This window comes from Agrilactobacillus composti DSM 18527 = JCM 14202 (assembly GCF_001436375.1).
Taxonomy (GTDB): domain Bacteria; phylum Bacillota; class Bacilli; order Lactobacillales; family Lactobacillaceae; genus Agrilactobacillus; species Agrilactobacillus composti.
This window is the reverse complement of the sequence record NZ_AZGA01000084.1, coordinates 57,672-115,342: the sequence shown is the minus strand read 5'-3', so window position 1 is coordinate 115,342 and position 57,671 is coordinate 57,672. Positions and strand designations below refer to the sequence as shown.

Annotated in this window: 55 protein-coding genes (2 of these 55 cut by a window edge); 18 read left to right on the top strand and 37 right to left on the bottom strand. The window is 41.9% G+C overall.

What is annotated here, in order from left to right:
• From FC83_RS14080 to FC83_RS14070, 3 genes are all read right to left on the bottom strand, one after another.
• Window positions 1–533, bottom strand: partial view of a pentapeptide repeat-containing protein gene (locus FC83_RS14080; RefSeq protein WP_057002910.1) — the 5' portion only. It extends 55 nt beyond the left edge of the window; only the first 533 of its 588 coding nucleotides appear in the window; it begins with the start codon at window positions 531–533; its stop codon lies beyond the left edge, outside the window.
• A 111-nt stretch (window positions 534–644) separates the two neighbouring features.
• A complete protein-coding gene (gene trmL, locus FC83_RS14075; protein ID WP_035452116.1) occupies window positions 645–1,154 on the bottom strand; it encodes a tRNA (uridine(34)/cytosine(34)/5-carboxymethylaminomethyluridine(34)-2'-O)-methyltransferase TrmL in 510 nt (169 codons plus the stop codon).
• Window positions 1,155–1,404: 250 nt separating this feature from the next.
• Window positions 1,405–2,238 carry a methyltransferase domain-containing protein gene (locus tag FC83_RS14070; RefSeq protein ID WP_035452118.1) on the bottom strand — a complete coding sequence of 278 codons (834 nt, stop codon included), beginning with the start codon at window positions 2,236–2,238 and terminating at the stop codon, window positions 1,405–1,407.
• 73 nt (window positions 2,239–2,311) lie between these two features.
• Between FC83_RS14070 and FC83_RS14065 the strand changes: the two genes are divergently transcribed.
• The 5 genes from FC83_RS14065 (at window position 2,312) to rpsN (ending at window position 6,729) form a co-directional block, all read left to right on the top strand.
• Window positions 2,312–3,256: a magnesium transporter CorA family protein gene (locus FC83_RS14065; RefSeq protein ID WP_057002909.1), complete on the top strand. Its 945-nt coding sequence runs from the start codon at window positions 2,312–2,314 to the stop codon at window positions 3,254–3,256.
• Window positions 3,257–3,267: 11 nt separating this feature from the next.
• Window positions 3,268–3,663: an OsmC family protein gene (locus FC83_RS14060; RefSeq protein ID WP_035452120.1), complete on the top strand. Its 396-nt coding sequence runs from the start codon at window positions 3,268–3,270 to the stop codon at window positions 3,661–3,663.
• 19 nt (window positions 3,664–3,682) lie between these two features.
• The gene (locus FC83_RS14055) at window positions 3,683–5,176 is read left to right on the top strand and encodes a hypothetical protein (RefSeq protein WP_057002908.1); all 1,494 of its coding nucleotides are present in this window, start codon (window positions 3,683–3,685) and stop codon (window positions 5,174–5,176) included.
• A gap of 149 nt (window positions 5,177–5,325) precedes the next feature.
• Window positions 5,326–6,315, top strand: coding sequence for a GMP reductase (guaC, locus tag FC83_RS14050; protein WP_035452123.1), 990 nt, complete (start codon window positions 5,326–5,328; stop codon window positions 6,313–6,315).
• A 144-nt stretch (window positions 6,316–6,459) separates the two neighbouring features.
• The gene (rpsN, locus tag FC83_RS14045; RefSeq protein ID WP_035452125.1) at window positions 6,460–6,729 is read left to right on the top strand and encodes a 30S ribosomal protein S14; all 270 of its coding nucleotides are present in this window, start codon (window positions 6,460–6,462) and stop codon (window positions 6,727–6,729) included.
• A 60-nt stretch (window positions 6,730–6,789) separates the two neighbouring features.
• Here the strand turns inward: rpsN and FC83_RS14040 are convergent, their stop codons facing one another.
• Together FC83_RS14040 and FC83_RS14035 are read right to left on the bottom strand one after the other, a co-directional pair.
• Window positions 6,790–7,977 carry an AI-2E family transporter gene (locus FC83_RS14040; RefSeq protein ID WP_057002907.1) on the bottom strand — a complete coding sequence of 396 codons (1,188 nt, stop codon included), beginning with the start codon at window positions 7,975–7,977 and terminating at the stop codon, window positions 6,790–6,792.
• 19 nt (window positions 7,978–7,996) lie between these two features.
• A complete protein-coding gene (locus FC83_RS14035) occupies window positions 7,997–8,371 on the bottom strand; it encodes a PTS glucitol/sorbitol transporter subunit IIA (RefSeq protein ID WP_035452127.1) in 375 nt (124 codons plus the stop codon).
• Window positions 8,372–8,499: 128 nt separating this feature from the next.
• Between FC83_RS14035 and FC83_RS14030 the strand changes: the two genes are divergently transcribed.
• Entirely contained in the window at window positions 8,500–9,519 is a 1,020-nt protein-coding gene (locus tag FC83_RS14030; protein WP_035452129.1) for a lactonase family protein, read from the top strand.
• A gap of 51 nt (window positions 9,520–9,570) precedes the next feature.
• On the opposite strand, the gene FC83_RS14025 is transcribed toward FC83_RS14030, so the two are convergent.
• Complete coding sequence (locus tag FC83_RS14025; protein WP_057002906.1) at window positions 9,571–11,994, bottom strand: ABC transporter permease; 2,424 nt, start codon at window positions 11,992–11,994, stop codon at window positions 9,571–9,573.
• A 19-nt stretch (window positions 11,995–12,013) separates the two neighbouring features.
• Window positions 12,014–12,715: an ABC transporter ATP-binding protein gene (locus FC83_RS14020; RefSeq protein ID WP_057002905.1), complete on the bottom strand. Its 702-nt coding sequence runs from the start codon at window positions 12,713–12,715 to the stop codon at window positions 12,014–12,016.
• Between the two features lie 204 nt (window positions 12,716–12,919).
• On the opposite strand from FC83_RS14020, the gene FC83_RS14015 reads away from it, so the two are divergent.
• Both FC83_RS14015 and FC83_RS14010 read left to right on the top strand, forming a co-directional pair.
• A complete protein-coding gene (locus tag FC83_RS14015; protein WP_035452131.1) occupies window positions 12,920–13,753 on the top strand; it encodes an undecaprenyl-diphosphate phosphatase in 834 nt (277 codons plus the stop codon).
• 15 nt (window positions 13,754–13,768) lie between these two features.
• Window positions 13,769–14,413 (top strand): copper homeostasis protein CutC, encoded by a 645-nt coding sequence (locus FC83_RS14010; RefSeq protein WP_035452133.1) that lies wholly within the window; start codon window positions 13,769–13,771, stop codon window positions 14,411–14,413.
• A 41-nt stretch (window positions 14,414–14,454) separates the two neighbouring features.
• Here the strand turns inward: FC83_RS14010 and FC83_RS14005 are convergent, their stop codons facing one another.
• The 3 genes from FC83_RS14005 to yjbM are packed head-to-tail and all read right to left on the bottom strand — an operon-like array spanning window position 14,455 to window position 16,836.
• The gene (locus FC83_RS14005) at window positions 14,455–15,348 is read right to left on the bottom strand and encodes an RluA family pseudouridine synthase (RefSeq protein WP_035452135.1); all 894 of its coding nucleotides are present in this window, start codon (window positions 15,346–15,348) and stop codon (window positions 14,455–14,457) included.
• Window positions 15,348–16,160: an NAD kinase gene (locus tag FC83_RS14000; protein ID WP_035452138.1), complete on the bottom strand. Its 813-nt coding sequence runs from the start codon at window positions 16,158–16,160 to the stop codon at window positions 15,348–15,350. Before FC83_RS14000 ends, FC83_RS14005 begins: the two co-directional genes overlap by 1 nt.
• Window positions 16,141–16,836 carry a GTP diphosphokinase gene (yjbM, locus tag FC83_RS13995; protein WP_035452139.1) on the bottom strand — a complete coding sequence of 232 codons (696 nt, stop codon included), beginning with the start codon at window positions 16,834–16,836 and terminating at the stop codon, window positions 16,141–16,143. Before yjbM ends, FC83_RS14000 begins: the two co-directional genes overlap by 20 nt.
• A gap of 120 nt (window positions 16,837–16,956) precedes the next feature.
• Between yjbM and FC83_RS13990 the strand changes: the two genes are divergently transcribed.
• Together FC83_RS13990 and FC83_RS13985 are read left to right on the top strand one after the other, a co-directional pair.
• Entirely contained in the window at window positions 16,957–17,556 is a 600-nt protein-coding gene (locus FC83_RS13990; protein ID WP_035452140.1) for a CYTH domain-containing protein, read from the top strand.
• A 137-nt stretch (window positions 17,557–17,693) separates the two neighbouring features.
• Entirely contained in the window at window positions 17,694–18,344 is a 651-nt protein-coding gene (locus FC83_RS13985; RefSeq protein WP_035452141.1) for a DsbA family protein, read from the top strand.
• A gap of 4 nt (window positions 18,345–18,348) precedes the next feature.
• On the opposite strand, the gene FC83_RS13980 is transcribed toward FC83_RS13985, so the two are convergent.
• The 4 genes from FC83_RS13980 to FC83_RS13965 all read right to left on the bottom strand — a co-directional run bounded on the left by FC83_RS13980 (window position 18,349) and on the right by FC83_RS13965 (window position 22,019).
• Window positions 18,349–19,434, bottom strand: a complete 1,086-nt coding sequence (locus FC83_RS13980) for a competence protein CoiA (RefSeq protein WP_057002904.1) — start codon at window positions 19,432–19,434, stop codon at window positions 18,349–18,351.
• Between the two features lie 99 nt (window positions 19,435–19,533).
• On the bottom strand, window positions 19,534–20,250 hold the full coding sequence (locus tag FC83_RS13975) for an adaptor protein MecA (RefSeq protein WP_035452143.1): 717 nt from the start codon (window positions 20,248–20,250) through the stop codon (window positions 19,534–19,536).
• A 324-nt stretch (window positions 20,251–20,574) separates the two neighbouring features.
• On the bottom strand, window positions 20,575–20,976 hold the full coding sequence (spxA, locus tag FC83_RS13970) for a transcriptional regulator SpxA (RefSeq protein ID WP_035452144.1): 402 nt from the start codon (window positions 20,974–20,976) through the stop codon (window positions 20,575–20,577).
• Between the two features lie 299 nt (window positions 20,977–21,275).
• Window positions 21,276–22,019 carry an MBL fold metallo-hydrolase gene (locus FC83_RS13965; protein ID WP_035452146.1) on the bottom strand — a complete coding sequence of 248 codons (744 nt, stop codon included), beginning with the start codon at window positions 22,017–22,019 and terminating at the stop codon, window positions 21,276–21,278.
• A 56-nt stretch (window positions 22,020–22,075) separates the two neighbouring features.
• Here FC83_RS13965 and FC83_RS13960 point away from each other — a divergent pair, with 56 nt between their 5' ends.
• Window positions 22,076–22,567, top strand: coding sequence for a hypothetical protein (locus FC83_RS13960; RefSeq protein ID WP_035452147.1), 492 nt, complete (start codon window positions 22,076–22,078; stop codon window positions 22,565–22,567).
• Here the strand turns inward: FC83_RS13960 and FC83_RS13955 are convergent.
• The 4 genes from FC83_RS13955 to FC83_RS13940 all read right to left on the bottom strand — a co-directional run bounded on the left by FC83_RS13955 (window position 22,564) and on the right by FC83_RS13940 (window position 26,210).
• Window positions 22,564–23,403: a DUF975 family protein gene (locus FC83_RS13955; RefSeq protein ID WP_035452149.1), complete on the bottom strand. Its 840-nt coding sequence runs from the start codon at window positions 23,401–23,403 to the stop codon at window positions 22,564–22,566. The genes FC83_RS13960 and FC83_RS13955 overlap by 4 nt on opposite strands.
• Before the next feature lie 22 nt (window positions 23,404–23,425).
• On the bottom strand, window positions 23,426–23,983 hold the full coding sequence (locus FC83_RS13950) for a hypothetical protein (RefSeq protein WP_057002903.1): 558 nt from the start codon (window positions 23,981–23,983) through the stop codon (window positions 23,426–23,428).
• Window positions 23,984–24,076: 93 nt separating this feature from the next.
• A complete protein-coding gene (locus FC83_RS13945; protein WP_057002902.1) occupies window positions 24,077–25,453 on the bottom strand; it encodes an FtsX-like permease family protein in 1,377 nt (458 codons plus the stop codon).
• A complete protein-coding gene (locus tag FC83_RS13940; RefSeq protein WP_156405611.1) occupies window positions 25,431–26,210 on the bottom strand; it encodes an ABC transporter ATP-binding protein in 780 nt (259 codons plus the stop codon). Before FC83_RS13940 ends, FC83_RS13945 begins: the two co-directional genes overlap by 23 nt.
• Window positions 26,211–26,337: 127 nt before the next feature.
• On the opposite strand from FC83_RS13940, the gene FC83_RS13935 reads away from it, so the two are divergent.
• Window positions 26,338–27,012, top strand: coding sequence for a response regulator transcription factor (locus tag FC83_RS13935; RefSeq protein WP_035452155.1), 675 nt, complete (start codon window positions 26,338–26,340; stop codon window positions 27,010–27,012).
• 7 nt (window positions 27,013–27,019) lie between these two features.
• Window positions 27,020–28,096, top strand: coding sequence for a sensor histidine kinase (locus FC83_RS13930; protein WP_052004569.1), 1,077 nt, complete (start codon window positions 27,020–27,022; stop codon window positions 28,094–28,096).
• A gap of 59 nt (window positions 28,097–28,155) precedes the next feature.
• On the opposite strand, the gene FC83_RS13925 is transcribed toward FC83_RS13930, so the two are convergent.
• The 5 genes from FC83_RS13925 to FC83_RS13905 form a co-directional block, all read right to left on the bottom strand.
• Window positions 28,156–29,961 carry a glycerophosphoryl diester phosphodiesterase membrane domain-containing protein gene (locus FC83_RS13925; RefSeq protein WP_035452156.1) on the bottom strand — a complete coding sequence of 602 codons (1,806 nt, stop codon included), beginning with the start codon at window positions 29,959–29,961 and terminating at the stop codon, window positions 28,156–28,158.
• A gap of 13 nt (window positions 29,962–29,974) precedes the next feature.
• Entirely contained in the window at window positions 29,975–30,952 is a 978-nt protein-coding gene (locus FC83_RS13920; protein ID WP_057002900.1) for a LacI family DNA-binding transcriptional regulator, read from the bottom strand.
• 141 nt (window positions 30,953–31,093) lie between these two features.
• Window positions 31,094–31,966, bottom strand: coding sequence for a fructokinase ScrK (gene scrK, locus FC83_RS13915; protein ID WP_035452158.1), 873 nt, complete (start codon window positions 31,964–31,966; stop codon window positions 31,094–31,096).
• Between the two features lie 18 nt (window positions 31,967–31,984).
• Window positions 31,985–33,412 (bottom strand): glycoside hydrolase family 32 protein, encoded by a 1,428-nt coding sequence (locus FC83_RS13910; RefSeq protein ID WP_035452160.1) that lies wholly within the window; start codon window positions 33,410–33,412, stop codon window positions 31,985–31,987.
• 64 nt (window positions 33,413–33,476) lie between these two features.
• Window positions 33,477–34,778 (bottom strand): MFS transporter, encoded by a 1,302-nt coding sequence (locus tag FC83_RS13905; protein WP_035452161.1) that lies wholly within the window; start codon window positions 34,776–34,778, stop codon window positions 33,477–33,479.
• Between the two features lie 234 nt (window positions 34,779–35,012).
• On the opposite strand from FC83_RS13905, the gene FC83_RS13900 reads away from it, so the two are divergent.
• A complete protein-coding gene (locus FC83_RS13900) occupies window positions 35,013–35,885 on the top strand; it encodes a polysaccharide deacetylase family protein (protein WP_057002899.1) in 873 nt (290 codons plus the stop codon).
• 127 nt (window positions 35,886–36,012) lie between these two features.
• On the opposite strand, the gene nrdG is transcribed toward FC83_RS13900, so the two are convergent.
• The 4 genes from nrdG to FC83_RS13880 form a co-directional block, all read right to left on the bottom strand.
• Complete coding sequence (gene nrdG, locus FC83_RS13895; protein ID WP_420805636.1) at window positions 36,013–36,594, bottom strand: anaerobic ribonucleoside-triphosphate reductase activating protein; 582 nt, start codon at window positions 36,592–36,594, stop codon at window positions 36,013–36,015.
• A gap of 23 nt (window positions 36,595–36,617) precedes the next feature.
• Window positions 36,618–38,822, bottom strand: a complete 2,205-nt coding sequence (gene nrdD, locus FC83_RS13890; protein WP_035452164.1) for an anaerobic ribonucleoside-triphosphate reductase — start codon at window positions 38,820–38,822, stop codon at window positions 36,618–36,620.
• Window positions 38,823–39,010: 188 nt separating this feature from the next.
• On the bottom strand, window positions 39,011–40,147 hold the full coding sequence (locus FC83_RS13885; RefSeq protein WP_082622599.1) for an LCP family protein: 1,137 nt from the start codon (window positions 40,145–40,147) through the stop codon (window positions 39,011–39,013).
• Between the two features lie 118 nt (window positions 40,148–40,265).
• Entirely contained in the window at window positions 40,266–41,390 is a 1,125-nt protein-coding gene (locus tag FC83_RS13880; protein WP_081763048.1) for an LCP family protein, read from the bottom strand.
• A gap of 189 nt (window positions 41,391–41,579) precedes the next feature.
• Here FC83_RS13880 and pepF point away from each other — a divergent pair, with 189 nt between their 5' ends.
• Complete coding sequence (gene pepF, locus FC83_RS13875; RefSeq protein ID WP_201782572.1) at window positions 41,580–43,376, top strand: oligoendopeptidase F; 1,797 nt, start codon at window positions 41,580–41,582, stop codon at window positions 43,374–43,376.
• A 150-nt stretch (window positions 43,377–43,526) separates the two neighbouring features.
• A complete protein-coding gene (locus FC83_RS13870) occupies window positions 43,527–43,865 on the top strand; it encodes a DUF960 family protein (RefSeq protein WP_035452166.1) in 339 nt (112 codons plus the stop codon).
• 161 nt (window positions 43,866–44,026) lie between these two features.
• Here FC83_RS13870 and FC83_RS13865 read toward each other — a convergent pair whose 3' ends face one another.
• Both FC83_RS13865 and FC83_RS13860 read right to left on the bottom strand, forming a co-directional pair.
• A complete protein-coding gene (locus FC83_RS13865) occupies window positions 44,027–44,821 on the bottom strand; it encodes a metal ABC transporter permease (protein WP_035452167.1) in 795 nt (264 codons plus the stop codon).
• A 17-nt stretch (window positions 44,822–44,838) separates the two neighbouring features.
• A complete protein-coding gene (locus FC83_RS13860) occupies window positions 44,839–45,537 on the bottom strand; it encodes a metal ABC transporter ATP-binding protein (RefSeq protein WP_035452169.1) in 699 nt (232 codons plus the stop codon).
• Between the two features lie 94 nt (window positions 45,538–45,631).
• Between FC83_RS13860 and FC83_RS13855 the strand changes: the two genes are divergently transcribed.
• The gene (locus tag FC83_RS13855) at window positions 45,632–46,429 is read left to right on the top strand and encodes an alpha/beta fold hydrolase (protein ID WP_057002897.1); all 798 of its coding nucleotides are present in this window, start codon (window positions 45,632–45,634) and stop codon (window positions 46,427–46,429) included.
• A gap of 163 nt (window positions 46,430–46,592) precedes the next feature.
• On the opposite strand, the gene FC83_RS13850 is transcribed toward FC83_RS13855, so the two are convergent.
• Window positions 46,593–46,961 carry a DUF488 domain-containing protein gene (locus FC83_RS13850; RefSeq protein WP_035452174.1) on the bottom strand — a complete coding sequence of 123 codons (369 nt, stop codon included), beginning with the start codon at window positions 46,959–46,961 and terminating at the stop codon, window positions 46,593–46,595.
• 65 nt (window positions 46,962–47,026) lie between these two features.
• Here FC83_RS13850 and FC83_RS13845 point away from each other — a divergent pair, with 65 nt between their 5' ends.
• Window positions 47,027–47,665, top strand: coding sequence for a DNA-3-methyladenine glycosylase (locus FC83_RS13845; protein ID WP_052004571.1), 639 nt, complete (start codon window positions 47,027–47,029; stop codon window positions 47,663–47,665).
• Between the two features lie 56 nt (window positions 47,666–47,721).
• On the opposite strand, the gene FC83_RS13840 is transcribed toward FC83_RS13845, so the two are convergent.
• The 7 genes from FC83_RS13840 to FC83_RS13810 form a co-directional block, all read right to left on the bottom strand.
• Window positions 47,722–48,447: an amino acid racemase gene (locus FC83_RS13840; RefSeq protein ID WP_035452175.1), complete on the bottom strand. Its 726-nt coding sequence runs from the start codon at window positions 48,445–48,447 to the stop codon at window positions 47,722–47,724.
• A 20-nt stretch (window positions 48,448–48,467) separates the two neighbouring features.
• Window positions 48,468–50,015, bottom strand: a complete 1,548-nt coding sequence (locus FC83_RS13835) for a UDP-N-acetylmuramoyl-L-alanyl-D-glutamate--2,6-diaminopimelate ligase (protein ID WP_035452177.1) — start codon at window positions 50,013–50,015, stop codon at window positions 48,468–48,470.
• Window positions 50,016–50,110: 95 nt separating this feature from the next.
• The gene (locus FC83_RS13830; RefSeq protein ID WP_052004572.1) at window positions 50,111–51,919 is read right to left on the bottom strand and encodes a glycoside hydrolase family 13 protein; all 1,809 of its coding nucleotides are present in this window, start codon (window positions 51,917–51,919) and stop codon (window positions 50,111–50,113) included.
• Between the two features lie 92 nt (window positions 51,920–52,011).
• Entirely contained in the window at window positions 52,012–54,423 is a 2,412-nt protein-coding gene (locus tag FC83_RS13825) for a glycogen/starch/alpha-glucan phosphorylase (protein ID WP_052004581.1), read from the bottom strand.
• Between the two features lie 34 nt (window positions 54,424–54,457).
• Window positions 54,458–55,900 carry a glycogen synthase GlgA gene (gene glgA, locus FC83_RS13820; protein WP_035452180.1) on the bottom strand — a complete coding sequence of 481 codons (1,443 nt, stop codon included), beginning with the start codon at window positions 55,898–55,900 and terminating at the stop codon, window positions 54,458–54,460.
• Entirely contained in the window at window positions 55,901–57,070 is a 1,170-nt protein-coding gene (gene glgD, locus FC83_RS13815; RefSeq protein ID WP_057002896.1) for a glucose-1-phosphate adenylyltransferase subunit GlgD, read from the bottom strand. It abuts the gene before it with no gap.
• A protein-coding gene (locus tag FC83_RS13810) for a glucose-1-phosphate adenylyltransferase (protein ID WP_035452182.1) crosses the window boundary here: on the bottom strand, window positions 57,067–57,671 show its 3' portion. Its footprint extends 541 nt past the window's final position; only the last 605 of its 1,146 coding nucleotides appear in the window; its start codon lies beyond the right edge, outside the window — the gene reads right to left on this strand; the stop codon is at window positions 57,067–57,069. Before FC83_RS13810 ends, glgD begins: the two co-directional genes overlap by 4 nt.

The following is a 57,671-nucleotide window of genomic DNA, read 5'->3' as shown; positions in this document are numbered from 1 at the left end:
ATAATTAACCCCTGCAAATAGGCTGGTGTAAATTCAATGGTCGTAAACTCACTTTTTGACAGATCGACGCCCTTTAACTTCGAGCCGGAAAAACTACTCTCATCAAATGTACAATCAGTTGTTAACAACCCCGAATTGAAGGTCACATCGTAAAATAAAGCTTCTTTGAAGCTGGTATCTCGCAGTTGACAATGGGTCATTTTTGAACTGCTAAAGTTAATATAATCAGCCCGACAAGCGCTTAATTGCGTATCTTTCCACGTGTTCTCAAAGCATTCAACGCCCAATAAATTACAAGTATCAAACTTATCCCTGTAAAAAACGCTTTGTTCAAAATGCTTATTTGAAAAATTGATCCCCTTAAAAGAACAGTCTAACCATTCACTATGGCTAAAATCGGTTTGTTCAAAGGTACAGTTCACAAAATTCACATCGGCTATCCGGATTTTTTGGGTACCCACCAAAAAATGACAATTCTGATAATCCTGGCCAGCTTCAATTTTATCTAATCCCAATTCTTCGTTATGTATCATGTTAATTTACCTCCTGGCGATTATCACCGCCGCCAAAATAGCTTGCAACTAAAAAGAACTAAAGCAAAAATAATTTCTGCTTTAGTTCAAGATAGCTTGTGGTTTAAAAACTTATTTTAATTTATCATGTTCATAAATATGTTCTCTTTCTAAACCAGCAAACTGCTGTTGCCGCAAGGCTTCAAAAATGACGATAGCGGCACTATTGGATAAATTTAAGGCCCGCACTTTATCCGTCATGGGGATACGCAAACACTTTTCAGGGTTGTCGCGCATGAAGTCTTCTGGCAAGCCGGTGGTTTCCTTACCGAAAAGAAAATAATGATCCACCGCTGTATCGGAAAAGTCCCGATCAGTATACGTTTCATCTGAAAACTTCGTGATTAAATATAGATACTTATCATCTGGAATCGTTGCTAAGAAAGCTTTTAAATCGTCATGATAGACAATATTCACATCATGCCAATAATCTAAGCCGGCCCGTTTTAAAGATTTATCATCAGTCCGAAAGCCAAGGGGATAGATAAGGTGTAAAACAGTATCTGTGGCGGCACAAGTACGGGCAATATTACCTGTATTTGACGGCATCAAAGGTTCAAATAATGCAATATGATTGGTCAAATTTTTTCGCTCCATTCAAGTTTTTATCATGTTTTTATGAAAATACACGGGCTATAGTTCAATTCTAAGTCAAAAAAAGCTCAAAAAAAAACGCATCGTTTCGGTGGCAATCACAGCAAAACGTTACGTTAGTAAGACCTTTGATCATAACCTTTTATCAAAATATCTTCTGAGAAAAGCCTATGAAAAAAACCTTGTTAATAATATATCATTAACACAGCCAAGTTTCAATGCTTACACAGTTCTGTAATCAAATTGTTACAGAAGCGATACTTAAATCTACGGTGATTGTCGTCAATGCGCTTATATCAAAGCGCTCAGGCGCCACCTGCCAAGTTAACGGCGTCATGGCAAACAGGTCCGCAGCCAATGTTGGTGTTAGTGGAAAATCATATTTCAGAGTTTCAAAAATGGCCTGGGGAAAATTGGCCTTGAAATGATCTTGGACCGGTTTGGGGTCATAGGTGGCCTTAGTCCCACTAGGATACACCAAGTGCCGTAATTCTTGTAAATAATTGGCGTTAGGCATCACTTTGATAATTTGGCCTTGGGGTTTGAGGACGCGTTTGAACTCTTGATAATTGCTGGGAGATAAAATATTGATAACATCTGAAAAATGGTTGCTGGCAAAAGGCATATGGGCTAAGTCAGCTACAAAAAATGCCGTATCGTCTCGAAAATCCGCACCAGAAACCGCTAAGTTAATCGCTGGCTTGGAGATGTCAAAGGCAAAGTAGTGGCCGACGTGCTTGGCAGCGATGGTTTTGATTTGACTACCTTCCCCACAGCCGGCATCAATCACGGCTGTGCCTTGTAGTAAGGTGGCAATCCGATTTAAAACCGGGGCAAATAAGCCGGCTTGAATCACGTGTTGGCGTTTGGCCAACATGTCAGTGGTATATTCAGTGGGCACGGGGGCCTTTAAGAAAAAAACCGAGCCCTTCTTGGCAATATCAAAACTGTGCCCTTTTTGACAAATTAAAGCATTATCAGCTACCTGCACAAACGGTGTCTGACAGACTGGACAGCGCAGGGCTGTTAGTTGTGTTTTTAAAAAGTGGGCGCTGATGGCGTTTTTTTTCACGAAAATGACCTCTTCTATCCCGGATATGTTAGAATTATGACAATCAAAATATACATAAGAGGGAGTTCAATAAATGTTACTGGCATATGATTATGATAGCAAGAATAAATTGGTAAAACAAACCAACATCAAACCGGGAATGTGGATCAATGCCCTGGACCCCACGCCAGAAGAAATCAAACAACTCCAAAGTAAAACCAATGTGCCTTTGGATTACATCTATTACAGTCTTGATCGTGATGAAAGCGCGCGGACAGAATACGACGAAGATTACAAAACCACTTTAGTCATCTTTGACGTTCCCCAGATTAAACGTCAAAAAAACCACAACTTCACTTACCGAACTACCCCCATTGGGCTATTGATCAAAGATGATTTTTTAATCACCATCAGCATTACCCGCAAGCCTTTTTTAGATTCTTTTTCTGACAATCGCCGTGCTTTAGATATTAAAAACCCTTACAAAGGCTGTCTGCAAATCATCAGTCATATCATTTCTAATTACCAGCGTTACCTCAAGGATATGAACCGGGTCCGTGAACATGTGGAAAATCGCCTGCAAGTTTCTTTACAAAATGAACAACTCTATAGTTTAATGGGGGTGCAACGCGGGTTAGTTTATTTTTTACTCTCCCTTAGAACTGATCGTAATGTGTTAGAAACATTGCATCGGGTGAGCACTTTTAAACTCAGTGAAGCCACCGATGATTTTTTGGATGATATCCTCATTGAAAATCAACAAGCTGTGGAAATGGCCCAGATCTCCAATACAATCATCAATGAAACCACTGATACCTACTCTTCAATCATCAACAACAATATGAACCAAGTTATGAAATTTTTAACGACTTATTCAATTATTCTAACAATTCCAACTTTAGTGTTCTCTTTTTATGGTATGAACGTGGATCTGCCGGTATCCAAGTATCATATCAGTTGGATCATTACCATTATAATTTCTGTCGTGATATCTTTAATAGTTGCCTTTAGATTCTGGCAAAAAAAATATTTTAAGTGAGATGATAGGTTATGGAAAAACATTTAACAGTTAATTTAAACGATGCGGGCATGGTCATGACCAACAAGGGGCAAACCGTGCATATCGGCCACGGTAGCGGTGAAGTTTCACCGGTCAAACTCCTGCAAACCGCTGCAGCAGCTTGTACCCTAGGCACTTATCGAATCATTTTAGAAAACTCAAAAATTCCTTATTCTGATTTAAGTATTGAAAGCACCATGATTCAAGCTGATACAGCTCCTAATCAAGTTAAAGCACTCAAGATGGTCTTGACGGTCCGTGGCGCCAAAGCGACAGATGAAAAACTCGCCCTGATCTTAAAAATGACCCATCGCTCTTGTACCGTGGTTCAGTCCATTCAAGGGACTATTGATGTGGATACCCAGTTGGTAATTGCCCAAGCATAAAAAATATTGAGGTGACGCGATGCTAAAGAACTTAAAAGAAACCATTAAACAATTAAATCTTACCTCGGAATTACTCCTGAGTAAGATGGGGGTAGAAGTTGAAGAACATCGCCTCAAGACTGATGGTCATCTCAGTGATTATCCTTATCCCAGCGAATTTGGTTCCAGAAATTACCACCCAACTTTGCAATCGGACTTTGGCGAATCCCAGATGGAACTCGTCACAATTCCCAAGAATCGGGAAGCTGAAGTTTTAGAATATCTAGATGTTTTGCAAAGTATCGTGCAAAAACATCTACGGCCAGATGAAGTTATTTGGCCTTTAAGTATGCCACCACGGTTATCCACCACTGATAAACAATTCATTTCAACCCACTTTGGCCGACCAAAGTTTCAATCCTATCGCGATTACCTGAAAAAAGTATATGGGGTGGAACAAGAATTGATCACCGGTTTACACATTAATGTGAGTATCCCCGAAACTATTTTTGAAAAACTCTATAATGATCAAAAAAACACCCTTGATCAGAGTTTTGTTGCTTTTAAAAATGAGCTTTATTTTCGCATCTCCCAAAATATGGCCTTAGATCGCTGGTTGATCACTTACTTTTTCGGCGCATCCCCGATTACTGAAAATCATTATTGGCGCTTGCCTGCTGATTTACAAGCACCCGTCCGCAGCATTCGCTCCAGCTCTTATGGCTTTAGTAACACGCCTGATATCAAAATCGGTTATCAATCATTGCGCGCTCAAATTGATGCTATTGATCACTATATCGCCAATAACCAATTCTTTTCTACCCATGAATTCTATGGCCCAGTCCGGGTAAAGGCAGCCGATGACCTCACCACTCTGGAAAAAAATGGTATCAAGTACCTGGAGATGCGCATGTTTGATTTAGATCCTTATGAACGGGATCTAGTGGGCAACAATCGCCTGCTTTTTATTAAATTAATGGTGCTCAACAGTCTGATCCAACAACCCCCGGCTGATATGGATCAAGCCTATACCCAGGCCAACCAGTTAAATGAACAAGTTGCCTTAGGTGAACCCCACAGTCAACCAAAGTGGTTTAAGACCCGGGCAAAGGCTTATTTTGATCAGCTCTATGATTTAATTGCCACGTTAGATCTGCCGGCCGTATTTGCCAATATTTTGACCACCCTGCAACAGCAAATCGATGATCCGCAGCTGACGCTTGGTGCCAGAGTGGCCGATCAGATCCAGGCCCATAGCCTTGTACCTTTTGGTCTAAAACAAGGTCAGGCCCACTTTCAAGCTTATTTAAAAGACAACACCACCGCTCTGCCCGTTTTAGCTGATAAGCTTAGTCCCAGCCAGCAGTTATTGGTGGAACGGGCCATTATTCATGGCTTAGATGTGGATTGGTCTAAAGGTGTCGTTCATTTAAAATGCCAACGTCAAAAAGACACGGTGACCCAAATCCAGTTTGCGAACGCCCGGGACGTTGATGCTTGGTTAATTGCTAAATTTGGTACAATAAAGCAGTAAACAGGATTTATCTTTCGTGTTTTAAGAAAATTTATAATAAATAACAGTATTTATTTGACTTTTCATCGTAAATTAGGTAAATTATACAAGGCTCGTATGGGCCTTGTTTTTTTGTCCTGAAATTGTTACTGAATAGGAGCGATTCAAATATGATTAATGAGCTACAGGTTTTCGACTATGAAGATATCCAACTGGTTCCTAACAAATGTATCATCAAAAGCCGCTCAGAGGCTGATACGACCGTCAATTTTGGTGGACACCGCTTCAAAATTCCTGTTGTTCCTGCAAACATGCAAACCATTATCGACGCACCCTTGGCCGAATGGTTAGCAACTAACGATTACTTTTATATCATGCATCGGTTTGAACCAGAAAAACGTTTAGACTTCGTCAAAAATATGCATGCTAAAAACCTCTTCGCCTCGATTAGTGTGGGCGTTAAACCTGATGAATACGACTTTATTAATGCTTTAGCTGCTGAAAAATTAAACCCTGAATTTATTACCATCGACGTGGCCCATGGCCATTCCCAAACTGTCATCGACATGATTCAACATATCAAACAAGCCTTGCCTGATACTTTCGTGATTGCCGGTAACGTGGGGACGCCTGAAGGTGTTCGTGAACTTGAAAATGCTGGCGCTGATGCCACGAAAGTCGGCATTGGCCCTGGTAAAGTTTGTATCACTAAGATCAAAACTGGTTTTGGCACTGGGGGCTGGCAATTAGCTGCCGTGCGCTGGTGTGCCAAGGCCGCCCGCAAACCAATTATCGCCGATGGTGGTGTTCGCACCAATGGCGATATTGCTAAATCCATCCGCTTCGGTGCTTCCATGGTCATGATTGGTTCTTTATTTGCTGGCCATGAAGAAACACCTGGCAAAACTGTGAAAAAAGATGGCGAAATCTTCAAAGAATACTATGGCTCAGCTTCTTCTTATCAAAAAGGTGATCACCATAACGTTGAAGGTAAAAAAATGTTGTTACCTTATAAAGGCCATATTTCTGATACGTTGACTGAAATGCATGAAGATCTGCAGTCTTCCATTTCTTACGCCGGGGGCCGTGATTTAGACTCCTTACGGACAGTAGATTATGTCATCGTTAAAAACTCAATTTTCAATGGTGATACTATCTAAATTCTTAAATTTAACCAGCGGCTTACTTTTCATAAGTAAGCCGTTTGTGTTATACTAACCCATGACTCTATTGCTAACGATAAATATCGCGAATTCGTTCGCCTAAACTGAACAAAAAGCCACTATAAAAGAGGTGTTTACTGAATGGCTAAAAAATCAAAAATTGCTAAGGAAAAGAAGATTGAAGCAACCGTCGCCAAGTATGCTCAAGTTCGCGAAGAACTAAAGGCTAAAGGTGATTACGTGGCTTTATCTAAATTACCCCGCAATGCTTCTCCTGTCCGCATTCATCGCCGGGACCAATTAGATGGTCGGCCCCATGCCTTTATGCGTAAGTTCGGCATGTCTCGGATCAACTTTAGAGAACTCGCCCACAAGGGTCAAATCCCGGGTGTTCGTAAAGCTAGCTGGTAATTTATAAAAATAGACCCCACTGGAGAAAAATTCTTCAGTCAGGTCTTTTTTTTTGGTTTTTTATGATTTTGGCTTATCCACATTCACAGGAATTTGTGCCTGGGGCGTTTCCTCATACATGCCCGAAGCGACTTTAAACCAGCGCCATAATTTTGAGACGATAATTTTTAAGACTGCATAACCAGGAATCCCTAAAACAACCCCTAAAAAACCAAATAAATTGCCGGCAGTCAATAAGACGATGATCGTGGTCACTGGATGCATTTCCAGCTTACTCCCCATGACCAGCGGTGAGATGACCCGGCCTTCAATGGTTTGTTCGATAATAAAAACAATGGCTACGGCGATCAACATTCTCGGGGAGGTAAAGGCCGCAATCAATACAGAAGGTACCATGGCTAAAAACGACCCCACATAAGGGATCAGATTGCAGGCCCCGGCCACTAAACCCAGGGTTAAGGCATACTTTTGACCGATGATCAAATACCCCACGGTAAACATCACAAATACCCAAAAAGCCACCGTTAGTTGGCCCCGGATATAAGAACTAATGGAGTTATTGATCTCCGTTAAGGTATTGCGCATCCCCACCCGAAAGCGAACAGGGGCAAAGTTGACCAGGTCCGCCTTCAAACGACCCCCATCTTTCAACATGAAAAATAAAATAAATGGCGCTGTCACCACATTGATGATAATCGCCGTTACCATGCCCACAGCTGAACCAATATTGGAAAAGGTCTTCATAAAATCACTTTGGAACCAGCTGCTGACCCCCTTAATAATCGTACTGGTGGAGGTATTGAGTTGGGCTTTAACGGAACGAAATTCTGGCCGACCGGATATATCTTGTAACCAAGCCTGAACATTCGTGACATAACCAGGCCAATTGGCCGCAAAAGATTGAACTTGTTTTTGAATCACTGGAATTAATAAACTAATGCCTAAAACAATCAAACCAATCAATAAGATAAACAATAAACTGATCGTCAATAATTTGGGCACCGACCATTTTTTTTCAAGCCATTCCACCACTGGATTCATCAAATAATAAAATACGGCGGCGATAGCAATGGGCGGCCCCACCACATTGATAAATTTACCCACCGGGGCAAATACGAAGTCCACCTTGGTGAACAAGAAGATGATCAGTAAAGCTAAAATAACATTAAGCAAAAAAACTGTCACTTTACTGTTTAAAAACCAGCGGAAGAAAATCGATCGTTTGGAATTATCAGTCTTATTATCCAAAGAACCCCTCCTTCAAAATTTAAAAAGTATAAGTAATTTTGCCACCAATCTTAAAGATTGGCAATTGTTGACTGGTATTACTTAAGTAAACGGCATTTTGCATTTGATCATTTTTTGTGGGCTGTTTAAAAATCAAGGTAACGTGGCCAATGGTGGTCAAATTAGGCTTGACCAAGGCACCGACTTGCAACACATCAAAAGCTAAGTCATCGATTTCAATCGTTGCGCCTACTTTTAAATCAATGGCTTGTTGCGCTGATTTAGACTCGAATTTTTGAATCACAGAAACATTTTCTAGCACATCTGTGGCCTGTTCACCAAATAAAATAACCATAGGATCTTTAGCAGAAATAGCATTATTGCCAATTTTTGTAATCTGTGCTTGTACTTGCATGACTTACTCCTTTTTTATAACTTAAGTAGTATTGTAACATAATTCCATGACCAAGCTTTAATTATCCAGATCCCCCGTTGTTTTTCATTAATATGCTATAATTTTAAGTATCAAAAGGGGGAATTTTCTTGACAGAAAAAGTACTTTTAGGCGGCTACACCCGTCGAATCAGCCAGGGTATTTATCAAGCCACATTACAAGATAATACCTTGAGCACACCAGAACTATTTCTACAAATTGGTAATCCCACTTACTTTGCCATTGACGCCAAACACCAGCGGCTTTACACCATTCTGACCGAAAACGATTTGGGCGGGGTAGCGGCTTTTGATATCAGCCAGACCACACCCCAACTCATTAACAAGGTGCTAGCCCCAGGTTCCGCACCAGCTTATATCGCCTATGACCAACAACGCCAAATGGTCTTTGATGCCAATTACCATAAAGGCCAAGCCAACGCTTATCGTATTAGTGCAGCTGGCCAGTTGGCCTTGGTGGCTACCGTCAGCCATCAAGGCAAGGGCCCTAGACCGGAACAAGAAAGTGCTCATATTCACTACACGGACCTGACACCAGACCAGCGCTTAGTAACCTGTGATTTAGGTACGGATCAAGTCACAACTTACGATTTTGACCAGGATCACTTTAAAGAAGTGGCCGTTTTACAATTAGATCCCGGTTATGGTCCCAGACATTTAGTTTTTAATCCTAATAAGTCTGTGGCTTACTTACTGGGGGAGCTTTCCAGTCAAGTCACTGTTTTGGATTATAATGCCACCACTGGCAATTTCACCCCTGTGCAGACAGAATCCTTGATCCCAGATAACTTTACTGCCCATAATGGCAGTGCTGCCATTCATATTAGTGCCGATGGTCAATTCCTCTATGCCTCTAATCGCGGTCATAATTCCATTGCCGTCTTCACATTAACTGCGGATGGCCGCCGAATTGACTTAATTCAACGGGTCAGCACCGAAGGCGACTTCCCCCGGGACTTCAATTTAGATCCCTCAGAGAAATTTATCCTAGCTAGTAATCAAAATTCTGATAATTTGACGCTGTATAAGCGGGATACTGAATCTGGTTTTCTCACCTTGTTGCAACAAGATATTGTGTCTCCTGAGCCAACTTGTGTGAAATTCTGGTAGTCCCAAATGAATAGCGTGCTGGCCACCATGGTCAGCACGCTATTTTGCTAGCTATTCATTTGATTTCAAAGCATCGATCATATCAATTCGCTTCAAATGGCGGTGGGTCACCAACATAACAATGCCGGTAAATATAAACATCAAAGCGGCTGCCACAAAATACCAGGGCCAATTAATCGTCAACGGAAAAACCACATTTTCCGTTTCCGCTTGATGTAAGATAAAGGCCGTTAAAAGATTGCCCAGGCCAAATCCTAAAACGATGCCCACACCGGTTAGAATAATATTCTCCCGAACAATGTATAAGGTGACCTCCCGATTGGTGAAGCCCAGGACTTTGATCGTGGATAATTCCCGGATCCGTTCGGAAACATTAATATTGGTCAAATTATATAACACCACAAAAGACAAAACACCAGAAAGCAAGACAAAAATCAAAATGACTGGATTCATTTTCGCCGACATATCGGCCACCGTTTGTTTTTGATCGGCCACATAACTGGTGCCCAGTACCTGCCCTTTTTGCAATAAGGTTTTAGCCAAATGGTCCCGCTGCCCTTGGGTTTGTTTAGTCAACCGTACCAAAAGCGTATTGTTAGCCGCAGCTTGGTGAAAGGCATTTTGAAAATTGGCGGGTGTCCCATAAATATAATGCCCCATGAAATTCCTGGTGATACTTTTGATGGTGAGTTTAGCCTGGCGGCCGTTGGCCAAGGTAACTTGTATTTGTTGACCGGCACTAACTTGCAGTAATTTGGCCAATTTCTGGGAGATGATCACGCCGCGTTGCGGTAATTTTAATACACCGCCACTAGTACTAGCCCTCAAACTAAAATAGGGCTGCAAATTCGTCGTTTGCTTAGGAACAACAAATTGAATCTCGTTGACCTGTTGACCATGAGCCGTGGCCTTCACCGCATTCATCGCCACGGGCATGGTCCCTTTGACCTGCCCATTTTTTTGCAAAAGGCCCGTGGTCTTGTTGATGGCAGTCGCATCCCCCACGCGAACCAGGGCCTGATAGTGAATTACTTCAGCATATTGGCGGGTCCCACTGGCTGTGATCGAATTCCAAATACCAAAACCCGTTAATATCAAAGCAGTGCCCCCGGCAATGCCCACAATAGTCATCACCATCCGGGATTTAAAGCGGAAAAGATTCCGATAACTCACTTTGCGGTTAAAACTGAGCCGATTCCAAAATGGTTTGAACCGTTCCAGTAAAATACGTTTGGCAGACTTCGGGGCCTTGGGGCGCATCAATGCAGCAGGCCCTTCCCCCAGCTCCCGGACGATCACAAATATAACCGCTCCTAAGGTAGCAACCAAGGCAAAAATCACCGCTAACGAAATTGTCGCCCACTGCCAGTTAATCACCGCTTTGTGGAAAATATAATTGGTATAGATAGATAGGACAAAGCGGGGCAATAGTTGATGCCCCAAAACCACGCCTAAAATCGTACCGATACTCCCCGCTAATAAGGCGTAGGTCAAATAATTCCTTGAAATAGCCCATTTGGAAAAGCCCAACGCTTTTAACGTCCCAATCTCCGTTCGAGCCTCTTCAATCATCCGCGTGACTGTGGTAAAGGTAATCAACGCGGCAATCAAAAAGAAAAATAGTGGGAAAACATTGGCAATAGCTGCAATACGATTAGAACTTTCCCCATAAGCTTGAAAGCCTGGCAAATCCACTCTGGTTTGCCAAGTATAAGTCGGTTTGAGCAAAGCTGTGTCTGACGCTGGATTTTGCAGCTGACTTTGGGTCAGGGCCCGCTTAATTTTAGCTAGACGCTGATTCACGGCAGTATGATAGGCTTTTGAAAATGTGTTCATACCTTGTAAATCCTTAAAGCGAATCGTCATGCGGGTGGCCACGGGTAAGTTCATATCTGCTGCCGTAATATAGGCAAAATAACGGACTGAACCTGCCCCTAAATTACTATTCCCCCGAGTCTCATTATCAATATAGACAGGTGAATTGGCAAAGCCGACAATTTTATACCGGCGTTGCTTTAACCCTGCACTTTGTTCAAACTGATACGCCTGTCCTAATTTATAATGGTCTAAAGCTTGGGCACGCTGATCCAAAACAATTTCACCGTTCGCTTTTGGCAGGCGGCCACTGGTCAAGATCAAGTGATCTTGCTGTTGCTGGGCTTGATAGCCATAAAGCGCAACCACATCTTGGGCCTTACCACCGTAAACATATTTAAAACGTTGCAGGCTGACACTGGCCCCGGCAATTTTTGCCGCCTTAGCATCTTGATCACTGAAGCCGATATTTGAGAGCACTTGGATATCACTGAGTTTAGCGTCAGTGACAGTATGTTGCGCCGAGTCATTTAGGGCTGGCCCTGTGGCTTTGACCCCCACATAAATTAAAACACCCAACAGAATAATTAAAATAATGGCAATAAAACGCCCTAGGGATTGGCGAATATTACGCCATAAGATCTTAGTTAATGGTTGCATTTGTGTGCCTCCCCCTTGTTCACCATTGAATGTCCGCAATTGGCTTAGGCGTAGGATTATCCACTACTGAACGCACTTTTGCATCATTGATGCGGATCACCCGGTCAGCCATTTCCGCAATAGCTGCGTTATGGGTAATAATAATCACAGTTTTCCCCGCTTCACGACTAGCCGCTGCCAGCAAACTCAAAACCTGTTTACCGGTTTGATAATCAAGGGCGCCTGTCGGTTCGTCACAGAGCAGCAACTTCGGATTTTTAGCCAAGGCTCGGGCAATGGCCACCCGCTGTTGTTCCCCACCAGAAAGTTGCGATGGGAAATTATCTAAACGGTTGCCTAAGCCAACTTGTTGTAATGTCGTCACAGGATCTAACCCCGAGCTAACAATTGACGTGGCTAACTCCACATTTTCTTTCGTGGTTAAATTGGGAATCAAATTATAAAATTGGAAAATAAATCCCACATCATGGCGCCGATATTGGGTCAACTGCTGTTCATTAAACTTGGCAATATCCACCCCATCAATGATAACTTGGCCCTCAGAGGGCTGATCCATCCCCCCTAAGATATTCAAGACAGTGGATTTCCCCGCCCCACTGGGGCCTAGGATAACGGTGAGCTCGCCTTGGTTCACCTCAAAGGACATGTCCTTATTGGCTAAAATTTCCGTTTCACCCATTTGATACCGTTTATATTCATGTTTCACTTCAATGTATGCCATCTTTACCTCCATCACTTACAAAGTATTGATCTAACTTTTATTATGCTGATAAAAAGTTATGAATGCAATTTGAATTAAATCTCACATGTTTTCATGAAAATTAAAAGTTTGTTTAATTTGATCATAAAGCTTCCATCGGTTTAAATTTCAAGTATACTGAAACAGTGCAACGCAAAATTAGCTATTACGAAAGGATTTTGAATCGTGTTAAATATTATTAAAGCTATTGTCCTGGGTATCGTTGAAGGTATCACTGAATTCTTACCAATCAGTTCCACAGGACACCTGTACTTAGCTGATGCTTTCATTAAATTGCAAGAATCAACTGCTTTCATCAATATGTTTATGGTCGTCATCCAACTAGGGGCCATTATGTCCGTGGTAGTCTTATACTTCCACAAACTCAATCCTTTTTCGCCCAAAAAGAATAGTTTAGAAAAAAGAACCACCTGGCAGCTCTGGGGCAAAGTGGTCATTGCCATTATCCCCAGCATGATCGTGGGTCCTTTGATCAATGATTTCATGGACGCCCATTTGACCACTTGGCCAGTCATTGCCACAACTTTGATCCTCTATGGTATCCTCTTCATTTGGATCGAAAATTATAACAAACATCGCGAACCTAAAGAAAAAGACCTTAACCAAATGTCCTTAAAACTGGCCTTTGGTATTGGGCTTTTCCAATTACTATCCTTAATTCCTGGGACGTCCCGATCTGGGGCGACCATTCTCGGGGGTATGGTTATTGGTGCTTCTCGTTTTGTCGCCACTGAATTTTCATTCTTCATGGCGATTCCCACGATGTTTGGCGCCAGCTTATTAAAAATGTATAGCTTCTTCCATCATGGTAATGTATTGAGCAGTAGCCAATTGATCGTCTTATTAGTTGGTGTCGTGGTTTCCTTTGTAGTAGCTTATCTTTCCATCAAATTCTTGTTAAACTACATCAAGCATAATGATTTTAAAGCTTTTGGCTGGTACCGGATCATCATTGGTATTGTCGTTATTGCCTATTTTGGCGGCCGGACATTCCTATAAACGGAGGTATTTTAATTGTTATTAAAAGAAATTGCTGTGGAGAACTTCACGGATATTCCCAAATTAATTCGTGCTGGTGCTAATCGCATCGAACTAAATGATAACTTAGCGGTGGGTGGGACCACCGTCAGTCATGGTGTTTTAGCTGAAAGTGCCCGTTATACCCAAGAACACCAAGTTGGTTTAGTGGCCATGATTCGACCCAGAGGTGGCAATTTTATTTACAACGACTTGGAACTCAAAATGATGGAAACTGATTTATTTACGGCCCAGTCATTGGGTGTTGATGCCGTCACTTTTGGTGCCCTGCGCCAAGACCATACCTTGGATACAGAAGCCATGGAAATGCTCATTGGTGCTGCCAGTGGCATGACCGTGGTGATGCACATGGCCTTTGATCAAATCCCCAAAGACCAGCAAGTACAGACACTGACCTGGCTTGCTGACCACCAAGTACAACGGGTTTTGTCCCACGGTGACCCAGACTTACAAACACCTATTACAGCTAACCTAGCCCAGCTAAAAACCTTAATAAGTGCCAGTCAAGACCTTGATTTAACCATTCTGCCTGGCGGTGGCATTACCGCTGACAACGCAGATGAAATCGCTGCACAATTAGGGGTCAAGGCCTTGCATGGCACTAAATTGATTCGCCTATAGCTAAAAAATCCAGTCAGCTACGACTGGATTTTTTAGTGCACTCATTTGGCCAAGGCAGTTAATAAATGGCCCATGTCTGCAGGTAAAGGGGCCGACACATCGACGATTTGATTGGTAAAGGGATGTAAAAACCGCAACCGGACACAATGTAAGGCTTGCCGGTCTAATAAGTCATCCTTAGGCCCATACATGGGATCGCCAAACAAAGGATGTCCCAGCCAATCTAGATGGACTCGAATCTGATGGGTCCGCCCAGTCAACAACGCCACCCGTAATAAAGCGCCCGTTGGATATTGTTGGACGACCCAATATTTTGTCAACGCCTTTTTCCCTTGGAAATGAACCATGCGCTGCATGCTATAAGGCGCAATCCGCCCAATCGGTTGATCAATTTGGCCTTGTTGAGTTGCAAACTGGCCCTTGGCAATCGCTAAATAAGTCTTTTCCAAAGTTTGGGAATGTAATTGTTTTGCCATGAGAGCGTGGGCAAAACTGTGCTTGGCAAATAACATACAGCCACTGGTATCTTGATCTAAACGGGTAATAACGTGAACCGCCCGACTTTCATGGGCCACTTGAATCAAATGCCCCTTGACTCGATTGGCCACTGAGTCGTGTCGATAGTGGCGTGAAGGAATGGAAGGCAGTCCCGCGGGCTTATAAACGATAAGATAATGTTCATCTTCAAATAAAATCTGTAGTGGTTTAAAAACCGGCGGTAAATTTTCCGAATCCCGTTCTGGGGCCATGGCGATGGTAATTTGATCCCCTGGATAAATGGGATAGTTTGAATAGCGTTGGTGGTGATTCACATAAATGGAACCCCCATGATATTTAGTCTTCCCAAAAAGTGTTCTAGAAAGTCCCTGTTGGTGTAAAAATTTCCCCAAAGCAACCTTAGGGTAAGCTTGGGGCACAAACCAGCTAAATTGCATTAATTCTCGTCCTCATGATTAGCGCCAATAAAGGCCCGTTCGACCCGGTTCCAAAAGTGTTTGTGGCGATACCGGGCAAAGTGGATCCGTTCTTTGGCAATTTTATATTCTAATTTCTTGATAGGCCGATGTTTTAACGTGAACTGATCCACTGTTAACACATAATCATCAGCAATCGTGGGTTTCACCAGTATATTTTCATCCGAAGCCACAATAATGGGTGATGACAGCGTCCGATAGACCCGATTATTAATGGACGCAATTTCCGTCATTTGTAAGGCTTCAAGCCGCGGTTGAATCACCGCACCGCCCAAGGATTTACTATAAGCCGTGGAGCCAGTGGGGGTGGAAATACAAAGGCCATCACCGCGAAAACTTTCAAAAAAAGTATCTTTAATGTAGACATTGGCCCGTAACGTGCTGCCTAAACGTTTAATCGTCGCTTCATTCAAACATAGAAAATGATCGGGCTTTTGGCTATCCATATAAGTAATGGTCAAATCTAATAGCGGATAAGCTACACTCTGACCTGAATCGACTCTTAGTGTCCGTACTAACTCTTTTAACTCATAATCCCGCCAGTCCGTATAAAATCCCAGATGTCCCGTATGAACGCCCACAAAGCGCACATGGTCCAACTGGTCATAATAGCGGTGAAAGGCGGACAAAAGCGTGCCATCACCGCCAACGGTAATCACCATATCAGGATGATTCTGATCAAAACTAAAGTTAGCCTTGGTCAACTCCGCTCTTAAATAGCGGACAGCTTTTAAAGATTTAGCCTTATTATTATTATGAATCGCGATCTTCATCCTGCGCATCTGGTTGATCTTCCTTCCCTAAATCAATTTTAGGCTTGTGTGAATTTGGTGCTTTACCATAGGAAAACAGCTGTTGAGCTTCTTGAATTTCTTCACGAATCGCTGACATTTCCTGATCCAATTGAAAGGCAGCTTCAGCGGCGCGTTGCAATCTGGCTTTGATCTCAGCTGGGAATTCCCCTTGATATTTGTAATTAAGTGAGTGTTCAATCGTGGCCCAAAAATTCATGCTTAACGTCCGAACTTGAATTTCAGCCAATATCTTCTTTTCTCCCGTGGTCATTTGTACCGGATATTCAATGATTACATGATAAGAACGATAGCCACTGGGTTTTTTATTGGTAATATAGTCCCGTTCTTCAACAATATGCATATCCTTACGTTTACGCAGTAACTCCACCACTTGATAAATATCTTCAACGAACTGACACATAATCCGAATACCTGCAATATCTTGCATATCGGCCTCTAATAAGTCTGGTTCAATGAAGCGTCGTTGCATCTTTTCTTGAATGCTAAAAACGGGCTTCACTCTACCAGTCACAAATTCAATGGGGGTATGGGCACCAGATTCTTGAAACTCTTTACGCATCCCCCTAAATTTAATTTTTAATTCATCTACTGCTTGTACATATGGTCGTAAAAATGTATTCCAGTCTTTATCCATCATTTTACCTTCTTAGCTTTGATGCAGTGTTATCCTACCAATTTTAACATATTTAAAATTTCCAAGTCTGAAAAAACCTTTTTTAGTAAAAATATGCTATAGTTTGTGATGGTGATGGAAATGTCAAAGGAACTTGAAGTTGAATATAAAAATTTATTGACCCGTACAGAGTTTGCGGCCATTCAAAAAGCTTATGATTTTCAAGCCCCAATCATACAGGAAAATCATTACTTTGATACCCCCACTGCTAGTTTAAAGCAATTGGGAATTGGCTTGAGAATCCGTCAATTTGTGACGCGGGCTGAGCAGACAATGAAGATCCCCACAACACAAGGCGATCATCATCTCATAGAAATTACAGACCCCTTGTCGCTGGCCCAAAGCCAGCAATTGGTAGACCACCAACAAATTTGGCCTGGTGGCAGTATTGGACAACGGTTAATCGATTTAACAATTCCCATTGAGGCACTCAAAATCATTGGCTTTGCTAAAACCACACGTTATCTGTGGCCCTCTGAATTTGGTTTATTGACTTTAGATCAGACCAGCTACCAGGACCACGCCCAAGATTTTGAATGCGAATTAGAGTTAACGCCCCAAGCCGTCGCTAAAAATAGTGAAATTTTTTTCATGGATTTATTGGATAAATATGCCATTCCTAAACGCCCAGTAATCAACAAGGTCGTCCGGGCAATTAGTCACTTTCAAAAATCTCATTAAATTTTGCTTATTTCGAATCGTAATATTTGAATTATGGCGGAATTTTGGTAAAGTAATATTGAAATCATAATTAGATAATGATTGGTACAATTAATTTTAAATACAACTCAAGAAAACAATAAATTGGAGGAAACAATGTGTTAGAGCTATTCTTATTTGTGAATCCAATTGGTTGTCAGTGTCTTGAAGCAGAACACGTGTTATTGAAATTAGCTGCTGAACAGAATCAGGAAGCTAAAATAAAATTCATTCCGTATGTGTCGCTATCCGTTATTAATAAATACATGACACTGAATCAATTGGATAAATCAGATTTATCACTTCGCAATCGCTTGACTCAAAACGCTTACTGTGCGTCGCTGGATTTTAAAGCGGTTAGTTTTCAAGGTGCAAAGAAGAGCCGGAATTTCCTCATTAATTTGCAGTCATTGATCAATGACCAACATCGAGATTACAATCAGCAAACTGTCCAAACGGCCTTACGCGCAGCCAACGTAGATATTGGCTACTTTAATGCTGAACGGCATAATCCAAGGTTACAACATCTCTGTTCCGAAGATGATAACCTCATCAGTGAGTTTCAAATCAATGATGCCCCAACGGTGGTTATTTATAACTATGCCAGCAAATTGCATGACAATGGTGTTTTAATTGAGAACTGTAACTCTTATCCCATTTTAAAACATGTTTTCGATCAATTGGCCGCTGACGAACTGGTCACAATTCCCTATGAGCAACAACCGCTGATGCCGTATCGGCGCATTGCCAATCGTTTGCATACCCTGTAAAAACTTACCATGCCCTTAGTTTTGAGCGATTAATACGAAAAGTGTCTGCTGCTTGGTATAGCCAATGCTGGCTAACTAATCGTTTTAAAAATAAGTCAAAACAATACTTTAACCACCGCGGTTGTTGCACAACTAGCGGTGGTTTTTTGCGTACTAACTGTTGATAATGTCCTAATAAGTCCTGATAAAGCCACTGGGATTGTTGCTCTAATAACAGCAACAAGCGACAATTCACCCAACAACTTACTTCTTGGAAAATTGGGGGTAAATGGTATTGGCTAAAACAAACAGCCGGTAAATTTTGTAATTGATGTTGCTGTTGATAACAGCGGTTTTGTAAGTCTTGTAATTTTTTATCTCTTTTGGTCAATCGGCTTTGAATCACTTGATATTTCTGGGGCAACCTCAAACCTTGATACCCCTTTTTTGAGGATGAAATACGACCAGTCTGTTGTAACAAAAGTTTTAAGCCTTGGGGTAAGGCATATATATCCTGCGTAAAGACTACTTTCTGGCGCAACTCTAATTGAGCAATGTGGTGGATCAACTGTAATTTCCCAGAACCTGGTAAAAGATACACCAAATAAAAACCAAGATCTTGGCGATAATTTAAATACTGTTGCAAGCGCCGAGACAAGTTGCCCTTGAAAGCATAAGTGGGTCCCAAGAGCCACTGCACCTTAATTTCTTTGGCTTGATAAGATCGTGTTCGTTCATAGACCTGTTGCTGGGAAATATTGGCACACTGCCATTCTAATGCCGTCGTTTGGTGCGGCAATGGCACGGCAATATCGGCACGGCGCTGTCCTTGGGCTGTCACAAATTCCACTTCATGATCCAAGGCTAATGCCTGTAAGGCCTGGTGTAAAACTGTCTTCCCCCACACATGTAGCTGACCTTCCTGATTATTTTTACCCAACGCGGGTTGATGGGCAAAATAGGGATAGTCGTTTTTGCTATAGCAAATCTTTAACTGCTGTCCACAATCGGGGCAAAAAAAGCGGTGCTTACCTTGTGCTTGTAGTGCCCGGGCCTGGGTAGCATTTGTTAAATAGACTAAAGTTTGATTTTGATCCAGTGCATATTTCATTGTCTCACCTCATAATAGATTACGGCTTAACTTTGAATTTGCACGAAAAAAAACACCCAACTTTAATTGAGTGTTTCTCAAAGCATCAAACAAAACGCCTTACTTATTGAAGTAGTGTTTAATTTGTTCTAATGCCGTTTCTTTCATAATCGACTTACCATATTCAGACAATACTTCCGGTGTCACATTGGTCCGATTGCCATATTCAAAAGCCACAGCAACGGCATCAGATAATGTGATGTCTTCCAGCTCATCCGTATAAACTAATAAATCTAGATAGTAGTTACGTTTATAAGAAAACAGATTACTTTTAACATGTCCTAATTGCAAGGCATCAGCAGCTGAAATAACGTCTTCAAAATCGTTAAATTCTAAAACGATTTCTTGGACATCAGGATCAGGTTTTGATGAAAACCCATTTAATTTGGTTTTACGTTTTGGCTTCAAATCCCGTAGATCATCATCTACATCGTTATCCGTTTGACGTAATTGTTTTTTGATAAAGTCTGAAACGTTCTCTTTATCATCAAATCTGTTATCGTTCATGTCTAGATCATCCGTATCATTTTCGTTATCGGGCGTGCCTTTACTGATTAACAGTTCAAGACCTTTTTTGTTCGGCATTACTTGAAACGTTACAGCGTCATTAGTTGCAAATGAGTGATCTTTGTCAACCTCTTCCAAGATTTCATAAAAGAAGCCCTCAATTTGTTTATGATTCCCTAATAAATCTAAAACTGTAATGCCACGTTCTTCCAAATCTTGATTACCGAGGATCACACGGATAGTATTCTCATTAATTCGTTCCATTTCCATTCAACCGCACCTCGTTTCCAAAAATAAAACATCATAGGATATTAAAGATCCTTGTAAGTGTAATATTACACCATCCACCCGAAAAAAGCGAATACCAAAGCGTCCAACTTTAGTCTCATCTTTGTTTTTTGTATCCGCCATCATCTAAACAACGCATGGTTTAATTACAAGGCAACAGCATAGCATTCACAGTTACGAATTGCAAGTTTTTGGTTCAACTCCATTATACCAAAAAAGTGCTGACAAAAGTGCCAACACTCAAAGTAATGTTTGAAAATAAAACCAATCATTTCGCTTCACATCATAATATCGGGTGGTTAAAATTTATAGTCCGGCTGATAGCTGTGCGCGTTGGAGTTCAAGCGCACGTACAGAACGGGGTAAAAACCTTCTGATTTCATCCTCGTTGTAACCAACCTGTAGCCGCTTGTCATCCATGATAATCGGGCGTCTCAATAAACCAGGGTTGTCTTGAACCAGTTCAATCAACCGATCCATTGAAAGTTCATCTAACTCGATACCCATGTCTTGGAAAACTTTTGAACGTGTTGAGATAATGTCTTCTGTTCCGTTTTCAGTCATTCTCAAGATTTTCTTGATGTCATCTGCTTTTAACGGATCAGAAAAGATATTGCGTTCTTCAAATGGGATATCATGTTCCTTTAGCCAAGAACGTGCCTTTCTGCAAGAAGTGCAACTTGGTGAAATATATAACGTCACTGTCATGAAGTATCTCCCCTTTATATGCAAAAGAAACTGCCATTCATTGATCACAAATATAATTATAATGAAAAATACTGGGCCTGACTATCAATTTTAAACAGTTTTTCAGCATTAAATTAAAATGAGTATTGGACAAAAAAGCTTTTTTTGTCTATTAAATCATCTATATAAGATTATAACCCTTTTTGGCCAAGATATAAATACGTTTTCAATGAAGATACAAAATATTTCATGTTTTTACGTTCCTACCTTGTATTTTAATATTAACGCTTTTTTGTTTCACAAGCTCACAAAGCCATGGCTTAAGCCAGTTTAATCGTTAATCCTTCCTGGGCATAGTCCACTAAAATGCCTTCACTTGTTATTTCAGCTTCTTTTTTTAATTTTTCTAAATCACCGTGCTGGGGCAGATGTGTCAATAACAGATGTTTTACTTTAGCTTTTTGAGCTAATTTTCCAGACTGGGTTGAAGTCATATGCCAAATTTTACCAGTTTTATCGTCGAAAAAGTTGGTATCTGTCATCAACAAGTCACTATCCTTGGCAAAATCCACCAACGTCTCAATGTAAGCCGTATCTGACGTAAACGTTAAAACTTTGCCAGTACTTGTTTCTTCGATGCGCATGGCATAAGCTGGTACTGGGTGCTTTGTTGGTAAGAAGGTGATTTCAAACGGCCCTAATTTTAAGACCCCATCAGGATCATAGGCCTGTCCTTGGGTAATGTTTGGCATGGTTAACGCTGCGAAACTCAATGTCTCTCGCGTATGCCCGTAAATAGGCAAAACTGGTTCCTTGTGCTGTCCCGGTGCAAGTTGCCAATAATACTGCAAGACACCCACATCAGCAGTGTGATCATGATGATAATGGGACAACAAGACCGCGTCTAATTGTAATGGGTCTAAATATTTTTGCAGTGCGAGTAATACCCCACTGCCACATTCCAAAAGTAAATTAAACCCAGTTTCACTTTGTATTAAATACCCACTTGTCCCATGGCCGGCATAAGGATAGCCACCATAATAACCCAGTACTGTTAACTTCATCGCACTCATCCTTTCATTTAGTTCATAATTAATCACTATTTTTGGAGGTAAGCAATTTGAAAAAAATTTATTTAACACTTGGCAGTAAAACTATTTTGGCTAAAATAAAGGCCAATCAACCAACCAGACCCCTGTACTTGTTAAAGCCCCGGGATACGCAAGCCAAGGACTACCAGCTTATGGAAATTACCACTAAGACTTCGGTTTTCCAAGCACCCGTTGCTTTTGATATTCGTTACGAAAGTACCAATAGTGCCATTTACAATTTGAACCACTTTATGTTTTTCAATTTCAATTTAGATGAAGATGATACTTATTGGAAGCAAATTCAAAATTTTGTTGAAAATACCGCTAGCCCCGATCATACCAGTTTTTTGGGAATTCAAGCTGGTTCACGGAAACAATATCTATTGTACACCAGTTGGCAAGACCAAAATGCCTTTGAGCAATGGGAATTACAACCTGGCTTCAAAGCCATCAGCGATTTGCAAAAACGCAGCTCCAGTGAATGGAGCTATTATGAAACCAGTTATACACTGGATAATTAATCCTTATCTGATTTGGATTGATCCGGCGTATCAGGTGTTTTAGCCTCGTTGGTGTACGCGTTTAGTTTTTGCGCAAAGTCTTGTTTTAAATTGAGATAAAAAACAAAAATAGCCATTTGCCGATACGGAATTAACCAAACAAAGGTAAAGGCATAAAAGAAATACCAAATGATAAATGACAATTGCAAGCGTAATAATTGACCCCAATGCCCCTTCAGCAGCAACATCCCCGACACAACGAAGTGAGCACTGGGGTTTTGTGCGTTTTCAAAGACCAAATAACCAGTGATTTGAAAGAAAGCTTCTAACAATAAGTATATCAGCCCAAAGAGGATCAATAAGCCTAATAGCGCCAGTAAATGGCCCATAGAAAATTGCTGCACGATTTTGAAAAGCCGATTAAACAACGTAATATCCGATGTATTAAACATCAAGCTTAAAATATTCAACCAATCTAATTTCCCAATGAAAGGGATAAAAACCAATAAGGAGCTAAGGGTCAATAAAATGGACTTGATAAAATTTAAAACCACAAGTCGCTTGTAAAAAAACTTGTTGTAGCCGACAAATAACATGCGGATGCTAAATTTTTGATGGCCAAACAAACTCATGGGATAATAATATTGCCCATAATCTAAGGCAAAAATCACAAAGTAATTTAATAGCATTAACAACAACACATACATAAATGCATTGGGGTCAAACAGACTAACGAGTATAGAATCTAGTAAATAAGTAATTAAATACGTTGTCACCAACAATAACACGGGTTGAACCCAGTGACCGCGCAGGGCTGTTTTAGCAACGGTTTTAATCTTAGCAGTGGAAGTATTCATGGGTGCCTCTTTTCTACAATTTTTAAAGATCGACTGCACGCAGATAGATGGCTGTGGTCAAGGCGCCGATCAAACCATAAATTAAAATACAAATACCGGTGACCAAGTAGAGTAATTGGAAATTCGGATTGTTCACCAATAAGCGGAAAGTGTTCGCTACAATTAAGGCTTGCAACAACCCCAGTAGTAATAACGATGCGAAAATGAAAATATGGGCCCAAATAATACTGTGGCGCAAATCAGTTGGGTTGCGCCCAATTTTAATTAACGTCTGGTAATCGTCGTGGAGTTCAGCAGCCACCATCAAGCGCTTTAACATTAAAATGGCGCCCATGGCCACCACGACTACTAAACTCACTAATACCCCGATGAACATACCAAAACCAATTAGTTTTTGAATGTGCGCCTTTTGCAGCTGCCGGACAAAGACTTGTTCTTGGACAAAAGTTCTTTCTTTGGCCGTACCTTGACCCCGATGGACTAAATGGCCTGCGGATAAATGAATATAGGCATCTTGGTTTAACTTCTCAATACTCAGCAAAGTTTTGTTACTTAAAGGTTCAAAAATATCATAGGCCACATAATTTTGGCTAAGCCCTTCATTAAGTTTAGCATAATCCTGGGGGTTAACGATAATCGCTATCTGAAATGCCGCATTTTCTCCCAAGGGAAATTAATTGGTGATCGAAGTGATCTGCAATTTTAATTGGGCGTAGGTGCCGACTTGCACCACCGGTTTTTGGGCAGCGATATCTTTTTTGCTCGCAGCCTTTAAAATGCTCGTCACTGGCATAATGATGCCAGCTTGATTAGGCTTGAGCTTTAAAGTTTTAAGCCCCCGATAGCGGGCAAAGCGATTATAAGTCGCCTGGGTCATCACCATGCTAGGATCGGCGTTACTACGATAATTATGGCCCACCACCGTATCCAAATTATAATTGACGGGCAAAATTTTCGTCTGAAAAATGGGTTGGACCTGTGCGACCACTTTGTCTCGTTTTAAAATCTGATCAATCTCAACCTGTTTATTGGCCGTGGCTAACAAACTGTAAGGTGTATAATTATCAATCGTATTTAGCCCATAACGGGAAACCAGCGCCCCCATGCCTAGAAATGTAAAAGCCAAGCCCAACAGCAAGGTGATCCCTGTCAAAGATTTCACATTGCGAAAACTCCAACGACTTATTTCAGAAATTGTGAATATCCGTTGTTGAATAAAATATAGTTTTTTAAAGCGCCGTAAACACAAAATAACCGTGGGAATAACAATCCGCCACAAGCCCATCAAGCCCAAAATCCAAGCGATACTTAACAACAATATCGCCAAGCATAAACCAGCTACTAAAGAAATGTTCAACTGTTGGGCTAAAAAGTCGTCAACTGAAAATAAATTGACGAACCCTTGGGCCCCACCCAGCAATAAACCTAGAACCAATAAGCTCAACAATTGCAATTGCCATAACGGCAGGATTTCTGGGACGTTAGGTCGCTTGGGCTTTAATAAGCGCAACAAGGAGAGACGTTTGATCGTAATTAAGTTATTTAAAAACAAAATTACCTGTAAAATTGGAATCAAGAGGATCACCGGCAAAAGCGCCCGCCAATTAAAATAAAACCCAATGGCGAAATTGACGTAACTGACTTTTAGCAAGATCATCACTAATAATTTATAAAACAACAAGCCTAGACATAAGCCGATCCCTAGGGCAATAATTTGACTCAACAAAAATTCAATGGCAAACGCCAATAGAATTTTTAAGGTTGGCATCCCCATCAAGGCAAGTTGGCCAATTTCTTGATAACGCTGGCGCATTAAAAGCCGATTCCAATACGTGCTAAAAAGGATCAATAAGCCAGCTACCACTAGCGTAAATAGAAATAAAAAACTGCGACTGAGGATGGTATTGCCAATGACCTGCATCAATTTGGCATCTGCACCCATCAATGAGAAATCAAACATGATCATCACAGCCAGGGCGCCGATGCTAATCTGAATCCCATGGATCACCCGATAACGTTTGAAATTCTTAACTGCCAGATTGTAAAGCATTGGTCTTACCTCCACCACCAATCGTGGCCTGCATATCCATAATGCGGTCAAAAAATTCCTGTCGACTATTTTTGCGGACAATCTCTGAAAATATCTGGCCATCTTTGATAAACAATATCCGTTTACAAAAACTAGCCGTAAAAGCATCATGAGTCACCATGACAATGGCCATTTGGCTACTTTGGTTCAGGAGTTGTAAATATTGCAATAATTCCGTCGCTGAATATGAATCCAGACTGCCCGTTGGCTCATCGGCAAATAAAATTTTAGGTTTGACCACCAAAGCCCGAGCAGCGGCTACCCGCTGGCGTTGCCCCACGGATAATTCCGCGGGATAACGTTGCAATAATTGTGTTAAATTTAACACCGTGGTGACGCGACTTAGTTCCGCGTTAACTTGCTGTGCCGGGGTTTTATTAAAGGTCAAAGGTAAGATAATATTTTCCTCCACCGTTAAAGCCTCTAATAAGTTAAAATCTTGGAAGATAAATCCCAGCTCTTTGCGGCGAAAACTGGCCAATTGCTGGCCTCGCAATTGACTGATATCTTGATCGCCAATCCAGACTTGGCCACTGGTGGGTTGATCTAAGGTGGATAATATATTCAATAATGTGCTCTTACCGGCACCTGAAGGCCCCATGATCCCTAAGAATTCTCCCGTACCAACGTTTAAAGACACGTTTTGTAGGGCCTTGGTTAAATTCAAAGTTGTCCCATATATTTTGGATAAATGTGTCGCGGTCAATATCAAACAAATTGCCTCCCTTGTACTCGCTATCTCATGATAGCAAATTTTAATTTGGGAACATAGCGACTTAAGCCCAATATTTTTGAAAACTTGTCAAATCCCTAACTTGTCTGTACTCTATTATTGAGGTGAAAACATGTTTAAAATTATGATTGTCGAAGATGATACCACCATCAGCCAATTGATTGCTGATAACTTAGTAAAATGGCAATTCGAACCGATTCAAGTTCAAAATTTTAATGATACTTTAAAAATTTTTATAGATACCAAACCTAGCTTGGTCCTAATGGACATTAATTTACCCGTTTATGATGGCTATCACTGGACCCAAAAAATTCGGGAAGTCTCAAAAGTTCCGATTATTTTCATTTCTTCCCGTAACACCAGCATGGATATGATCATGGCCATGAATATGGGTGGGGATGACTTTGTCAGTAAGCCCTTTGCCATGGAAGTTTTAGTGGCTAAAATTAATGCCTTATTGCGGCGTACTTATGATTACCAAGAAGATGCCCAAAATTTGATTGACCATAACGGTGTAGTTTTAGATTTGCAAAGCGGTTCCGCCAAAATTAATGACGAGGTTGTGGACCTATCCAAAAATGAATATCGACTGTTACAGTATCTCATGCGTCGCCATGGCCAAATTGTCAGCCGTGAAGAACTTTTGCGCGACCTCTGGGAGGACGAGCGCTTTGTCGATGATAATACGCTAACCGTCAACATTAATCGCCTTCGCCGCAAAATTGAAAATGCCGGTATTGATAATTATATTCAGACCAAAATTGGTCAAGGTTATTTAATTCCTTGAGGTGCCTATGACAATTAAAGATTATTTACTGGACCATATTCCCCATACCATCTTTTGGATCATTGGTTTACTGCTCTTAGATATTAGTCTATGGCTCATCCCCAACTCCCCCATCCCCATCAGCTACTTGTTGTATGTGGATGTATTGTTAACAGTGTTATACATTATTTTTTTGATCCTGGTCTATTTTTATCGAAATCGCTGGTATGCCAGCCTGCGCAATCACCTTGATCTGGGCCAAAATGCCCTGGATATCCCCTTAAAGGGGGCACAAAATCATGGCCAGCGTTTTATGCAGGCCCATATCAATCAATTGCTCAGCTATCACCACCAACAACTAGATGCCCTGATTTCTAAAGAACAAGATCAACAAGAATTTGTGGAAAGCTGGGTCCATGACATTAAAGTCCCCATGGCGGCCACGAAGTTATTGCTAGATAGCGGGAACTTGCCAATCCCACCCCAAGCCAAACAGCAACTGAACCAGGAATGGCAGCAAATCAACCATTATGTGGATCAAATCTTGTATTATTCCCGCCTGGAAAACTTTGCCAATGACTATTTATTGCGGGAATATCATCTCCGGGCCATTGTGGTGGCCGTGGTCAAGGAAAATATGGACTACTTCTTTCAAAAACACATTCATTTGAATGTTTCCGATGCCGATGCTGTGGTCTTGACCGATGAAAAATGGCTCACTTATATTCTCAATCAGCTGTTATCCAATGCCTTAAAATACACCCCAGATGGCGGTAATATTGCCTTGACCATTCGCCAAGATCACGGCGCCGTTTATTTAGATATCCAAGATAATGGTGTGGGTATCCCCCAAGAAGACCTGACCCGTATTTTCGATAAAGGTTTTACCGGTACCAATGGTCGCCTAGCCAATCAACACGCCACTGGCCTAGGTTTATACTTAGCTCAGCGTTTGAGTGATAAACTGGGGCACCATTTAAGCGTGACTTCAAAAGTCGGTGCTGGCAGTACCTTTACCATTAGTTTTCCGGCTTTAAATTATTACAATGAGCAACTGGGTGAAAAAACTTTAAAAGTCCACAATCCTCAGCGTTTTAACGACTAAAAAAGTACGTCCTGACTTTAAATTCAATTTAAAATCGGATGTACTTTTTTTGATTGGTCTTAATTTTCCGGCGCACTGCCAAAGCTTGGTAAATTCGAATTGAATTGTAGGATTTGCTTGGCATAGCTAGGATGATCCAGGTTAGCTTTAATCACTTGTTGTAAGGTCGTCACATCGTCACTGATAATACCATCCACATTTAGAAATAACATTTTCTGCATACTATTTTCATCATCAACTGTCCAAGCATAGGTCTTTTGTTTAGCCGCGCTGGCCTGCGTAACAAAATCAGCATCCACCGTAGACATCTCCATGGTATAGGCATTGGCCTTAGTCCTTGGGAAAATTAGATTATAAGGCATAATATAGCTGACAAATAACTTCGGCGCTTTTTTCTTTAAGCCAGCCACCACGTTATAATCCAATGAATGAATCTGATCTTTATCAGCTAGTAGGCGCTTTTCGTATTTTTGGATAAAATTATTGAGCATATTGGGACTGTCTTGTTTCGTCGTTTTAATTTCAACTAATAATTTCTGATGTAATTTTTCAGCAGCACTGAGGTAGTCATCAAAGCTAGCCACCTTGGCCGCCTGCCCATTTTCCCGAGCAGTGAGCTTGGTAAGCTGGGCTAGGGTCAAATCTCTAGGCTTCGCGTTGACACCCGTTAGGTCCTGTAAATTTTCATCGTGCATGACAATAAATTGATTATCTTTGGTTTCATGGATATCCATCTCCACCATATCTGGGTGTTCCTTACTGGTTTTTTGTAAAGCAGGGATAGTGTTTTGTACGCCGTTGCCATCATCCACACCCCGGTGGCTGATGACTAAAGGTGCGTTGCGCGTCATCCCTTTTAAATAAACATAATTGTATAAACTATAAGTCCCCGCAAAACCTAAGAGGATCAGTACGGCAAAAACCCGCCGCCAAATACGATGGCGGATCACCAAGGTCTTTTGTACCGTCACTGCTGGGATCAACTGCGCCTCTTCAGCTAATTGAATGGCCACCCGTAATAACATCATGGTATTGCAAACAGCTAACAATTCAAAGACCAATTGCACAATCCCTAAATTGATAATTCCCGCCGTCAGCGCCCATTTTTGAACGGAAACATCAAAGTAATGCTGTAGTAAATAGATTCCCAACTCAATGCCATAAGCCACGATCAAATTCATGATATTGACCAATGCGACCCGAAACACGACACCCCAAAAACGGTGTTTAGTCACCCGCCAGCTTTGCTGCAGGGCTTTTTTAGCACTTATTTTTTGGGTCACTAAAATGGGCACGAAGGTAATTAACCGCACCGCAAAATATAAGATAACCACATAGATTGTGAGCAAGATGGCGGACAATAATGGCTTAGTCGTAATAAAAGTCACAATGAAATCTGGGATTTGAATTTTATCCAATAACCGGGAACTGAAAATAATGTGCCCAAAGGGTAAAATAACGATAAAATACCCCAACAGTAACAAAACCGATAAGGGCCGTAAGTTTTTAAAACTAATGAAGCTGGCCTTCACGTGTTGCCAAAACGGTTGGCGTTGATCATGGTAAATTGCTTGAAGACCAATAATTGTAAAGGCAAACTGCCAATAAACTGCCAACATCATCACGATCAACAACAAAGCCAATAATAAAACAGTTAGCGGTTTTTGGGTCATTACCTGTAAAAAGTTCGTGTAGGATAAATAAGACACGTGCCCCATGGCCACAATCAATTGGGCTAAATTTGTAAAAATTGGGATCAACAGGGTACTAATGAATAAGTTGGTGCCACCAATTAAAATAATATACGTGCCCCAGTGCCGGAAAAATTCCCGAGCATTATGAGTGTAAAAACGCCATATTGTCATTTTGTTTACTCCCCTATCCTGTTTGTCCTGGCCACAATTTGACGGGCAAAATGTATTCCTTTTCAGTTGGTTCTTTATTTATCCGCTGGGTCAACACCTGCAGCGCCATTTTGGACATAGCTTCAATCGGCTGCACAATGGTAGTTAAATTGGGTAAAACCTCCCGCATCAAATTGGTCCCATCATACCCCACGATCATTAAATCCTGTGGCACTTGGCGGCCAAATTCCCCTGCAACTTGTTGAATCAAGGCTGCGTCCACATCATTGGCTGCAAAAACTGCCTCCACATCGGGATGTTCTTGAAAAATTTGCCGAAAAACCGCCTTCTTAGCTGATGGCGCAATGTTAAAATCCACCGTATAAGTGATTGGCGTCAAACCATGGGCCACCATGGTGGTTTCATAAGCACTACGGCGCCGTTGGGCGGGCGTTTTTAAATCCTCAGGGCCATTGGTATGAATGATTTTTTTAGCACCTCGGTCAATCAAATGCGTCGTGGCCAGTTGCCCGCCTTGATAGTTATCAGAAGCAATTACGGGAATATCTTCATTCATCACCCGATCAATGGCCACCACCGGCAATCCCGGATTTTGGTAGGCCTGAATGTGCTGATTATGAGTCCCCACGATCAAGCCATCGACTTGGCGGCTCAATAATTGATTCAAATAAGCGGCTTCTTTTTGGGGATCATTCATGGAATTACCAATCAATACTTTATACCCTGCTTGATACAACAGGCGCTCTAAAGTATCCGTTAATTCTCCAAAAAAAGGGTTGGCCACCGACGGCAGTAATATGCCAATTAGATTGGTTTGATTTTTATATAACTGCCGGGCGACCACGTTAGGGTGATAATCCAACTGGGCCATAGCCGCATGAACTTTATCAATCGTCTTTTGACTCAAATAACCCCGATTATTCAGCACTCTAGAAACCGTCGTCTTAGATACCGCTGCTAATTTGGCCACATCTTCAAGTTTAGGTGTCATGGCGCTGTCCTCCTATCCTGTCCACCAGGATCATTAATTTAACGCTAATACCAAAATTATACAGCACTGCCCGACAAAAGAAAAAGTTAGCCCCTTCCTGGCTCTTAAGCCAGGAAGAGGTTAACTTTTAAAAATTCTGATTTAACGGGTCAATTCTTTATAACCTAAAGCAAAATTACCCAAGGTCGCAGAACCATTATTGGCCACCACTGGGCGTACTAAATATTGGGATAGTGGCGGTAATTCAATGTAGTCATTTAATAACGTGGTAAATTGTTGCCGAACTTTTTCTAACAGTGCTGGGCTGACCACCCCGCCACCGAAAACAATCTTATCCGGGCGAATAATCAAGGTCGCTTGAAGCGCTGCTTGAGCAATGTAATAAGCCATGATATCCCAAACTGGATGATCTGCAGGCACAGTTTCACCTTTTTGACCTAGTCGCGCTTCAAAGGTTGGACCTGAAACCAAGCCTTCCAAACAATCCCCATGAAAGGGACAAACACCTTTAAATTGCAAATCATCGGGATGACGTTTTACAAAAGTATGGCCCATTTCCGGATGACCGGCACTGCCTAAGAAATTGCCGTCAATGACTGCCCCGGCCCCCACGCCAGTCCCAATGGTGTAATAAACCAGGGAGTCCAGTTTTTCATTGGCCAAGTTGGCCATAACATATTCCCCGTAAGCCGAGCCATTTACATCCGTGGTCCAAGCCATGGGTACATTGATGGTCCGTTTCAATTGGCCAATAAAATTGGTGTCCCGCCACCCAGCTTTCGGGGTATTGGTCACATAGCCATACTTGGGTGAACTCTTGCGGATTTCAATGGGGCCAAAACTGGCCACACCTAACGCGTCTAATTGGAATTGTTTAAAATAATCCCGCGTCTTCGCCAAAGTTTCATCTGGTGTCGTCGTGGGAAAACTGATCTTATCTTGAACCTGATAGTCTTCATTGCCCACCGCACATACAAACTTGGTGCCACCGGCTTCAATACTGCCAATCAACATTTCTTCTCACTCCTAGATTTAAAAAGTAATTGCTTGCGGATCTAGTTCATAAATGTCACTTTGGATGGTGACCGCTGTATCACAAGCCACCCATAGCGCGGGCGTGTCTTGAATATAATACCGTTCTGTGAAAACAGCTGTCCCCTGATTGATAAAAATTTCTAGTGAGCTGGCATCAACGTAGACCTGCAATTCTAAATTTTCATTAGCTTTTATTGTAGCATAACGGGCGTCATTTCGGTCACTACGGGTTAATTTTAATATCCCGGTGGTGACATCATAGTTCAAATTCACGAAATCCTGGGATTGTGCCCCCTGTAATTTGAAATTGAATTGTTTTGCCCCAGTATTTTTTAAGGTTGCCGTGAGATTAATTTCTTGGGAATTACCTTGGGTTAATTTGGTGGGGCCACTGAGACGTTGGCGCGCCGATTGAATATGCTTGGTCCGTAAATTGGTTAGTTCTTGGACCGGCGTCATATATAAGTGCCCATCTTTACAATGTAATTCTCGAGGTAGGGTCAAAGCGCCGGCCCAGCCTTCTGCCGTTTCCGGCATGGTGCTTTCCCACATGGCCATCCAGCCAAATACAATGCGCCGGCCATCCGGGGTCAAGGTGGTTTGGGTGGCATAAAAGTCATGGCCTTGGTCTAGTTCTTGAAAGTCACCATGTTCAAAATGATCGGTAGCAGCATTAAATGTGCCTGTAAAATAACCGGTTTGAAACAGATTTAAGTATTTGTCAGTGTCCGCTTCAATTCCTTGAGGAGAAAACAACAGCACGTCTTGCCCGTCTAAATGGAAGAAATCCGGACATTCCCACATATAACCCTGTTGTTTGGCCCCTTGGGATTTGGCAATCGGTCCTAAATACGTCCAATTCACTAAGTCTGTCGAACGGTATAAAATCACCCGCCCTAATTCATCTTGGCCTTGACTGCCTAAAATTAGATAATAGGCTTGTCCATGTTGCCACACCTTGGGATCGCGAAAATGTTGCGTATTATCAGCTGGCATTTTGCCAATGATTGGATTATGGGCATACTTGGTAAAGTGAATGCCATCTTCGCTATAGGCCATATTTTGATTCTCCCAGAAATGATCAGGATTATCGTCACCATCATAATAATGATGGCCTGTATAAATTAAATAAAGCTTGTCATCTTTGACAATGGCACTGCCAGAAAAACAGCCATCTTTATCTTCGGGGTCACCAGGTGTTAGAGCAATCGGTAAGGTCTCCCAATGGCTTAAATCCTTACTGCGGGCATGGCCCCAATGCATGGGTCCCCATTTGGGTGCATCGGGGTAATGCTGATAAAAAATATGATAATAACCTTTGAAGTAACAAAACCCGTTGGGATCATTGATCCAGCCAGTGGGTGCGGCAATATGATAACCTAAGCGATAAGGTGTATTTTGAGTATTGACTGGTGTCGTTTGCAAATATAGTCATCCTTTCTAGATGCAGTGGTTATATTAACCGGTTGACATTTTACTCGTAAAAGATTTAATTGAAATCAAGTTTCTTAGCTTGAACCAACGGCTCCCCGCGAACATCCTTGTCGTCTTTTTTCAAAACAAAGAAGGCGAAAACGCCAGCCACCAATACCGTTAGGGAAATAACCCGAAAAGTACTGCTATAGCCAATATGATCCCGTAACGTTCCCAGCGGTGTGGATAAAATAACTTGCCCCACTTGCGCTGCTACTTGAAAACCAATCATGTATAAAGAAGCTGATAATTTGGTGTCAAAATGTAATGTGAAATAACGGAACATCGGTAAACAAAACAACGGCACTTCTAACGCATGTAACATTTTGATCATAGAGACTGCCGCGGGATTTGTGGCAAATCCGCAAGCCCCAATCCGAAAGCACATGACGCCTACCCCTAATAATAAGGTTTTACGAACACCAATCTTACGCATGATCAAAGGAACGACCGCCATCATAATCGCTTCAAAAAAAACTTGAATTGAGTTCAAGGTGCCATACATATGCTGTCCTAGTTCAGGCGAAGCAAATAATTTGGTATAAAAATCTGGGAACATTTGTTGATCAAACACAGTATAAAAGGTCCAAGTGAACATAATAAAAATAATGATCACCCATAACTCAGGTAATTTCAACAAATGGACCATGTCTTTTAAAGACGGGGTCTGACCCGTTTGGGTGGCCTGGGCATCTTGGTGATCGGCTGTTCGTTCAGCTTTGGGTTTCCAAAATAATAAGTTCAATAATAACAATAAACCAAAGAATGACCCACCCCAAAAGTTCAAATTAGGATTAATCACAAATAAGAAACCGGCGATCAACGCCACTACCGCATAGCCAAAAGAACCCCAAGCCCGGGCCTGACCGTATTCAAAATTGAAGCGCCGACTAAAACGTTCAGATACTGCTTCAAAAATTCCGGCTGACGCCAGAAAACCAGCGGATAACACGATCGCACCCACCACAATACCCAAGGTAAAATTTGTTTTCAAGAGTGGCCCATAAACGTAAATAACAAAAGGCCCTGTTAACGTGGCGATCACGGCACAGAAAATCAATAACCAACGCTTGATCATCAATTTATCCTGCAACGTGCCATAAACAAACATCAAAATTAGCGTTACCAAGGAATTGGCTGAATAAACTGTCCCGACAGCGCTTCCAGAAAGGTGCAGCCCATTATTGGCTGAGGTCAGCCAAAGCTGAAAGAAAGACCACCAAATACCCCAGGATGCAAAGAATAATAGCAGGGTCAAGGAGCTTTGAAGATAAGAGGGATTTTTTAACATTGTTAAAAGCTTGTGCTGTTTTTCCATTATTTTTCCGCCTTTGTAATTTGAATGGCACAATATGTTAACCGGTTGTCATATTGTGCTGTAAAAGCGCTTTCCTGTATTATATTTTATTTATTCGACTATGTCAACCGGTTGTCATCTCTGCCTAGCAACCGCTTTCCTTACTATTTTGTAAGTTAGGGCAAAATAAATTGACTACAATTTAGCTTTGCGGCTATTATAGAGTTAATCATATTTGGGGAATGGAAGAAAATCATGAAGAAAATTTATCTAAAAATGGGTTTTATCGTTTTAACACTCCTTTTAATTTTAACGGGTTGTCAGGCCAACCACGGGGCTAAAACTGGCAGCACTAACAGTCAAGCCGCAGTCACCAATACTTCTGAAACAAGTGTCACCAACAAATCAGTCCCACCGACAGAAACACCCGCAACCGCGGCAGATCCTACCAAAAACTGGCTGCCCGCAGTCGGCCCCATCAGCTTCCCGGTATTAATGTATCATTCTTTGGCGGTGGGTAATTCTTTGATGATGCCACCGGATCAATTTAAACAACAGTTGCAGTGGTTAAAAGATAACGATTACTACACCTTAACCCCTGAAGAAGCTTACTTGGTGTTAACGACCAATAAAAAACCGGCTGATAAAATTGTTTGGATCACCTTAGATGATGGCTATCGTAATAATTATGAGGTGGGCTTGCCGATTTTTAGCGAATTAGGTATCAACGCCACCATTTTTGACATCACAGGCTATCAGGCCAATCCAAATTCCTTAGACTTGGATCAACTTAAAACTTTGAAGACCAATAATATTGCCATTCAAAGTCACACCGTTTCTCACCATGAGCTGGATCAATTAGACGACGCTACCCAAACAAGAGAATTAGTGGATTCCAAACAAAACTTAGACAGCAATTTACAACAAGACACCATCGCCATCTCCTTTCCAGTGGGTAAAATGGGCCCCAATACCGCTGGTTTAGCCCAACAGGCTGGCTACAAGTTAGGGGTCACCACCCATGAAGGTTTGGCCAACAGCGGTGAAGGCTTATTGTCATTAAACCGCGTCCGGATCAATCCCAACATTAGCTTACAAGATTATCAGAACCTCTTGGAACATGGTTAACAGCTTAAAATCATTTTTATCAAAGTAATCCCTCGTAGAAGCTTGAAATACACTTTTGCGAGGGATTTTTTCATATAAAAATGCCTAGCAAGAAAACTGAACTAGCCTGCTAGGCATTAATAATTGTTTATTTAATCAATTTATCCCATAAGACAACTTGCTTTTGGGCAAGGGATGCGGGGACATTGATGATCCGTTGATTGGCACTGCCCCGGAATTGGAGGGTCAAGTCTTTTTGGGCCAACAAGAAACGACCATCCACCAGAATATCCAAATAACTAAGTAATTCCAGTTTATCGGCACTTTCTTGCATCAGTTCATCCCAAGTATACCCAGTCCAACTCCAAATATCCTTATCATGGCCAAATTCAGCCCGAATCCGTTTGCTGAGTTGCAAGCAAACCGTGGTATTCAAGAAGGGTTCGCCACCCAACAAAGTTAAGCCTTGGACATAGGAATGACTTAAATCCTGAATGATTTCATCTTCCAGTTCCTTGGTATAAGGCTGGCCATAATGAAAATTCTGGGCGATTTTATTGTAACAGCCCGGACAGCTGAACTTACAGCCACTGACATACAGACTGCAGCGAACGCCCTCCCCATCCACAAAGTTAAAAGGTTTATAGCTAGCCACATAATTTTGACTTAAATCTTGGGCCAGCCATTCTTGGGGTGCAGGATTCTTTGGTAATTGTTGTGTTTTATCCAATATTGACATTCCTTTACCGTAAATTATTGTCTAGCAATGTCGTTTTGGTCATTGCCTAAGGTCATGTGCTTCACACGATGAATAATTTCTTCGTGACGACCGTGGACCATTGGCCGCGCCAAAGGATTGCCTAGGTAGCCACAAGTCCGCTTAACCACGTCACAAGATGCGGGATCATGGTTGCCACATTCTGGGCATTCAAAGCCCTTTTCAGTAGCTTTGAACTCACCTTTGTAACCACACTTGAAACATTGATCAATTGGCGTGTTGGTACCTAAATACCCCACCCGGTCATAGGCATAATCCCAGACCGCTTCCAGCGCTCTTGGATTTTGTTTTAAGTTTGGATATTCGCAATAATGGATGAAACCACCGGCACTATATTTTGGATAGTCCTTTTCAAAATCTAGTTTTTCAAAAGGTGTTGGGGCTTTACGAACATCATAGTGGAAACTATTGGTGTAATATTCTTTGTCCGTGATATCTTTGATCTTGCCAAATTTCTTGGTATCAGCCCGGCAGAATGTATCGGTCAAACTTTCAGAAGGTGTGGCGTAAACACTAAAGTGATAGCCATATTCATCTTCCCAGTCTTTACAATGTTTATATAAATCTTTCACCACTTGAATGGTAAAGGCTTTGGCTTCTGGATTCTTTTCCCAATTTGGGCCAAAGAAAACCGTTCCTACCTCATACAACCCGATATAGCCTAGAGAAACGGTCGCCCGACCATTCTTGAACAATTCGTCTACACTCTCGCCACGTTTCAAACGTTCGCCAAAGGCACCAAATTGATACAGAATTGGGGCATTTTCTGGCAAAGCTTGTTTGGCACGGTTCACCTTAAAGACCAAGGCTTCTTTACAAATTGCCAAGCGTTCGTCTAAGGTTTCCCAGAACTTGTCCATATCCCCTTGAGATTCCAAAGCGATCCTTGGCAAGTTTAAGGTGACAACCCCTAAGTTCATCCGACCAGAGTTCACTTCTTTACCTTGGGCATCTTTCCAGCCCTGTAAGAAGCTGCGGCAACCCATGGGTGCTTTAAAGGAGCCAGTTAATTCAACGATCTTATCATACATCAAAACGTCTGGATACATGCGCTTGGTGGCACATTCTAAGGCTAATTGTTTCACGTCGTAATTAGGATCCCCCGGATTTAAGTTCAAACCCCGTTTGATGGTGAACACTAATTTTGGAAAAATAGCAGTACGGTGTTCCTTGCCTAAACCTTGGATACGAATCTTCAAAATAGACTTTTGAATTTCCCGTTCCATCCAGTTCGTCCCCAAACCAAAGCCCAATGTGGTAAATGGGGTTTGCCCTTGGGAAGAATATAAGGTGTTGATTTCATATTCCAAAGCCTGCATGGCATCGAAAATATCTTTTTTAGTTTTTGCTTTGGCAAAGGCTTGTTGCTTATCCACCGAATCGATCCAGTCGTGGGCATCGGCCAAATGCTTGTTATAATTCTTTTGGGCAAAAGGTGCTAGTAACTCATCCACCCGATCGGCGGAGCAGCCACCATATTGACTGGAAGCCACGTTGGCAATGATTTGCGACATTTGCGCTGTGGCTGTTTGAATAGAATGTGGTGGTTCAACCTCGGCATTCCCAATCTTAAAGCCATGGGTCAGCATCTCTTTAAAATCGATCAAGCAGCAGTTGGTCATGGGACTGTATGGTTGGTAGTCCAAATCATGCCAGTGAATATCCCCTTTCAAATGGGCATTGGCAACTTTGGCCGGTAACATCTTCAAGCCAATGGCCTTAGCCACGGTCCCGGCTGTTAAATCCCGTTGGGTATTGAATACTTCGCTATCTTTGTTGGCATTTTCATTAACCACAGTGGCATCCTTATGTAACAATTTTTGGATGGTGAAATTAATATCTGTGGCTTGATTACGGGAGAAGTCCTTTTGGGTCCGATAATTGATATAACTCTTAGCCCAATCATATTGGTGGTTCTCCAATAACTTGTGTTCAACAATGTTTTGGATTTCATAGATCTTCACGTTTTTAGTAAACCGATCTTCAATCTCGCCTTCAATCGTGGCAGTGATCTCTTCAATATTGCGATAATCAATGGGACTTAATTCAGCTTGGGTTGGTTTAGCTGCTTTAATAATGGCATTAGAAATTTTTTCGGCATCGAAGATGGTAATGCGGCCATCTCTTTTAATAACTTGAATAGTTGGTGTTTTCGTTTGATTCGTTTTAGTTTCTAACATTCATGCACGCTCCTCTTAAAAACTTATGTCACAATCATACAACAGAACACTAGCTGAATTCAACAATATATTGTGTGCGTTTTAAAAATCTTTACTTTTGAACACCATATATTGTGTTACAAGCCTTTCCAATGCCGCAAAAACAGCCTGTTCTTCTTGTGATTAGAAAAACAAGCTATGGTGGTTAATTAATAACCGCTGTTATCATCCCCAGATGTGCTATCATCCGTGTTCGCTGTGTCTGAAGTAGAGGTGGTGACGTTTGGCGTATCACTGTTAGGGGTGAACACTGTGTAGTCCTCAGATTCCGGATTGGCAAAATAATCCGAATTCAATTTATTTTGTTTAGTTTCTTCGTTATCTAGGGTTGCCGTGTCCAGTCCTAGGCTGCGCCGCAATTTATCCGATACTCGCTGTAATTCCGCAGTAGGGGCCACTTGATAGGAACTACCGTCAATGGTGGCATTGCGGCCTTGGAGGTGATCACTTTTAATGGTCTTAGTGGCAGCATGATATTCTTGGTAAATACTGACCATGTCGTCAAAAGACATATTCGTTGCCACACTGCCGGATAAAGTTTTCATAATTTTTTCGAAGTTACCCAGGGTCTTTAAAGACATGGCTGACTTCACAATACCCTTGATCACCTGTTGTTGCCGTTTCTGGCGGCCATAATCATAATCCGGGTCTTGATACCGCATCCGTGAATAAGCCAGTGCCTCCACCCCATTTAAATGCATGGGGCCTTTTTTAAAGTTACGCCAATCATACTGGAAACTAAAGGGTACATCCACATCGACCCCGCCCACGGCATCAACAATTTTAGACAAAGCCCCCATATTAATGGTGACGTAATAATCAATGGGCACATTAATTAAATTTTGCACGGTATTAATAGCTGCCTCAGAACCGCCTTGGAAATAGGCAGAATTAATTTTTTCAATATCAAATTGGCTGCTATCTTTGTGATAGATCTTAGCCATGGTATCGCGGGGAATGCTGACCAGATTGGTCTGCTTCTTGCTATTATTCACCGTGGCCACGATCATGGTATCAGAATTGCCCTTTTCGATCCGGCCTTCAGCCCCGGTATCAGTCCCCAGCAATAATATGGATAAGGGCTTTTTATTTTGAATATTCTTAGAAGCCTTTTTCCCAGCTACGGGGTGATACGTGCTGTCAACAGCACTTCTAGCTTGAGCATAGAGACGAAACGCATAGGCGCCGCCGGCAACGACCAGTACTAAAATAACAATTAGCACGATCTTTAAAACAGAATGTTTAGATTTTTTTGCGTGGGAAAATTGGTGGTTACGTTTCGCCATAAAGAGTACTCCTTAAAATTATGCAGGTTTGACTTGCTGCTACACATTATATCGGTTTTGCGGTCAAATACGAAATAAAAAAAGTCAACCCATCACTGTTTTGACTTTTTGAGTTTGTTTAATAGCTATCTGAGTTGGTATTATCAGAATCATAACTGCTGCTATCCTCATAAGAACTAGCACTGTTATCATCTGGTGTGAACACAATATAATTGGTATATTCTGAATTGGCCCAAAAGGTTTTGTTTAGCTTATTTTGCTTGGTTTCCTCATTGTCGATGGTTTCAGCCGTTAGCCCTAAACTCCGGCGAGCCTTGTTAGATACTCGTTGCAGTTCTTTGGTAGAAGCCACTTGGTAGGAACTGCCGTCAATGGTGGCATTACGGCCCTGAAGGTGATCAGACTTGATATGCTTGGTGGCATCAGAGTATTGCTGATAAACAGTCATCATGTCATCAAAGGTTAAATTGGTAGCTAGACTCTTGGACAAAGTGCCCATGATTTTCTCGAAATTAGCCAGAGTCTTTAAGGACATAGCTGATTTCACAATACCCTTGATCACTTGTTGTTGCCGTTTCTGACGGCCGTAATCATTTTCCGGGTCATCATAGCGCATCCGTGAATAAGCCAAAGCTTCGGCCCCGTTTAAGTGCATAGGGCCCTTTTTAAAGTTGCGCCAATCATATTGAAAGCTAAAGGGCACATCCACATCGACTCCGCCTACCGCATCAACAATTTTAGACAAGGCCCCCATATCAATAGTGACATAGTAATCAATGGGGGTATTTACTAAGTTTTGTACGGAATTAATGGCTGACGTGGAGCCACCTAAATTATAAGCAGCATTGATCTTTTGCATGTCAAATTCATTAGATGATTTGTGATCGATCTTAGCCAAGGTATCCCGAGGAATACTAACCAGTTGGGTCTGGGCTTTATCTTTATTGACGGTGGCTAAAATCATAGTATCTGAATTGCCCTTATCGATCCGGCCCTCAGCACCTGTATCCACACCTAATAATAGAATAGATAAAGGTTTCCCCTCTTTAATATTCGTGGAAACTTTATGGCCATCTACCCCACGGAAAGTAGCATCCACCGCATCTTTAGCTTGCGCATACAGCCGAAAACCATAGGCGCCTGCAGCAAAGCCAAGGGTCAAGACAATTAATAAGAATATCTTAAAATAAGGGTGATTGGCGCGTCTAGCGTGGTTATTATTTTGCCGTTGTTGTTTAGGCATAAGAATGCGAACTCCTTAAAATTATGTACGATTACAAAATAAGCCGTTTAAATCAAACAGCTTTGCTTATTGTAGCTGATTTTGGCAATAAAAACCAGTCTAATTCCAGTCACAATTCCTTCACATTATTCACATTTAAAGTATGATAGAATTAATTCAACATTTTTAGGAGGTTTTCCCATGGCAAAAATTAAACAGTTACCAAAACGCTCTGAAGTCCCTGAAGCCTTAACCTGGGACTTGACTAAAATTTTCAAAACTGACGCCGATTTTGAGGCCGAATTCAAAGCGGTTCAAGCCCGCAATGCCCAAATTACGGCTGTCGCCGGTACGTTGGGACAATCCGCGGCTAGTTTATACACGGGTATTACTAAAATTTTAGCCCTATTCCAAGATTTGGAAAAAGTATATGTATATGCCAGCTTAAAAAATGACCAAGATACACAAAATGCTAAGTATCAAGGCTACCAAGCCCAAGTCACGAGTTTGGCCACGGCTGTCAGCACCAATGTGGCCTTTTTAGATCCTGAAATTTTGGCCATCCCAGAAGCGACTTTAACCCAGTATTTGGCTGATCCTAAATTAAAGCTCTACCACCACTTTATCGCCAGTATCACGGCCAATAAAGCTCACGTTTTGGATCCAAAATCTGAAGCCTTAATTGCCGCTGCCGGGGATGCCTTTAACACCGCCAGCACCACCTTTAGCGTTTTAAACAATTCGGATTTAAAATTTCCAGTGGTCACTGATGACCAGGGTCAAGAAGTTCGCTTGTCTAACGGCGTCTATGGCACACTGATTGAATCTAGTAATCGCGCGGTTCGCAAAGAAGCTTTTGAAAAATTGTACCAGGTATATGGGCAGTTTAAAAATACCTTAGCAGCCACCTTAGCTGGTGAAGTCAAGACCCATAATTACATTGCCAAGGTCCACCACTATGACAGCGCCCGGCAAAGAGCCTTAGCCAACAATCACATTCCGGAAGTAGTTTACGATACTCTGGTCCAAGAAGTTAATGCCCATTTAGATCTATTGCACCGCTATGTGGCTTTGCGCCAACGTTTATTGGGCCTGGACACATTACACATGTATGATTTATATACCCCGCTAACTGGGCAAGCCCCTTTGTCTTATACCTTTGCCCAAGCCAAGGCAGAGGCTAAAAAAGCCTTAGCTGTTTTAGGCCCAGATTATCTGTCCCATGTCACCGAAATTTTTGATAATCGTTATATCGATGTGGTAGAAAATGCCGGCAAACGCTCTGGCGCTTACTCTGGCGGCTCTTACGATACCCCGCCCTATGAGCTCTTAAATTGGCAGGATAACGTCAATAATTTATACACTTTAGTCCATGAAACCGGCCATAGTGTCCATAGTTGGTATACCCGACATAATCAGCCTTACGTTTATGGGGATTATCCTATCTTCGTCGCTGAAATTGCTTCGACAACTAACGAAAATATTTTAACGGAATATTTGCTGAAAACCCAAACCGATCCTATCGTTCGGGCTTACATTTTAAACTACTATTTGGACGGCTTTAAAGGCACCATTTTCCGCCAGACGCAATTTGCGGAATTTGAACATTTCATCCACGAGGCTGACGCCAAGGGTCAACCCCTCACTGCCGAATTCATGTCTGATTATTACGGCAAGTTAAATGCCCGTTATTATGGCCCCAATGTGGCCAATGATCCGGAAATTGTTTTGGAATGGTCCCGGATTCCCCATTTTTATATGAACTATTATGTTTATCAATATGCCACGGGCTTTGGTGCCGCCAGCTTTTTAAGTGATCAAATCACCAAAAACGTTCCGAAAGCCTTAGATAAATACTTGACCTATCTCAAATCAGGTAGTTCCAAGTATGCCATTGAAACCATGCAAGCCGCTGGCGTGGATATGACCAAAGCAGATTATCTGACAGACGCCTTTGCTATTTTTGAAACCCGTTTAACGGAATTAGAAAAATTATTAAGTAAATAAGGATCTAGTTTCATTTTGATTACATTTATTATGTGAATCTATCAGTTTTGTTACATTGCCCGTTTCCCCTTGTTTGTGGTACTTGAATTCGGTAAGCTAATATCAATTCTTAATTTCAGTCGTGTCACGTTCAAGGAAATGAGGCTTTCAATGATTAGACGTCCCAGATTTACCAATCCAACCCAGCGCGCCATCACCGATGCAGTTAGCTATGAAACGCCGCGGTTTTTCATAAAAATGATTTGGTCATATGTCGATAGTCTTTGGGTGGATAATATTCGGCCCAGTGAAGTCCAATATTTCCATATCCAACAAAATCAACGCCAATGTGAGATCGCTTTTCAACAAGATAGCCCTCAATATCAAGACCACTGGACGGTTGACTTAATCAACAATGACTTCATTCTCCCGCAAACTTTAGTTTTAGTGAATGCTCGTCAGGTTCGGACACTATGTCTGCCTGACGAAGTCCCTAATCTTTTATCTTAAAGTAAAGCAGCCCCTTGTGGTTGCTTTTTTTATCGTAGGGGCGAGCCATTCGAACCATAACGTCATAACATTTGGCTACGGCCTTTGGGGCCGGCGGTGATCAGTCCGATTTAAAAAAGCAGCCGAGCTCGGCTGCTTTTTTAAATTCATAATTTTAGTGCTTAATTCGTCTGCCAGCGGTTATAAATTAAGGATAGTAGATAAATCACCACTTCAATACTGGCGATAAAGAAGGTCACCGGCCAGTTGGTGACATACCCTAAGTATAAGCCCAACCAAACGCCAATCAACGCAAAGCCCAGGGAAAAAGCCAACATTGACGGCACACTGCGACCCATATATTGGGCACTAGCGGCCGGCAGTGTCAATAAAATAAATACCAGTAAAGAACCCACGATCTGGGCGCCAATGCTGACGGACAGTGCTAATAAAATCAAAAAGAACATCGATAACAGGTTACGATGAATGTTTTGTGAAGCTGCCCCCACCCCGTCAAAAGAATCAAATACCAAGATACGATAAACGGCTAATAAAGCAATTAAGGCGATGCCTGACAGTAAAATCAATTGATTGACTTCAGCCACGCTGATGCCCACAATGCTACCAAACAAGATATTGGTAGCATAACTGGCGTTTTTATTGGACAAGGATAAAAATAAAATCCCTAGGCCAATAAACAAGCTGGAAACGGCACTGATAGAAGCTTCGCGATGGGACTTTTCCACACTCAAAGTCCCCACAATCAAGGAGCTGGCCCCGGTGAATAATAACATGCCATTCAAGGGGCTTAAGCCCACGAAGACTCCAAAGGCAGCGCCGGCAAAGCCAATTTCAGATAAGGTATGGGATAAGAAAGATAAATTCCGGGCTACCACGAAAACACCCACTAACCCGCAGGTAATGGCAATAAAGGTACTGGCTAAAAATGCATTACGCATGAACTCAAATACAAACATATTTTATTTTTACTCCTTTAGGCATGGGCTTCTAAAAATTTTTCACTCAAATCGGCGACTGGCCCGGTTTCAATCTTCCCTTCATTTAAGAACATGAAACGTTGGGTGTATTTTTGGGCGAGTTCAAAATCATGGGTAATAAAAATCACGGTGAGCTGGTCGCTTTGATTCAACTGCTGCACCAGCGTCATCAATTCATTTTTAGCCTTCACATCTAAAGATGCCGTGGCTTCATCTAAAATCAACAGCTCCGGATCATTTACTAAAGCTTGCGCTAAATAAGCCCGCTGCTTCTCCCCACCAGAAGCACTGCCTAAGCGAATATTTTGTAGCTTTAACAAATTGGTCCGCTTTAAAGCACTGATCAAGGCCGCATGTTCTTGGGGCAAATAAAAAGGCCAACGATGTTTGAGTCGATTTAAACCTACAAAACTCTTGATGGATAAAGGATAGCCAGTATCAATATTGCGAAACTGCGGCACATAGCCAATTTCCAAGTGGCGGCGGCCAGCACCTGGATGGGCGATGATCTTGCCCTTCGTGGGTTTTAATTGATGTAAAATGGTTCGGATCAAGGTGGTCTTTCCTGCCCCATTTTCCCCAATTAAGCTAACCATGGTACCTCTTTGAATCGATAAATTAATATCATCTAAAACGGTTTTGTCCGGAAAACGGACAGTTAAATGCTCAATATCTAAAATAGAATCTTTATGCATAATGCCTCCAAGCCTGCAGCAGTTACATTCTGCAGTTTTTAAGTTAAACTATAGTTATAGATTTTAAAAAAATATGTAAAGCTGGATGATCAAAATGGCTAAAAAAATATTAATTCTAATTGCCGCCTTATTGCTAGTCTTAGTTTTAAGCTTTTTGGGCATTCAGTCTTATCGTGCCCGAGTTTTGAACAATGTTGCCGTCCACAAAAGTGATACCCCTACCATTGTCCTCCATGGCTCTGGCGGTAATTACTTGTCCCTTGGTCCCATGACCATCAGACTAGCCCAACACGATTTAGCCCAACGTGCCATGACCATTCGCGTGGACAAAGCCGGGAATTTGGATGTGCATCAATACCGTGATTTGAAAAATAATCCCTTGATCTTGGTCTTGTTAAAAGATAACAAAAATCCCATCGGTGGCCAAAAAGCCCTATCTGATATCATGAAGCGCTTGTACAAGGATTATGGTGTGCGACGGGTCAATTTTATTGGCCACTCCATGGGCGGCGGTATTATGTTCCGCTATTTAGAACAGCCCCAGGCCAAAACCCCTAAGGTGATGAAGTTCGTGTCCTTATCTGTCCCCTACTTGGGCTTTGGCAAGTATATGGGTGCCAACAGTCCTTATTTTCAGGATATGGTGAAAAATAAAGATAAATTACCTAAGGACTTGCGCATTTTAAATATGGTGGGTAATGTCAATGGCCGCAATTCAGACACCCAGGTCACTGTTCATTCGGCGCTGGGCCTGAAAACATTGACAGACGGTCAAATCAAACATTATCAAGCCAAAGTGATCCCTGGTAATTTTTGGACCGCCAGTCACTTTATGATTCATGAAAATCCCAATGTGGACAAAATTATCGCCGAATTTCTTTGGGGGCAATAAATCGGTTTCAGTGAATCAAGGTTCATATGATTCAACTCTCATTTATCGCCTATGACGCACACAGGGACCGAAGCAAAAGCTTGCTTCGGTCCCTTTTCAAGTGCATAACAGTAATAAATACTATCTTAGCATATTTTTCAGAAAAATTAAACGATTGACAAAATTATTTTACATTCAATTTATCCTGAAGCAAGCCCTGTAAAACCACGGCTTGATTATGGGCTTCATTTTTGGCACCATAGAGTAAGATCACATCACCCTGGGCCAGGTGGGTTTGTACCAGTTGTAAAAACTGAGGTAAATCTGGATTGGCCGCTAATTCAGCTAAGTATTTGGTTTTAAATACCGGATATTTTTCATCTTCATGGTTGAACCACTGCCGTAATTCTTTAGAAGGTCCAATTGTTTTGAACCATTCATCTAAGTGGGCATTGACTTTGGAAATGCCCCGGGGCCATAAGCGATCCACTAAAATTCGATACCCCTGTAAATCAGGGGGTTTGCGATAAATCCGTTCAATTTTAAGTGCCATTTTCAACACCTCCAGTTCCATTTTAAAACAATCTTTCAGAAAGTAAAAACCACGAGGCATTTATTATGACTAAAACATTGTTACTAGACTACTTTGATCATCGTCCCACTGAAACCATGGCTCAAGACCTGCTGGGTAAAACTTTACTCTATCATAGTCCTAAAGGTTTAGTGGGGGGCTTAATTGTGGAAACTGAGGCCTATTTAGGCCAACAAGATACTGCCGCCCATGCTTTTAAGGGCCATCGCTCCCAAGCCAATGAACCCCTATACGGGCCACCTGGTACAATTTATATTTACCAACGTCATGGTCAATTTTGCTTTGATATCGCGGTGCAAGCTAAAGATATCCCCCAGGGGATTTTGATCCGAGGCTTAGAACCCACCATTGGCCTAGACATTATGCAACAAAATCGCGTGCGGCCTACGCCCTACGAATTGACCAATGGACCGGGTAAGCTCATGCAAGCCTTCGGTATTCAAGATACGACTTTAAATAATCAGCAAATGGACCATACCCCCTTGACCATTGATCTAGACACTTACCGCCTGCCCCAAAAAATTGGCAGTAGTGCTCGGATCGGGGTCCGTAAAAATGGTGCCTGGGTGGACAAACCCCTGCGCTATTTTGTGGCTGGTAATCCTTATTGTTCCAAAATTTTAAAACGAGACATGGATTTAAATCATTTTGGCTGGCAAGCCTAATCAAAAAGACCTGCACCAAGGCTTAATAAACTTTGGTAGCAGGTCTATTTTGTTGACTAGACATCAAGTGGTGCGTTTTGACGGACTTTTAAGGCTAGTTCAATACTTTTATCTACAATAATACTTTGGGGATCAATGACTGGAAAATCATGATCCGGTGCTTTTTCTTGTGCCAGAGATAATTCAGTACATCCCAAAATCACTACACCACAGCCCAGACGGTTCACCATATCACTTAGTATTTCGTGATAGAGTTTGCCATCCACGTAGTCATTTTCTTTAATATCGTGATAGATCAATTCATTGACTTTGGCTTGGATGCTGTCATCCCCCACCACCACACTGCGGCCCACGTCTTTAATGGCATCTCGATAAATACCATCGGCAATCGTCCCTTCTGTGGCAATTAAGCCTGCTGAATGCAAATTAGGGTATTGCTTGACCATCGTGTCTACCGCAATCTTAGGCATATGCAAAATGGGGATAGCCGTGGCAGCTTGTAGTTCATCATAAAAATAATGGGCCGTATTACAAACCAGCGCAAAAAACGCTGGGTTTAATTGACTCTGTTGCTTAATATCCTCCAGCAGATCTGGATAAAAGTTAGGTTTGGAATGATCCAAAATATAACTGGTTCGATCAGGCACCGTGGCATGATTTACCAGAATGTAATTTAAATAATCTTGGTCTTTATGTGTCGGGGTCCGCTGATTAAGCAAGCGAATATAACTCTCCGTTGCCGGCGTCCCCATGCCACCAATTACTGTAAAAAACTGTTGCATATTTTTAAAACCACGCCTTACTATTTTTGAAGTTGTGCCGCAACTTGTTTGGCGACCACTAAGTCTGTTTCATACGGTGTATCTACGCCTCTGACCTTTTGATAAGCATCGGCCCCTTTAGCCGCTAATACGACCACGTCCCCTGGTTTACTAGCTAAGATAGCTTCTTTGATGGCTTCATGCCGATCCAAGATAATGGAGACTGCCACTTTAGAGTGATCAATATCTTTATCAATTTGTTCGGCAATACTTTGCGGATTTTCAAAACCAGGATCATCGGTGGTCAAAAAGGCTTCCTGGGCAAATTCCGTTAAGACCTTGGCAAAACCAGGCCGTCTAGAAACACCCTTATCACCAGGACTACCCACGACCACAATCAGCTTAGGGTTCTTATACTCCCGCTGTAAGAAACTCAATAACGCGTGCATACTGACATAATTATGGGCATAATCCACATAAACTACCCCGTGACCTGGGACAGTCATGGAATCCATGCGTCCTGGAATTTTAACATTCACGATCCCAGCTTGCGTTTCTTCAGTATCGGCACCGGCAAAAGCTGCTGCAATAATGGCAGCGGTGGCATTACTTTCATTAAAATCACCAATCAAACTTAACTGATAATCCCCCTTTACCCCTAATACCTGGGCTTTGGTGGAAACCGGCGTAAAGATAAACTTGCTTGTGCCTAAATCAGCTTCTTGGCTTTCAAAACGAAAATCAATTTCCACGTCTTGCGGGGCTTGATAGTCAGCTGCCGCAAACAAATAAATGCTATCAGGATTGGTCGTCGCCTTAGCCGCGCCATAAATTTCATCGAAGTGATCAGTTTGTGCATTGATCACACATTTGCGGGAATTGATCAACAATTGCAATTTACAGTGTAAATAATTGTCAAAGTTAGGGTGTTCATTTGGCCCAATATGGTCTGGGGAGATATTTAAGAAAAAGCCCACATCATAAGTCAAACCAAAGACCCGATTACGCAAATAAGCCTGAGACGACACTTCCATGATCAAATGGGTCATACCGTTGTCTACGGCTTGACGCATGTCCCGGAACAAATCCAAAGACTCTGGTGTGGTCAAATCCGACTTAAAGCGCTGCTCAGGTTTAGGACCCAGCACTCGATCAATCGTAGAAAAGAGGGCTGTTTTATGTTTCGTGGTAATGTCTAAAATACCCTTGGTAAAGTAAGCTGAGGTCGTCTTGCCCTTGGTCCCGGTAAAGGCAATGACAAATAAATCATCTTGCGGATAATCAAAATAAGCTGCCGACAACAAGGCCATGGCCTTTTGAATATTGGTCACGATAAAGGCGTTCATGCCCTTACCTTCTGGATAAGGTTGCTCAGCCACGTAAGTGATAGCCCCATTATCCTTAGCCATGGTTAAATAAATTGGCCGGAAGTTGTCACCCTTGCAAAAGAATAAGGCATCAGACTTCACTTCTCGAGAATCATAAGTAATATCCACCATTTTGGCATCCAAATCTCTTTGAATGGCACTGCTTTTTAGCAGATGGTGTTCTTTTAAAATTAACATACATGCATATAGTGATAATGACACGTTCCATGCATCCTCTCAAAACAGATTCAAATCAGCCTCAATTATACCATAATTACATTTAACACAAGGCCTGAAATCTGATTTTCATTTTTGGGTCACATAATTTTGAACTCATAAGCGCCCAAAGTCACGCCGGCAATTGTCGAACGGACTTTTTGCCATAATTCAGCTGGTAAGGCTGCCGTAGCCACATCATCGACTTTGACGATTTCACTGTGATCCGTGGGATTGGCCAAACAAATGTGATAAGCACCACTTTTATCTTGGCGGACATAGCCCAGCCAGTCCACCCCGGCAAAGACGAAACAGTCGGCAGCATTCTTGAAGAGCGCATCATTTTGCCGGAGCTCAATTAAGTCTTTGACCCAACTTTTAATCGTTAGATCCTCATGTCCCCAAGGATAATAGCGCCGGTTATCCGGATCCACATCCCCAGTTAGCCCTACTTCATCCCCGTAGTAAATACAAGGTACGCCAGGCAACGTGAGAAATAATTGGAAAATCAAATGTAATTTAGCTTTATCCTCACCTAATGCGGTCAACACGCGTTGCGTATCGTGACTGCCGATATTATTAAAGTTGTACCGAAAAACAGAAGCTGGATAATTTTCCTTTAAAGTCATGAACTGCAGAGCCATGTCCTTAGGGGTAATTTTTTGATTGAGTAAATCCAGTAATAATTGTCGCAAAGGATAATTCATAACCGCTTCTAAGCCACCACCTTCAATGTAATGGCGCCGGTGGTCATAACTAACCTTGTGGCTGGCATCTTCCCAGACTTCGCCAATCAATACCTTGTCTTGATAGCGATCCAAGTTTTGACGAATTTTATAAATGAATTGATCACTTAATTCATCCGCCACATCCAAGCGCCAACCATCTACACCTAAATTGGTCCAATAGCCTGTGACGCTGTGATCACCGCCGGCAATGAAGTCATGAAAGCTACTGGAATTTTTATTAATCGCTGGTAAGTCTAAAACCCCCCACCAACTTTCATAATCTGCGGGATAATCCTTAAAGGTAAACCAATCATAAAAAGGACTTTGCTTGCTATTAGCCGCGCCATTACTCTCATAAGTCTGATACAAGTTAAAGTAGCGACTGTCGGCCCCCACATGATTGAAGACCCCATCTAAGATCACATGCATCCCCGCTTGGTGAACGGCATTTAAAAAGTGCTCAAAATCTGCCAGGGTGCCTAAAACCCCATCGATTTTTAAATAATCCCCCGTATCATAGCGGTGATTGCTGCGGGCTTCAAAAATAGGACTGAGATAAAGGGCGGTAATCCCCAGATTTTGCAGATATGGGAGTTTTTTTTCAATGCCCAATAAATTACCGCCATAAAAATCCCAGCGGACAATGTCACCCTTGGTATTTTTGACATAGTAGGGCAAGTCCTGATGCGTGCCATAAATAAAACTGTTAGGTTTAGGATTATTCACATGCCCATCGGCATTGCCATTGTTAAATCGATCGACAAAAATATGATAGAACACGGCATCTTGATACCAATCTGGAATTTGATCAATTTGCGCCATGACCGTCAATTGATACATTTGTACATTGGTCCGGTCTGTATAAAGTTGACCCACGCCGCCAAATCCCCCATTGATACAACCATAATACTGGGTTTTTTCAGCAGTTTGTATCTCGAAAAAATAATAGTATAACCCGGGTTCTTGCGGTGTGAATTGACCGGTGTAAGCCGTCTTACCATTGGCCTTTAAAGCAACTTGGGCAATGGGGTTGGCCCAGTGTTCATCTTGAAAAACCACCAACTGTACTTTAGGTGGCACTGAAACGTCTGCCACATTTAATGTGAAGGTAATTGTTGTACCGTGTAATACTGCGCCAAAAGGCAATTTATCTGTGGTCGCAAAAGAATTATAACTAATCATATATTCACCTGTCTTTGAAAAAGAGGTTGGGACAAATTGCTTGTCACCAGCCTCTTAGGATATCGCTGAAAATGTATTACGTCAAATAAAGGTTAATTTTGTTCATTGAATTTTGAACCCACTGGATTATCAATGTCCACCTGCCAAATATTTTCAGCATAGCGGGCAATGGTATAATCCGAAGAAAAACGGCCGCTGGCAGCGATGTTGTGAATTATCATTTGATGCCAACGCGTGCGATCTTGATAAAGTTTATCAATGCGATCTTGGGCTTTGGCATAACTTTCATAGTCAGCTAACAAGAAATATTGATCATTATATTGCACCAAAGAGTTGAAAATATCTCGACCTTCAGTTTCAATATTTTTCAAAGTACCATCGATAAAGGCGTCGAGGATGCGTTTGATCCGAACATCTTTATTATAAATATCAGCAGAATGGTAATCATGATAATTTTCCACTTCAGGTACTGTCAAGCCAAAGATGACCATATCATCATCGCCCAAGCTGTCGTGCATCTCAATGTTGGCCCCATCTAAGGTTGCCAGCGTCACGGCCCCATTGGCCATGAGTTTCATGTTACTGGTGCCTGAAGCTTCTTTGCCGGCCAGTGAAATCTGTTCACTCACATCGGCCGCTGGAATGATCTTCTCCGCAATGGATACGCCATAGTTAGGAATAAAGATCACTTTTAGCTGGTCTTTAACAACGGGATCATGGTTAATTTGATTGGCCAACTCATTAATAATTTTAATGATTTCCTTGGCATAGTAATAACTTGGTGCGGCCTTGGCGGCAAAAATATGCACCCGCGGATTGGCCAACTTATGCCCAGCCTTAATCTGCAAATATTCATCAATAATATACATCACGTGTAACAGCTGCCGTTTATAAGCATGCAGCCGTTTAATTTGCACATCAAAAATCGCATGAGTATTTACTTTGGTGCGCAAAGTTTCTGAGATAAAATCAGCCAACGCCGTTTTATTATCATGTTTGACCCGGGCGACTGCATCCAAAGTATCTTTATCCTTGTCAAAGATATTAAAGCCCTTGAGCAAATTCGGATCACGGTGCCAGTTATTGCCGATTTTATCATCCAATAAGGTGGTCAATCCCGGATTGGCAACTTGCAGCCAGCGTCTAAAGGTAACCCCGTTGGTCTTATTGTTAAACCGCTCAGGGAAAATCTTATACAACCCATTTAAGACACTGGTAGTTAATAAATCTGTATGAATTTTGGCAACACCATTTACACTATGGCTGCCGATAACGGCTAAGTAAGCCATCCGAACCTGTCCATTGCCCAGCGGTGCCACAGAATTTACCAAATCAGCGCCATGAATTGGAATCATTAATTCTTTAAAGCGGCGATCGATTTCTTTAATAATTTGGTAGATTCGGGGTACCGTTTGGGCGAACATGTCTTCAGGCCACGTCTCCAGTGCTTCCGATAATAAAGTATGGTTGGTATAAGACATCACTTGATTCGTAATATTCCAAGCCTTTTCCCAACTGAGAAATTCTTCGTCCATCAATACACGCATCAATTCAGCCACCGCCATGGCCGGATGGGTGTCATTAATGTGAATGGCGATCCGTTGGCCTAAGCGGTTCAAGTTACGATGATGTTTGCGATAAGAGCGCACAATACTCTGTACCCCAGCGGATACGAAGAAATATTCTTGTTTTAACCGTAAAAGTCGGCCTTCATAATTAGAATCATCAGGATAAAGGATTTCGATAATATCATTTACCCGACTCTTTTCAGCCAAAGTATATCGAGAATGCTCGTTATAAGGCAATTCAGCCGACCATAAACGCAAATTGTTGACCGTCCCATTGCGATAACCCACGATCCCGATATCATAAGGCACGGCAATGACATCTTCTGTGTTCTCATACATGGCTCTAAAGTGACCCAAACTGTCTTCTTTCAGCCAAACGTTGCCACCAAAGTGGACAATACAGGCCCGGTTTTCCCGGCGAACTTCCCAGATGTTGCCATTACGCAACCAATCATCCAGTAGTTCCACCTGATAGCCATTGATAAATTCCTGTTTAAACAAACCGTACTGATAGCGAATGCCATTACCGTGCATGGCAATCCCTTCAGAAGCAGCACTATCTAAGAATTCTGAAGCTAAACGACCTAACCCACCGTTCCCTAAACCGGGTTCAGGTTCGTGTTGGGCAATCTTATCGAAATCTAATCCCATCTTAGCAAGTCCAGATTTAACAACTTCGCTAATCCCTAAATTCAGCATATTCTGCGTCAAGAAACGCCCGGGAAGAAATTCAATTGAAAAATAATAAACTTGTTTACGATCATTTTGTTGATATTTTAGAAGCGTATTGCGCCAATTTTGTGCGTAATAATCCCGAACCACGCTGGCCAGCACCCGATATTGTTGGGCCCGACTGGCATCAGCATCATCAATGGAATACATCTCTAACATCTTAGTTTTATAATCTTCAACAAACTTTTCTTCAGTTATATCCACAGGCATCCTCAGCTTTCTTGACAAAATTGACATATTATTCACCAAATAATTCTTGATACATTCCTAAATAAAGTTTCGCCGACTTCGTCCAAGAGAAATCCGCCGCCATGTCCCGTTGTACCATATTCTGGAATAACTTTGGTTTCTCCCGATAGGTCTGATACGCATAATCTAAAGTTTCCCCTAAAGTGACACTACTGAAATTCACAAAACCAAAACCTAGGCCACTGTCATCAAACTCATTGAATGGCGTTACTGAGTCTTTTAGACCACCAGTTTCATGGACAATTGGCACGGTCCCATAGCGCATCCCCATCATCTGAGATAATCCCGATGGTTCAAAAGCCGATGGGATCAAAATAAAGTCTGCAGCGGCATACATTTGTTGGGCAAAGCGCTCGTCAAAACGGATATTCGTCGACATCTGAGATGGAAAACGATCTTGCATCCATTTAAAGTCTGTCTCTAAATCCGCATCTCCAGTACCTAATAACACCACTTGAACATTATGCCGCACTAAGAAATCATCCATGGTAGCTAGCAGAATATCCATACCCTTTTGTCGCGTCAATCTAGAAATAACAATAAACAGTGGGTCATTGCGTTTTGGCAAATGAATTTGTTCTTGTAACGCGGTTTTGTTCAGGGCTTTGTTTTTAATAGATTGACGATCATAATTATAGGCAATATTTGAATCCGTCCGGGGATCATAAATGTCCGTATCAATGCCATTTAAGAAACCAGCTAATTTATAGCTATTGGCCCGTAACACGCCATCTAGGCCTTCCCCAAAGGCTGGTGTTTGAATTTCTTGGGCATAAGAAGGCGACACAGTGGTCACCTTGTCGGCAAATTCAATGCCCCCCTTCATGAAATTCACGGCATCATAATACTTAAAGCCGGAATCATTAAAGAATTGGCGGCCAATCCCAAAGATGCTATCCAAAATAATGGGATCATAGATACCTTGGAATTTCATATTGTGAATGGTTAAAACGGTTTGAATCTTGTTCAAATCGCTGATCCAAGCATACTTATCCTTCAACAAGACAGGGATAAAAGCTGTGTGCCAGTCATTGACATGCAGGATGTCTGGAATGAAATCAACCTTTTGCAACATTTCGATAATAGCCATTTGGAAGAAACCAAAACGTTCACCATCATCATCATAACCATACAAGGCATCCCGACCAAAATAATCCAAATTGTCAATTAAATAATATTTAACATTCCCCAAGGTTAAGGTTTTGATGCCAGCATAAACATCCTTATAGCCGACTTTAACTTTGAAGCTCGTTAAATCCTTCAACTCACCTTGATATTTCTCTGGCATCAAGTTGGCATAATACGGCAATACGACACGAACATCTAGATTTGCTTTGGCCAATGCCTTGGGTAGGGCATACATCACATCCCCTAAACCACCAGTTTTATAAAACGGTGCGCCTTCTGCTGCTGCAAATAAGATTTTTTTCATTTAATGCTGCACCCCTTTTTTAATATCCGAAGCACGTAGAACTGACATGTTCTTCTCAAAAATAATTGGTTTTTCAGGTGTCCCTTCAATGGTCAGATGTGGCCCAATGACAACACCCTTATCTAAGATCACATAGTTCAACTTGCTACCGGGACCAATTTTTGAGCCCTGCATGATGATGGAATTTTCAACCTTGGCACTGCGATCAATAATGACCCGCCGGAAAATAACGGAATGATTCGCTTGGCCCTCAATCCGGCACCCAGTCCCCAAGAGACTCGTATTCACGTCTGAACCCTTAGAGAAGAAGGTTGGTATCTCATTTAAATTCTTCGTGTAAATTTCCCGTTGGCTAAATAATAGCGCTTGATAATTGGCTTCATCCAACATCGCCATGTTCGCGTCAAAGTAGCGTTTAATGGTATTAATATTGGCATAAAAACCAGTATATTCATAACCATTGGCGTTATAGACTTCCAAAGCCTCGTGTAAAATTTCGGGCAAGCGGATAAACTCTTCTCGTTGGCTGGCATTTTGAAGTAAATCAATCAATAGGCTCGTTCTCAGGAAATAAACCCCCATGTGCATCGGCACCATATGGTTCACCGGGTCTGGGGTAATTTCTGAAGCCTTCATGATAGTCGTCACATCGCCAGCATCAGAAATATTCAAGGCTTCCTCATTGGCATTCACTTTGTCTGGTAATTGGCGTTTATATAACACAGTAATTGGATTGTTGCCTTCAACGTGGAACTGTTGAACTTCTTGAACGTTGATATTATCCACATTACGTGCACCAATAACAATCGTGTAACTGGAATCAGATTTTCTTAAAAAGGTCAAATAATCATCAAAATAGCGGCGCCGGTTAGCCGGATCAGAATAGTCCTTATTAGCCACATAAGGGAAGGTGAAGATGCCGCCTCTAATAGAGTCTAAGTTCCAAGCATCCCCACTGCGCACGTGGTCTTGCACAGAACGGGCAGAACGGGGCATAAACATTCCCACATCCCGAATACCAGCATTAGAAATTGCGGAAAGCGGAAAATCAATCAGCCGATAGCGCCCGGCAAAAGGTAAAGTGCCCACCGGTCTAAATTGGGTCAAAGGCAATAAGGCGTCACTGGGTTCATTTAAATCAATAATTGCACTTACATTATTTTGTCTCATTCGTCTTCAACTTCCTTCCCCAAGACTTCTTGGAATCCAACAACAGCAATATCGTCTTCTGTCCCAATCACGGAAGCGCCATCACCAATGATGGCCCGCTCCCCAATAATGGCGTGGTCGATCGTGACATCTTTACCAATGACGGCATTTGGCATGACCATAGAATCTTTGATCACCGTACCAGTGCCGACTTTCACATTTTGAGACAAAATTGTATGTTCAATATCTCCGGCAACGTAGCAACCATCCACTACCATGGAATTATTGACCTTCGCCGATTTGGTCACATACATCGGTGGCAAAGCATCATTTTTAGAATAGATCCGCCATTCCCGATCGCCAATATTTAATTCATTGTTTGGTTCCAAGAATTCCATGTTAGCTTGCCATAAACTCTGAATCGTCCCCACGTCTTTCCAATAACCATGAAAGGCGTAAGCATAAGTTGGTTCGTTATGGGATAGGTAAGCTGGAATGACATCTTTACCAAAGTCCTCCATCTTCCCATCTGTTGAATAACTATCCACTAGATACTTCTTCAAAGTTGGCCAATTGAAAATATAGATCCCCATGGATGCCAAGTTACTCTTTGGTTTTTTAG

Excerpts from the sequence above, each read along its gene's own strand:
- FC83_RS13930 (WP_052004569.1), top strand. The coding sequence starts at position 27,020 with ATGACAATTAAAGATTATTTACTGGACCATATTCCCCATACCATCTTT.
- FC83_RS13925 (WP_035452156.1), bottom strand. The coding sequence starts at position 29,961 with ATGACAATATGGCGTTTTTACACTCATAATGCTCGGGAATTTTTCCGG.
- FC83_RS13965 (WP_035452146.1), bottom strand. The coding sequence starts at position 22,019 with ATGAAGTTAACAGTACTGGGTTATTATGGTGGCTATCCTTATGCCGGC.
- FC83_RS13830 (WP_052004572.1), bottom strand. The coding sequence starts at position 51,919 with ATGATTAGTTATAATTCTTTTGCGACCACAGATAAATTGCCTTTTGGC.
- FC83_RS13860 (WP_035452169.1), bottom strand. The coding sequence starts at position 45,537 with ATGCATAAAGATTCTATTTTAGATATTGAGCATTTAACTGTCCGTTTT.
- FC83_RS14055 (WP_057002908.1), top strand. The coding sequence starts at position 3,683 with ATGCTAAAGAACTTAAAAGAAACCATTAAACAATTAAATCTTACCTCG.
- FC83_RS13850 (WP_035452174.1), bottom strand. The coding sequence starts at position 46,961 with ATGGCACTTAAAATTGAACGGATTTATCGCAAACCCCCTGATTTACAG.
- FC83_RS13840 (WP_035452175.1), bottom strand. The coding sequence starts at position 48,447 with ATGCAACAGTTTTTTACAGTAATTGGTGGCATGGGGACGCCGGCAACG.
- FC83_RS13980 (WP_057002904.1), bottom strand. The coding sequence starts at position 19,434 with ATGAAATATGCACTGGATCAAAATCAAACTTTAGTCTATTTAACAAAT.
- nrdD (WP_035452164.1), bottom strand. The coding sequence starts at position 38,822 with ATGTTAGAAACTAAAACGAATCAAACGAAAACACCAACTATTCAAGTT.
- FC83_RS13935 (WP_035452155.1), top strand. The coding sequence starts at position 26,338 with ATGTTTAAAATTATGATTGTCGAAGATGATACCACCATCAGCCAATTG.
- FC83_RS14005 (WP_035452135.1), bottom strand. The coding sequence starts at position 15,348 with ATGCAATTTAGCTGGTTTGTGCCCCAAGCTTACCCTAAGGTTGCTTTG.
- scrK (WP_035452158.1), bottom strand. The coding sequence starts at position 31,966 with ATGTTGATTGGCAGTATTGAAGCCGGTGGCACCAAGTTTGTATGTGCG.
- yjbM (WP_035452139.1), bottom strand. The coding sequence starts at position 16,836 with ATGGATAAAGACTGGAATACATTTTTACGACCATATGTACAAGCAGTA.
- FC83_RS14060 (WP_035452120.1), top strand. The coding sequence starts at position 3,268 with ATGGAAAAACATTTAACAGTTAATTTAAACGATGCGGGCATGGTCATG.
- FC83_RS13900 (WP_057002899.1), top strand. The coding sequence starts at position 35,013 with ATGAAGAAAATTTATCTAAAAATGGGTTTTATCGTTTTAACACTCCTT.
- FC83_RS14035 (WP_035452127.1), bottom strand. The coding sequence starts at position 8,371 with ATGCAAGTACAAGCACAGATTACAAAAATTGGCAATAATGCTATTTCT.
- guaC (WP_035452123.1), top strand. The coding sequence starts at position 5,326 with ATGATTAATGAGCTACAGGTTTTCGACTATGAAGATATCCAACTGGTT.
- FC83_RS14000 (WP_035452138.1), bottom strand. The coding sequence starts at position 16,160 with ATGAAGATCGCGATTCATAATAATAATAAGGCTAAATCTTTAAAAGCT.
- FC83_RS13855 (WP_057002897.1), top strand. The coding sequence starts at position 45,632 with ATGGCTAAAAAAATATTAATTCTAATTGCCGCCTTATTGCTAGTCTTA.
- FC83_RS13975 (WP_035452143.1), bottom strand. The coding sequence starts at position 20,250 with ATGGAAATGGAACGAATTAATGAGAATACTATCCGTGTGATCCTCGGT.
- FC83_RS14025 (WP_057002906.1), bottom strand. The coding sequence starts at position 11,994 with ATGCAACCATTAACTAAGATCTTATGGCGTAATATTCGCCAATCCCTA.
- FC83_RS13990 (WP_035452140.1), top strand. The coding sequence starts at position 16,957 with ATGTCAAAGGAACTTGAAGTTGAATATAAAAATTTATTGACCCGTACA.
- FC83_RS13865 (WP_035452167.1), bottom strand. The coding sequence starts at position 44,821 with ATGTTTGTATTTGAGTTCATGCGTAATGCATTTTTAGCCAGTACCTTT.
- rpsN (WP_035452125.1), top strand. The coding sequence starts at position 6,460 with ATGGCTAAAAAATCAAAAATTGCTAAGGAAAAGAAGATTGAAGCAACC.
- FC83_RS13955 (WP_035452149.1), bottom strand. The coding sequence starts at position 23,403 with ATGAATACTTCCACTGCTAAGATTAAAACCGTTGCTAAAACAGCCCTG.
- FC83_RS14065 (WP_057002909.1), top strand. The coding sequence starts at position 2,312 with ATGTTACTGGCATATGATTATGATAGCAAGAATAAATTGGTAAAACAA.
- glgD (WP_057002896.1), bottom strand. The coding sequence starts at position 57,070 with ATGAGACAAAATAATGTAAGTGCAATTATTGATTTAAATGAACCCAGT.
- FC83_RS13845 (WP_052004571.1), top strand. The coding sequence starts at position 47,027 with ATGACTAAAACATTGTTACTAGACTACTTTGATCATCGTCCCACTGAA.
- FC83_RS13905 (WP_035452161.1), bottom strand. The coding sequence starts at position 34,778 with ATGGAAAAACAGCACAAGCTTTTAACAATGTTAAAAAATCCCTCTTAT.
- FC83_RS13885 (WP_082622599.1), bottom strand. The coding sequence starts at position 40,147 with ATGGCGAAACGTAACCACCAATTTTCCCACGCAAAAAAATCTAAACAT.
- FC83_RS14020 (WP_057002905.1), bottom strand. The coding sequence starts at position 12,715 with ATGGCATACATTGAAGTGAAACATGAATATAAACGGTATCAAATGGGT.
- FC83_RS13920 (WP_057002900.1), bottom strand. The coding sequence starts at position 30,952 with ATGACACCTAAACTTGAAGATGTGGCCAAATTAGCAGCGGTATCTAAG.
- FC83_RS13870 (WP_035452166.1), top strand. The coding sequence starts at position 43,527 with ATGATTAGACGTCCCAGATTTACCAATCCAACCCAGCGCGCCATCACC.
- spxA (WP_035452144.1), bottom strand. The coding sequence starts at position 20,976 with ATGACAGTGACGTTATATATTTCACCAAGTTGCACTTCTTGCAGAAAG.
- glgA (WP_035452180.1), bottom strand. The coding sequence starts at position 55,900 with ATGAAAAAAATCTTATTTGCAGCAGCAGAAGGCGCACCGTTTTATAAA.
- FC83_RS13880 (WP_081763048.1), bottom strand. The coding sequence starts at position 41,390 with ATGCCTAAACAACAACGGCAAAATAATAACCACGCTAGACGCGCCAAT.
- FC83_RS13945 (WP_057002902.1), bottom strand. The coding sequence starts at position 25,453 with ATGCTTTACAATCTGGCAGTTAAGAATTTCAAACGTTATCGGGTGATC.